General features: G+C 40.2%; 44 protein-coding genes. 23 read left to right on the top strand and 21 right to left on the bottom strand.

All coding sequences use genetic code 11. The annotated features are described in order from the left end of the window. The coding region (gene gyrA / locus Q0M21_RS09650; RefSeq protein WP_295337576.1) for a DNA gyrase subunit A at positions 1–2,070 on the bottom strand (2,070 nt) is incomplete at its 3' end. 264 nt (positions 2,071–2,334) lie between these two features. On the opposite strand from gyrA, the gene Q0M21_RS09645 reads away from it, so the two are divergent. The 4 genes from Q0M21_RS09645 to Q0M21_RS09630 all read left to right on the top strand — a co-directional run bounded on the left by Q0M21_RS09645 (position 2,335) and on the right by Q0M21_RS09630 (position 7,320). Further along, positions 2,335–4,878: an ATP-dependent Clp protease ATP-binding subunit gene (locus tag Q0M21_RS09645; RefSeq protein WP_295337574.1), complete on the top strand. Its 2,544-nt coding sequence runs from the start codon at positions 2,335–2,337 to the stop codon at positions 4,876–4,878. 92 nt (positions 4,879–4,970) lie between these two features. After that, positions 4,971–6,338, top strand: a complete 1,368-nt coding sequence (gene rimK, locus Q0M21_RS09640; protein WP_295337572.1) for a 30S ribosomal protein S6--L-glutamate ligase — start codon at positions 4,971–4,973, stop codon at positions 6,336–6,338. Positions 6,339–6,367: 29 nt separating this feature from the next. Then, on the top strand, positions 6,368–6,949 hold the full coding sequence (locus Q0M21_RS09635; protein WP_295337570.1) for a TMEM175 family protein: 582 nt from the start codon (positions 6,368–6,370) through the stop codon (positions 6,947–6,949). Positions 6,950–6,960: 11 nt separating this feature from the next. Then, positions 6,961–7,320, top strand: coding sequence for a DUF1304 domain-containing protein (locus Q0M21_RS09630; RefSeq protein ID WP_295337568.1), 360 nt, complete (start codon positions 6,961–6,963; stop codon positions 7,318–7,320). On the opposite strand, the gene hutH is transcribed toward Q0M21_RS09630, so the two are convergent. Beyond that, positions 7,309–8,811, bottom strand: coding sequence for a histidine ammonia-lyase (gene hutH / locus Q0M21_RS09625; RefSeq protein WP_295337567.1), 1,503 nt, complete (start codon positions 8,809–8,811; stop codon positions 7,309–7,311). The genes Q0M21_RS09630 and hutH overlap by 12 nt on opposite strands. Positions 8,812–9,204: 393 nt before the next feature. Here hutH and thrA point away from each other — a divergent pair, with 393 nt between their 5' ends. The 4 genes from thrA (at position 9,205) to Q0M21_RS09605 (ending at position 15,224) form a co-directional block, all read left to right on the top strand. Next, positions 9,205–11,652 carry a bifunctional aspartate kinase/homoserine dehydrogenase I gene (gene thrA, locus Q0M21_RS09620; RefSeq protein ID WP_295337566.1) on the top strand — a complete coding sequence of 816 codons (2,448 nt, stop codon included), beginning with the start codon at positions 9,205–9,207 and terminating at the stop codon, positions 11,650–11,652. Between the two features lie 80 nt (positions 11,653–11,732). Further along, the gene (locus Q0M21_RS09615) at positions 11,733–12,653 is read left to right on the top strand and encodes a homoserine kinase (protein WP_295337565.1); all 921 of its coding nucleotides are present in this window, start codon (positions 11,733–11,735) and stop codon (positions 12,651–12,653) included. A 70-nt stretch (positions 12,654–12,723) separates the two neighbouring features. Beyond that, positions 12,724–14,010, top strand: a complete 1,287-nt coding sequence (thrC, locus tag Q0M21_RS09610; RefSeq protein WP_295337564.1) for a threonine synthase — start codon at positions 12,724–12,726, stop codon at positions 14,008–14,010. A gap of 29 nt (positions 14,011–14,039) precedes the next feature. After that, the gene (locus Q0M21_RS09605; RefSeq protein WP_295337563.1) at positions 14,040–15,224 is read left to right on the top strand and encodes a hypothetical protein; all 1,185 of its coding nucleotides are present in this window, start codon (positions 14,040–14,042) and stop codon (positions 15,222–15,224) included. 46 nt (positions 15,225–15,270) lie between these two features. On the opposite strand, the gene ytxJ is transcribed toward Q0M21_RS09605, so the two are convergent. Next, a complete protein-coding gene (gene ytxJ, locus Q0M21_RS09600) occupies positions 15,271–15,657 on the bottom strand; it encodes a bacillithiol system redox-active protein YtxJ (protein WP_295337562.1) in 387 nt (128 codons plus the stop codon). 195 nt (positions 15,658–15,852) lie between these two features. Between ytxJ and clpB the strand changes: the two genes are divergently transcribed. Both clpB and Q0M21_RS09590 read left to right on the top strand, forming a co-directional pair. After that, positions 15,853–18,447, top strand: coding sequence for an ATP-dependent chaperone ClpB (gene clpB / locus Q0M21_RS09595; protein ID WP_295337561.1), 2,595 nt, complete (start codon positions 15,853–15,855; stop codon positions 18,445–18,447). A gap of 187 nt (positions 18,448–18,634) precedes the next feature. Further along, positions 18,635–19,429 carry a hypothetical protein gene (locus Q0M21_RS09590; RefSeq protein WP_295337560.1) on the top strand — a complete coding sequence of 265 codons (795 nt, stop codon included), beginning with the start codon at positions 18,635–18,637 and terminating at the stop codon, positions 19,427–19,429. Between the two features lie 31 nt (positions 19,430–19,460). On the opposite strand, the gene Q0M21_RS09585 is transcribed toward Q0M21_RS09590, so the two are convergent. Then, positions 19,461–19,883 carry a hypothetical protein gene (locus tag Q0M21_RS09585; protein ID WP_295337559.1) on the bottom strand — a complete coding sequence of 141 codons (423 nt, stop codon included), beginning with the start codon at positions 19,881–19,883 and terminating at the stop codon, positions 19,461–19,463. Positions 19,884–20,176: 293 nt separating this feature from the next. On the opposite strand from Q0M21_RS09585, the gene Q0M21_RS09580 reads away from it, so the two are divergent. The 8 genes from Q0M21_RS09580 (at position 20,177) to Q0M21_RS09545 (ending at position 26,082) form a co-directional block, all read left to right on the top strand. Next, positions 20,177–20,560 (top strand): hypothetical protein, encoded by a 384-nt coding sequence (locus Q0M21_RS09580; protein WP_295337558.1) that lies wholly within the window; start codon positions 20,177–20,179, stop codon positions 20,558–20,560. Between the two features lie 176 nt (positions 20,561–20,736). Continuing rightward, positions 20,737–21,468: a hypothetical protein gene (locus tag Q0M21_RS09575; RefSeq protein WP_295337557.1), complete on the top strand. Its 732-nt coding sequence runs from the start codon at positions 20,737–20,739 to the stop codon at positions 21,466–21,468. A gap of 91 nt (positions 21,469–21,559) precedes the next feature. Next, complete coding sequence (locus tag Q0M21_RS09570; RefSeq protein ID WP_295337556.1) at positions 21,560–21,976, top strand: DUF5004 domain-containing protein; 417 nt, start codon at positions 21,560–21,562, stop codon at positions 21,974–21,976. A gap of 109 nt (positions 21,977–22,085) precedes the next feature. Further along, positions 22,086–22,616 carry a DUF4199 domain-containing protein gene (locus tag Q0M21_RS09565; protein ID WP_295337555.1) on the top strand — a complete coding sequence of 177 codons (531 nt, stop codon included), beginning with the start codon at positions 22,086–22,088 and terminating at the stop codon, positions 22,614–22,616. A gap of 84 nt (positions 22,617–22,700) precedes the next feature. After that, on the top strand, positions 22,701–23,093 hold the full coding sequence (locus Q0M21_RS09560) for a DUF1801 domain-containing protein (protein WP_295337554.1): 393 nt from the start codon (positions 22,701–22,703) through the stop codon (positions 23,091–23,093). Between the two features lie 21 nt (positions 23,094–23,114). Then, positions 23,115–23,777 carry a GDSL-type esterase/lipase family protein gene (locus Q0M21_RS09555; protein WP_295337553.1) on the top strand — a complete coding sequence of 221 codons (663 nt, stop codon included), beginning with the start codon at positions 23,115–23,117 and terminating at the stop codon, positions 23,775–23,777. Positions 23,778–23,786: 9 nt separating this feature from the next. Beyond that, a complete protein-coding gene (locus tag Q0M21_RS09550) occupies positions 23,787–25,268 on the top strand; it encodes a glycoside hydrolase family 32 protein (protein ID WP_295337552.1) in 1,482 nt (493 codons plus the stop codon). A 127-nt stretch (positions 25,269–25,395) separates the two neighbouring features. Next, the gene (locus Q0M21_RS09545; RefSeq protein WP_295337551.1) at positions 25,396–26,082 is read left to right on the top strand and encodes a DUF4919 domain-containing protein; all 687 of its coding nucleotides are present in this window, start codon (positions 25,396–25,398) and stop codon (positions 26,080–26,082) included. Positions 26,083–26,119: 37 nt separating this feature from the next. Here Q0M21_RS09545 and acs read toward each other — a convergent pair whose 3' ends face one another. The 13 genes from acs to Q0M21_RS09480 form a co-directional block, all read right to left on the bottom strand. Next, the gene (gene acs, locus Q0M21_RS09540) at positions 26,120–28,027 is read right to left on the bottom strand and encodes an acetate--CoA ligase (RefSeq protein ID WP_295337550.1); all 1,908 of its coding nucleotides are present in this window, start codon (positions 28,025–28,027) and stop codon (positions 26,120–26,122) included. Between the two features lie 106 nt (positions 28,028–28,133). Continuing rightward, entirely contained in the window at positions 28,134–28,805 is a 672-nt protein-coding gene (locus Q0M21_RS09535) for an ABC transporter ATP-binding protein (RefSeq protein ID WP_295337548.1), read from the bottom strand. A 1-nt stretch (position 28,806) separates the two neighbouring features. Further along, positions 28,807–30,030 carry an ABC transporter permease gene (locus tag Q0M21_RS09530; protein ID WP_295337530.1) on the bottom strand — a complete coding sequence of 408 codons (1,224 nt, stop codon included), beginning with the start codon at positions 30,028–30,030 and terminating at the stop codon, positions 28,807–28,809. Between the two features lie 2 nt (positions 30,031–30,032). Continuing rightward, positions 30,033–31,118 (bottom strand): HlyD family efflux transporter periplasmic adaptor subunit, encoded by a 1,086-nt coding sequence (locus Q0M21_RS09525; RefSeq protein WP_295337529.1) that lies wholly within the window; start codon positions 31,116–31,118, stop codon positions 30,033–30,035. Continuing rightward, on the bottom strand, positions 31,115–31,702 hold the full coding sequence (locus Q0M21_RS09520) for a TetR/AcrR family transcriptional regulator (protein WP_295337528.1): 588 nt from the start codon (positions 31,700–31,702) through the stop codon (positions 31,115–31,117). The genes Q0M21_RS09525 and Q0M21_RS09520 overlap by 4 nt, the downstream gene beginning before the upstream one ends. An 86-nt stretch (positions 31,703–31,788) precedes the next feature. Next, on the bottom strand, positions 31,789–33,684 hold the full coding sequence (locus Q0M21_RS09515) for an acetate--CoA ligase (RefSeq protein ID WP_295337526.1): 1,896 nt from the start codon (positions 33,682–33,684) through the stop codon (positions 31,789–31,791). Between the two features lie 176 nt (positions 33,685–33,860). Continuing rightward, positions 33,861–34,223, bottom strand: a complete 363-nt coding sequence (locus Q0M21_RS09510; RefSeq protein WP_295337524.1) for a response regulator transcription factor — start codon at positions 34,221–34,223, stop codon at positions 33,861–33,863. Further along, on the bottom strand, positions 34,220–36,913 hold the full coding sequence (locus Q0M21_RS09505) for an ATP-binding protein (protein WP_295337522.1): 2,694 nt from the start codon (positions 36,911–36,913) through the stop codon (positions 34,220–34,222). Before Q0M21_RS09505 ends, Q0M21_RS09510 begins: the two co-directional genes overlap by 4 nt. After that, a complete protein-coding gene (locus tag Q0M21_RS09500) occupies positions 36,906–37,100 on the bottom strand; it encodes a hypothetical protein (RefSeq protein ID WP_295337520.1) in 195 nt (64 codons plus the stop codon). The genes Q0M21_RS09505 and Q0M21_RS09500 overlap by 8 nt, the downstream gene beginning before the upstream one ends. Before the next feature lie 77 nt (positions 37,101–37,177). Next, the gene (locus tag Q0M21_RS09495; RefSeq protein ID WP_295337518.1) at positions 37,178–37,393 is read right to left on the bottom strand and encodes a DUF6814 family protein; all 216 of its coding nucleotides are present in this window, start codon (positions 37,391–37,393) and stop codon (positions 37,178–37,180) included. Positions 37,394–37,404: 11 nt separating this feature from the next. Then, entirely contained in the window at positions 37,405–38,943 is a 1,539-nt protein-coding gene (locus Q0M21_RS09490) for an MFS transporter (RefSeq protein ID WP_295337516.1), read from the bottom strand. A 25-nt stretch (positions 38,944–38,968) separates the two neighbouring features. After that, on the bottom strand, positions 38,969–40,231 hold the full coding sequence (locus Q0M21_RS09485; RefSeq protein WP_295337514.1) for a hypothetical protein: 1,263 nt from the start codon (positions 40,229–40,231) through the stop codon (positions 38,969–38,971). A 98-nt stretch (positions 40,232–40,329) separates the two neighbouring features. Continuing rightward, positions 40,330–40,749, bottom strand: a complete 420-nt coding sequence (locus tag Q0M21_RS09480; RefSeq protein WP_295337512.1) for a helix-turn-helix domain-containing protein — start codon at positions 40,747–40,749, stop codon at positions 40,330–40,332. Between the two features lie 468 nt (positions 40,750–41,217). Between Q0M21_RS09480 and Q0M21_RS09475 the strand changes: the two genes are divergently transcribed. Together Q0M21_RS09475 and Q0M21_RS09470 are read left to right on the top strand one after the other, a co-directional pair. Continuing rightward, on the top strand, positions 41,218–41,409 hold the full coding sequence (locus Q0M21_RS09475) for a cold-shock protein (RefSeq protein WP_290876188.1): 192 nt from the start codon (positions 41,218–41,220) through the stop codon (positions 41,407–41,409). Between the two features lie 283 nt (positions 41,410–41,692). Beyond that, positions 41,693–42,088 carry a hypothetical protein gene (locus Q0M21_RS09470; RefSeq protein WP_295337509.1) on the top strand — a complete coding sequence of 132 codons (396 nt, stop codon included), beginning with the start codon at positions 41,693–41,695 and terminating at the stop codon, positions 42,086–42,088. A gap of 358 nt (positions 42,089–42,446) precedes the next feature. Here Q0M21_RS09470 and Q0M21_RS09465 read toward each other — a convergent pair whose 3' ends face one another. Continuing rightward, the gene (locus Q0M21_RS09465) at positions 42,447–45,074 is read right to left on the bottom strand and encodes a valine--tRNA ligase (protein ID WP_295337507.1); all 2,628 of its coding nucleotides are present in this window, start codon (positions 45,072–45,074) and stop codon (positions 42,447–42,449) included. 314 nt (positions 45,075–45,388) lie between these two features. On the opposite strand from Q0M21_RS09465, the gene Q0M21_RS09460 reads away from it, so the two are divergent. Further along, positions 45,389–45,823, top strand: coding sequence for a DUF1573 domain-containing protein (locus tag Q0M21_RS09460; protein WP_295337505.1), 435 nt, complete (start codon positions 45,389–45,391; stop codon positions 45,821–45,823). A 30-nt stretch (positions 45,824–45,853) separates the two neighbouring features. Here the strand turns inward: Q0M21_RS09460 and Q0M21_RS09455 are convergent, their stop codons facing one another. Further along, positions 45,854–47,188, bottom strand: a complete 1,335-nt coding sequence (locus Q0M21_RS09455; RefSeq protein ID WP_295337503.1) for an aspartyl protease family protein — start codon at positions 47,186–47,188, stop codon at positions 45,854–45,856. Positions 47,189–47,317: 129 nt separating this feature from the next. Here Q0M21_RS09455 and Q0M21_RS09450 point away from each other — a divergent pair, with 129 nt between their 5' ends. Next, positions 47,318–48,511, top strand: a complete 1,194-nt coding sequence (locus Q0M21_RS09450; RefSeq protein WP_295337501.1) for a pyridoxal phosphate-dependent aminotransferase — start codon at positions 47,318–47,320, stop codon at positions 48,509–48,511. Positions 48,512–48,676: 165 nt separating this feature from the next. Here Q0M21_RS09450 and Q0M21_RS09445 read toward each other — a convergent pair whose 3' ends face one another. Then, complete coding sequence (locus tag Q0M21_RS09445; RefSeq protein WP_295337500.1) at positions 48,677–48,913, bottom strand: hypothetical protein; 237 nt, start codon at positions 48,911–48,913, stop codon at positions 48,677–48,679. Positions 48,914–49,273: 360 nt separating this feature from the next. Between Q0M21_RS09445 and Q0M21_RS09440 the strand changes: the two genes are divergently transcribed. Continuing rightward, positions 49,274–50,938, top strand: coding sequence for a T9SS type A sorting domain-containing protein (locus Q0M21_RS09440; protein ID WP_295337498.1), 1,665 nt, complete (start codon positions 49,274–49,276; stop codon positions 50,936–50,938). 285 nt (positions 50,939–51,223) lie between these two features. Here Q0M21_RS09440 and Q0M21_RS09435 read toward each other — a convergent pair. After that, on the bottom strand, positions 51,224–51,587 hold a 364-nt coding region (locus Q0M21_RS09435; protein ID WP_295337496.1), incomplete at its 5' end, for a T9SS type B sorting domain-containing protein.

Raw genomic sequence — 51,587 nt, 5'->3', positions numbered from 1 at the left:
GCGTACACCGGAAGCTGTTCTTCCCATAGGACGCGTTTTTTCTTCTTCGAAACGAACCAACTTACCGGATTTTACAGCCACTAAAACCTGACTGTCTCCGTTGGTTAATTTGGCTTCTAACAGTTCGTCGTCTTCTCTGATGGTAATGGCGTTGATACCGTTTTGACGCGGACGAGAATATTGCTCCAAAGGTGTTTTTTTCACCTGACCTTGTTTGGTCGCCATAATTACATAATGGCTGTTGATGTATTCTTCGTCTTTTAAATCTTGAGTACAGATAAACGCTTTTACTTTATCGTCTTGTTCGATATTGATCAAGTTTTGAATAGCGCGACCTTTACTGGTTTTGCTGCCTTCCGGAATTTCGTATACGCGCATCCAGAAACATTTTCCTTTTTGAGTAAAGAACAACAAATATTGGTGGTTGGTCGCTACAAACAAATGTTCTAAGAAATCCTGATCGCGTGTTCCGGCACTTTTTTGTCCGACACCACCGCGGTTTTGGGTTTTGTATTCCGATAAGTTAGTACGTTTGATGTAACCGGCATGCGAAATGGTAATCACCACTTGCTCATCGGCAATCAAATCTTCGATACTTACATCGCCACCACTGTATTCAATAGCCGAACGACGTGCATCACCATATTTATCTTTGATTTCGATTAATTCGTCTTTAATCAATTGCATTCTTAATTCTTTACTTGCCAATAAGTCTTTCAAGTGTTGAATTAACTTCATGATTTCTTCGTATTCCGCTCTTAACTTGTCTTGCTCTAAACCGGTCAACTGGCGCAAACGCATTTCAACAATAGCACGAGCTTGAATATCGGTTAAGCTGAAACGCTCAATCAATTTGGCACGCGCTTCGTCTCCGTCTTTGGAAGAACGAATCAAGGCAATTACTTCGTCAATATTATCTGAGGCGATGATCAAACCTTCTAAGATATGCGCTCTTTCTTCTGCTTTGCGCAATTCGAATTGGGTTCTTCTGACCACTACATCGTGACGGTGTTCTACGAAATAATGAATCAAATCTTTCAGATTCAACATTTGTGGTCTTCCGTTTACCAAGGCAATGTTGTTAACACTGAAAGACGACTGCAATTGGGTGTATTTGTAAAGCGTGTTTAATACTACATTCGGCACTGCATCGCGTTTCAATTCGTATACGATACGCATTCCGCTTCTATCCGATTCGTCGCGAATATTGGAAATACCTTCGATTTTTTTCTCGTTGATCAAATCGGCGGTTTTCTTAATCATTTCCGCTTTGTTCACTTGGTACGGAATCTCGGAAACAATAATCGCTTCTCTACCGTTCACTTCTTCAAAGTTGACTTTAGCACGGATAACAATTCTTCCTCTACCCGTTTTGAAAGCTTCACGAACACCTTCGTATCCGTAAATTACACCACCGGTAGGGAAATCCGGTGCTTTGATATAATTGATTAATTCGTCAACTTCAATATCATTGTTGTCAATGTAGGCTAAGGTTCCGTCCACCACTTCGGTCAAGTTGTGTGGTGGCATATTAGTGGCCATACCAACAGCAATACCGGAAGCACCGTTAATCAAAAGATTCGGTACTCGGGTTGGCATTACTTTCGGTTCGTATAAGGTATCGTCAAAGTTCAATTGGAAATCCACGGTTTCTTTGTCGATATCTGCCATTATGTCTTCTGACATTTTTTTCATTCTGGCCTCGGTATAACGCATCGCTGCCGGACTGTCGCCGTCAACCGAACCGAAGTTCCCTTGCCCGTCAATTAACAAATAACGCAAACTCCACTCCTGTGCCATACGAACCATGGCATCATACACTGAAGTATCGCCGTGCGGGTGGTATTTACCCAAAACTTCTCCAACAATTCTTGCGGATTTTTTGTGCGCTCTGTTAGAAAAAACGCCTAAATCATACATTCCATATAACACTCTTCGGTGTACGGGTTTTAAACCGTCACGCACATCAGGTAGCGCTCTTGAGACAATTACAGACATCGAATAATCGATGTATGCTGATTTCATTTCATCTTCGATGTTAATAGGAATTAACTTTTCTCCGTCAGACATATTTTATAAATTATTAATAAAAATTAGTTCAAATTCAAAACGTGCTAATATAGGATATTTATACTGTTTGACGCCAATTTTAGTCCACAAATTTCAAAGATTTATTAACAAAACGGGGGCTTTTTTTGGTTAATAAAATAGTCCTTTAACGGCTTTTATTATTGCCTTTTTTTTTGTCAATTAGCTGACAGTACTTTTAGTCGGAATGATTTTTGTTAGAATGCTTTCATATCACTAAATTTACAATAGCAACAATACACTATTATGGACGATAATTTTTCACCAAGAGTTAAAGATGTAATTACCTATAGCAAAGAAGAAGCTTTGCGCTTAGGGCATGACTTTATCGGAACGGAACATCTGATGCTTGGTATCTTAAGAGACGGAAACGGTAAGGCGATTGCTATCTTAAATAATTTGTCGGTCGATTTAGATCATTTGCGAAAAAAGGTCGAAATCTTAAGCCCGGCCAATCCGAATGCCGACATCAGCAACGAAAAGAAAAACCTTCACTTGACGCGTCAAGCGGAGCGCGCTTTAAAAACCACTTTCTTAGAAGCCAAAGTATTTCAAAGCTCCTCTATCAGTACTGCCCACCTACTGCTTTGCATTTTGAGAAACGAAAATGATCCCACAACCAAACTACTGCATCGTCTGAAAATAGACTACAACGTAGTTAAAGAACAATATTTAAACATGACACCGAACGAAGAAGATTTCACAGATAACCTGCCGAGAAACGAATCGTATAACGACGATTCCGGTCAGGATGACAGCCTAAAAGAAGGCAGTTTCAACAATCCGGCGAGTAAAACGAACAAAAAATCTAAAACTCCGGTGTTAGACAATTTTGGGCGCGATTTGACCGAATTAGCAGAAGAAGGCAAACTCGACCCTGTAGTAGGGCGCGAAAAAGAAATTGAGCGCGTGTCTCAAATTTTAAGCCGCAGAAAGAAAAACAATCCGCTACTCATCGGGGAACCGGGTGTTGGTAAATCAGCCATTGCCGAAGGTTTAGCCTTGCGCATCATTCAGAAGAAAGTATCGCGTATTCTTTTCAACAAAAGAGTGGTGACTTTGGATTTAGCCTCGTTAGTGGCCGGAACCAAATACCGCGGACAATTTGAAGAAAGAATGAAAGCGGTGATGAACGAATTGGAGAAAAACGACGACATCATTTTGTTCATAGACGAAATCCACACCATTGTGGGCGCCGGCGGTGCTACCGGTTCGTTAGACGCCTCTAACATGTTTAAACCGGCTTTAGCCCGTGGTGAAATCCAATGTATTGGTGCCACTACGTTAGACGAATACCGTCAGTATATTGAAAAAGACGGTGCACTCGAAAGACGTTTCCAAAAGGTAATTGTAGAACCAACTTCGGTGGAAGAAACCATTACTATTTTGAACAACATCAAAAACAAATACGAAGACCATCACAACGTAATTTACACGCCCGAAGCCATTGAAGCTTGTGTGAAGTTAACCAACCGCTACATGTCGGAGCGTTTCTTGCCAGACAAAGCGATTGATGCTTTAGACGAAGCGGGTTCAAGAGTGCACATCACTAACATCGACGTGCCGAAACAAATTTTGGATTTGGAACGTCAATTGGAAGAAGTGCGCGAATTGAAAAATTCTGTCGTAAAAAAACAGAAATACGAAGAAGCCGCCAAATTGCGTGACGATGAAAAACGTTTGGAAAAAGACTTAGCCATCGCTCAAGAACAATGGGAAGAAGAATCGAAAAGCAACCGAATCCGTGTAACCGAAGACAACGTAGCCGATGTAGTTTCGATGATGACCGGTATACCCGTGAATCGTATTGCCCAAACGGAAAGCAACAAATTGGCACATTTGCCGGAATTAATTAAAGGTAAAGTCATCGGTCAGGACGAAGCTGTAACTAAAATTGCCCGTTCCATCCAACGCAATCGCGCCGGATTGAAAGACCCGAATCGTCCAATCGGTTCATTCATTTTCTTGGGTTCAACCGGTGTAGGTAAAACACAATTGGCGAAAGTATTAGCGAAAGAATTATTCGATTCAGAAGATGCGTTAATCCGCATCGATATGAGCGAATACATGGAAAAATTTGCCATCTCTCGTTTAATCGGAGCGCCTCCGGGTTACGTAGGTTACGAAGAAGGCGGTCAATTGACCGAAAAAGTTCGCAGAAAACCATACTGTGTGGTATTGTTGGACGAAATCGAAAAAGCGCATCCGGATGTTTTCAATATGATGTTACAAGTGTTAGACGATGGTTATCTGACGGATAGTTTAGGTCGTAAAATCGACTTCAAAAATACCATCATTATCATGACTTCTAACGTTGGAGCACGTCAGTTAAAAGACTTCGGGCAAGGCGTTGGTTTTGGTACTTCTGCTAAGGTGGCACAAGCCGACGAACATTCGAAAAGTGTGATTGAAAATGCTTTGAAGAAAACCTTTGCACCGGAATTCTTAAACCGAATCGACGATGTAATTGTCTTCAATCCGTTAGAGAAACACGACATCGATTTGATTATCGAAATCGAATTGAAAAAATTGTACGCCCGCATTGAAGAATTAGGCTATAAGTTGAATTTGTCCGACAAAGCCAAAGCGTTTATTGCCGAGAAAGGTTTCGACAAACAATTTGGCGCTCGTCCGTTAAAAAGAGCCATACAGAAATACGTAGAAGATGCTTTGGCTGAAGAAATCATTACTTCGAAAATTGCCTCCGGAGACGAAATCTTTATGGACTTAGACGAGATTGCACAAGAGTTGACCGTAACCATCAACAAAGCGGAAAAACCGACTAAATAAGACTGTTTAATCTTTTATAAGCCACAAATCACAAGAATTCCCGCCTTTTATCCGTGTGAATTTCTGTAATTTGTGGCTTAAATTTTTACAAAATGCCACAAAATAAAATCATTTTAGGTTCCGAAGAATGGTGTTCATTTCCGGAACTTGGTATTCCGGCCATCAAAGCTCGCGTCGATTCGGGTGCCAAAACTTCAGCACTGCACGCCATCAATATTGCACCTTTTTTAAAGGAAGGTGAAAGTTGGGTAAAATTCGATATCAATCCTATTCAAAACAACCTAAAAACCGTTATCCATTGTGAGGCTAAACTCATCGACAAACGCATCGTTAAAAGTTCGAGCGGTTTTCGAGAACAACGCTATGTGATTCAAACCCAGCTTAAAATTGGCGACGATGTATGGACCATAGAAATGACGTTAACCAATCGAGATTCTATGGGTTTTCGCATGTTGTTGGGGCGCGAAGCCATGAGTGGCCGAATTTTGGTTGATCCGGAGCAAAAATACCTGCTGGGACAAACTTCTACGGAGAGTCTGAAAGATTTGTACCAAAACGCTATCGCCAATAAATCCGGTTTGCGCATTGGTGTTTTGGCCAGCAATCCCGAATTGTACAGCAACAAACGGATTATGGAAGCCGGTGAAATGCGTGGTCACGAAATGCATTTCCTGAACATCAAGGAATGTTATATGAAGCTCGATGCTGTAAAGCCTGAAATTCATTACCGCGGTGGCAAAATTCTGGATAACTTCGATGCCATTATCCCGAGAATTCGCCCGAGTATAACGTTTTATGGTTGCGCTTTAACGCGTCAGTTTGAAGCGATGAAAGTCTTTTGTTTGAATTCGGCTGCCGCTATTACCCAATCGCGTGACAAACTATTTTCGCTTCAATTATTATTGCATCACGGTGTGGATATTCCGACTACGGGTTTTGCCAACTCGCCTTTAGATACCGATGATTTGATTAAGATGGTTGGTGGTTCTCCTTTGATTGTAAAATTGTTAGAAGGCACTCAAGGAAAAGGTGTGGTTTTGGCCGAAACCAAAAAAGCAGCCGAATCGGTAATCAATGCTTTTAAGAGTTTGAACGCTAATATATTGGTGCAGGAATTCATTAAGGAAGCCAACGGAAAAGATTTGCGTTTGTTTGTGGTAGACGGGAAAGTTGTGGCTGCCATACAACGGGAAGCCGCGGCAGGTGAATTCAGAGCCAACATTCACATGGGCGGCACGGCATCAGTAATTAAGCCCACAGCCGAAGAAAAGAAAATCGCCATCAAAGCTGCCAAGGCTATGGATTTAAAGGTGGCTGGTGTAGATATCATTCGTTCTTCTAAAGGACCGTTATTGTTAGAGGTAAACTCTTCTCCCGGGCTTGAAGGCATAGAAGGCGCTACCAACAAAGACATCGCCGGCGAGATGATTAAGGCGATTGAGAAAAATTTTAAGCGATAGTTATAGGATGTTCAGATAACAGATAACTTATGAATAAAAACCGACTTGAAGCTTTCAGCGATGGTGTATTGGCCATTATCATCACCATCATGGTGTTGGAATTTAAAGTTCCGAATGATACTACGTTTGAATCGGTAGTCAAGTTATCTCATAAATTTTTGAGCTATATACTGAGTTTTATTTATGTTGGCATTTATTGGAACAACCACCATCACATGATGCAAACTGTTAAGCATGTCAACGGTGCTATTCTTTGGGCTAATTTACATTTGTTATTTTGGTTGTCATTAATTCCGTTCACTACGGCTTGGATAGGTGAACATCATTTTGCGGCATTTCCAATGATGTTATACGGCGTAATTTTATTGATGAATGCCATCGCCTATTTTATTTTGCAGCGTGTTATTTTGAAACACCACGGTAAAGATTCTGTTTTATCCAAAGCCATCGGAGAAGATTATAAAGGGAAAGCATCAATAGTGTTTTACATTATAGCGGTTTTATCTTCAAAATATTACACTGAAATCTCCGGTGCGCTATACATTTTAGTAGCACTGATTTGGTTGGTTCCCGACAAAAGAATTGAAAAAATCCTAAACGATGACAATTAAACCGAAAACCAATGACTTTACTCTCTCAAATTATCATCGGATTGGTTGCCGTATTACATGTTTACATCCTTTGGCTGGAAATGTTTGCTTGGACAACACGGGCCAAAAAAGTATTCAAAACCATACCCGAAGATCAGTTTGAAAAGACCAAAGTATTGGCAGCCAATCAAGGGTTATACAATGGCTTTCTGGCCGCAGGCTTAATTTGGTCGCTAGTGATTTGTGATGTACTATGGAGTAAAAACGTGGCCGTCTTCTTTTTAAGTTGTGTACTCTTAGCAGGCATTTATGGCGCAGCAACCGCTTCTAAAAGAATATTCTTGGTACAAGCGGTTCCGGCTATTCTGGGATTACTGAGTCTACTCTTCTAAATCAATCACAAAACTTTCTAAAAACGCTACTGAATTTTCAATGTCGTAATGTAAAATTCGGTCTTCCGTTACCAACGGCACTTCTTCACGATACGATTTAACGAAACTTTCCAAGAATTCACTTGACTGCAATGGTCGGCGGTATTCCAAGGCTTGAGAAGCATTCATTAGCTCAATAGCTAAAATACGCTCCAGGTTTTCCATAATCTTCAAACACTTCGTAGCCGCATTCGCGCCCATAGAAACGTGATCTTCTTGTCCGTTAGAGGAAACAATACTGTCTACACTGGCCGGCGTAGCCAATTGTTTGTTCTGACTGGCAATGCTTGCCGCGGTATATTGCGGAATCATAAAACCGGAATTCAAACCCGGATTGTCTACCAAAAACGCCGGTAAACCACGTAAACCTGAAATCAACTGATACGTTCTTCTTTCGGAGATACTGCCCAATTCAGATAAAGCAATACTTAAAAAATCTAAAGCCATGGCTAAAGGTTGGCCATGGAAATTTCCGCCGGAAATAATTAAATCTTCGTTTTTAAAGATATTCGGATTATCGGTGACCGAGTTGATTTCGGTTTTAAATACTTTTTTCACATATTCAATCGTATCTTTCGAAGCACCATGTACTTGCGGAATACAACGGAACGAATATGGATCTTGGACATGTTCTTTATGGCGTGAAATTAACTGACTGCCGTCTAACAATTCGGTCATTCGGTTAGCGGTTACGATTTGTCCTTTGTGAGGACGAACATAATGAATCAGCTCATTGAACGGTTCTATTCTTCCGTCAAACCCTTCTAAAGAAACAGCAGCAATAACATCGGCTAAATAAGAGTATTTCATCGCTTTAAGCAAAATAAAACAGCCGTAAGCACTCATGAATTGGGTTCCGTTGAGCAATGCTAAACCTTCTTTCGATTGCAATACTATCGGTTGCCAACCCATTTTCTCTAATACTTTTTTGGCCGGTTGACGGAATCCGTCGCAATACACTTCACCTTCCCCTAACAATGGCAATGACAAATGGGCTAATGGCGCTAAATCGCCACTCGCTCCCAAAGAACCTTGTGTGTAAATTACCGGTAAAATATCGTGATTGTAAAAATCAACCAAACGCTCAACGGTTTGCAATTGCACACCTGAATGACCATAACTCAACGATTGAATCTTGAGCAACAACATCAGTTTAACGATTTCCTGAGGCACTTCTTCACCGGTTCCGCAAGCGTGTGATTTGACCAAATTCTCTTGGAGCTGCGACAGATTTTCATTCGAAATTTTCACATTACACAACGAACCAAATCCGGTATTGATGCCGTAAATCGGAGTTTCATTAGAGGCCATTTTCCGGTCTAAATAATCGCGACATTGTTGGATGTTAATTTTGGCTTCTTCTGAAAGCGCTAAGGTTTTATGCTCAGAAATAATCTCTTGTAAAGTCTCTAAGGTCAACACATCGGTGCTGATGTAATGCGAATGCTCCATTTTGGTTAGGATTTAAGGCTCAAAATTCAGCAAACGAGCCGTAAAAAGCAACTATTTAGTCGAGTATTTTTTGCTAAATTATCAAAATCTTTATTAAATAATTTAAAATATAAATATTACACAAGTAAACAGTCTTTTTTATTAAAATATTCTCAAAAATTTAAGAAAAGCTTTTTTAAATTCTAAAAAGTTATAATTTTGACACATGATGTTTTCAACCAATACATACACCTTCTCTGCTACAACCAACACTATGGTTGCAGTATTGGTTACCACAACATCAACTACCACTACCCCGTTTGGGGTATAATTTTCACATATAATCCGAAATTTAAGGACTCTCTGTTGAGGGTTAATTCATCATTTATCATTTACAATTCACCATTAAAAATCATGATTGCATTAAAATTTGGCGGTACTTCTGTAGCCAATGCCCAAAACATAGCCAAAACCCTTGATATTATAACTCAAAAAAGCAAAGAAAATAAACTGGCCGTTGTAGTTTCTGCCTTTAGTAGTGTAACCGATTTGCTAATTTTAGCCGGAAAAACCGCTTCGAGCAAAGACAAAGCTTACAAACACATAGTCGATCAAATAGAGCAAATGCACAAAAAAGCTATAGACGAACTGATACCACTGAGCGAACAAGGCGAGATTATTGATGCCGTCAACAGTCACATCAATCATTTGAAAACACTTTTAGACGGTTGCTTTTTGTTAGGCGAATTATCCAGCAGAACCGCTGACACAGTAGCCGGTTTTGGCGAATTACTATCGTCTCAAATTATTGCTGTGGCGCTGAAGCAAAAGGTAAGCAACTCGACTTTTAAAGACAGTCGGGAATTGATTAAAACCAATGCCAACTTTGGCAAAGCGGCAGTCGATTTTTCCATTACAAATACTTTGATTACTGACTATTTCAAAAACAACAACGCCCAAGTTACTTTGCTTCCGGGTTTTATAGCATCTTCCTCCGACGGCAATACAACTACTTTGGGACGCGGTGGTTCCGATTATACTGCAGCTATTATTGCGGCAGCCGTGAAAGCAGAAGTTTTAGAAATTTGGACCGATGTTAACGGTATGTTTACTGCCAATCCGAAAAGTGTCAAACAAGCACAACCTATCGAAAGTATTTCGTATCAGGAAGCGATGGAATTGTCGCACTTCGGCGCTAAAGTATTGTATCCGCCAACGATTCAGCCGGTATTGAAAGACAGCATTCCGATTTTTATCAAAAACACTTTCGAACCGGAAGCTTACGGCACCTTAATCTCCAATTCCCCTGAAAGTTCAAGCAATCCTATTAAAGGGATTACCCATATCGACAATATTGCATTACTGACTTTGGAAGGTTCCGGAATGATTGGCGTAGCCGGTTCCTCTAAGCGTTTGTTTGAGGTGTTATCCAACGAAAACATTAATGTGATTTTCATTACACAAGCGTCTTCTGAACACTCTATTTGTGTCGGGATTTTAAGTTCTGATGCGGAAAAAGCTAAAATCGCCATCGACCAAGCGTTTGAAATGGAAATCGCTCAAGGTAAAGTTGATCCTTGTATCGTTGAAAAAGGATTGTGTATTGTGGCTTTGGTGGGCGAAAACATGAAAAACCACCAAGGCATCAGCGGTAAAATGTTCAGTACTTTGGGCAAAAATAATGTCAATATCCGAGCCATTGCCCAAGGCGCTTCGGAGCGAAATATTTCAGTAGTCATTAACGAAAAAGACGTTAAAAAAGCATTGAATACTTTACACGAGCGTTTCTTCGAAGACAATACCAAACAGATGAATTTATTTGTAATGGGTGTTGGAAACGTAGGCGAAAAATTCATCGATCAAGTTAGTCAGCAAAAGAAATTCTTAAAAGAAAACCTCAAAATCAATGTGCGTGTTATCGCTTTGTCAAACTCCCGCCAAATGGTATTTGATGAAGAAGGATTGAACTTGAAAGATTGGAAAGAAGCGTTAAACCAGGGTGAAAAAGCGAATCCGATTGACTTTATCGCTCGAACCAAAGCCTTAAATTTACGCAACAGCATCTTTGTTGATATTACAGCCAATCATGATATAGCGGGGATTTACGACCAATTCCTGAGTCAAAATATTGCGGTGGTGACGTGTAACAAAATTGCCTGCTCATCGGAATACACTCATTATAAAAATCTCAAGACCCTATCTCGAAAATACAATGCACCGTTCTTGTTCGAAACGAATGTAGGAGCCGGATTGCCTATCATCGATACCCTGAAACACTTGATTGCTTCCGGTGATAAAATCAACCGAATCAACGCAGTTTTGTCCGGTAGTTTGAACTTTATTTTTAATAATTTCAGTAAGGATTACAATTTTCATGATGTAGTCAAAGAAGCAGGTGTTCAGGGATTTACGGAGCCTGACCCGAAAATTGATTTAAGTGGTGTAGACGTAGCCAGAAAGATACTAATTCTCATTCGCGAAAGCGGTTATCAAATGGAAATGGAGCAGATTGAGAATAATTGTTTCCTGCCGGACGAATGTATGCAAACCACTAACAATGAAGATTTCTTCGCTTCACTGGCCAAACACGAAAATCATTTCAATCAGTTACTCAAAGAAGCGCAAGCCAAAGATTCCCGCATCAAATTTGTAGCGAGTTTCGACAACGGTAAAGCTGCTGTAGGCTTGCAATTCATCCCGAAAGAAAGTCCGTTCTACAATTTAGAAGGTAAAGACAATATCATCGAATTCTACACTGATCGATATGTCGACCAACCTTTAATCATCAAAGGAGCCGGAGCCGGAGCCGCAGTCACCGCTTCAGGAATTTTTGCAGATGTGATTAGGATTGGAAATGTCTAAAAAAAGTTACGAGTTGCGAGTTCAAAGTTGCGAGTTATGCCAACTTTGAACACGAAACATTGAACCCGAAACCTCAGAAAATGAACAAAATTAAAATATTCTGTCCGGCTACCATTGCCAACCTCAACTGTGGATTTGACGTGTTGGGCCTGTGCTTAGAAGGTATTGGAGACGAAATGATTATAAGCAAAACAGCCGAAAAAGGCATTCGGATTACCAAAATCACAGGCGCCGATTTACCGTTGGAAACCGAAAAAAATGTGGCCGGTGTTGCCGCTTTGGCTATAGTAAATACGGCTAATCCGGATTGTGGTTTCGAAATCGAAATCCATAAAAAAATCAAAGCCGGCAGTGGTATCGGGAGTTCTTCCGCCAGTGCTGCCGGTGCAGTTTTCGGTATTAATGAATTATTAGGAAGACCTTTTACGCGACACGAATTGGTTGACTTTGCCATGAAAGGCGAAGCTTTGGCCAGCGGTTGTGAACATGCCGACAACGTAGCGCCTTGTATTTTGGGTGGTTTTACTTTGGTTCGCGGCTATAACCCGTTGGATGTGATTAAAATTCAAAGTCCGAGCGAATTGTTCGCAGTAGTCCTACATCCGCAAATTGAGCTCAAAACCTCCGATTCGAGAGCGGTTTTACCCAATGCCGTTCCGCTAAAAGACACCATAACGCAATGTGGCAATTTAGGCGGATTCATAGCCGGTTTGTACACTAGTGATTATGCCTTAATAGGTCGCTCGCTGCAAGATGTAATTATAGAACCGCATCGTCAAAAACTCATTCCCGGATTTGAGAATGCAAAAAATGCGGCTCTTGATGCAGGAGCTTTAGGCGCCGGAATATCCGGTGCCGGACCTTCAATTTTTGCTTTGTGTAGAAGCCAAGAAAAAGCGGAGAAAGTCGCCTACGCCATGAGCAGCAGCTATCTTGACATTGGGATTGATTTTGACATGCACGTCTCTAAAATTAATGATGAAGGAGTTAAAATAATGTAAGAAGTACAAAGTGCGAAGTACTAAGTGAATTGTATTTCGTACTTCCAACTTCATAAATCATACTTAAAAAATGCAATACTTTAGTTTAAATAAAAATGCGCCAAGAGTAGGCTTCCAAGAAGCAGTCATTCAAGGATTAGCTCCTGACAGAGGTTTATATTTCCCGGAAACCATAACACCTCTTCCCCATTCTTTTTTTAAAAACATAGAGAACTTGAGCCAAGAAGAAATCGCCTTTGCAGCCATCAAGCAATTCATAGGTGATGAAATTCCCGAAACCGAACTCAAGCAAATTATAGCGGAAACTTTATGTTTTAATTTTCCGTGTGTATCGGTTGAGGAAGGTGTTTTTTCGTTAGAACTTTTTCACGGACCAACGATGGCTTTCAAAGATGTTGGCGCCCGATTCATGTCGAGATGCTTGGGTTATTTTAACCGTAACAATGATAAAAAAGTCACCGTTTTAGTAGCCACTTCAGGCGATACAGGTGGTGCCGTGGCTAGTGGATTTTTAGGCGTAAAAGGCGTTGAAGTGGTCATACTTTATCCTTCAGGTAAAGTCAGCGAAATACAAGAACGTCAACTTACTACGTTAGGAAAAAACATTAAAGCTTTAGAAGTAGACGGCTTTTTTGACGATTGCCAAGATATGGTTAAAAAAGCTTTTTTAGATGACAATCTGAAACACAAAAATCTCACCTCAGCCAATTCCATCAACATTGCCCGTTGGTTACCGCAAATGTTTTACATTTTCTTTGCTTACCAACAATTAAAAAAGCACAACAAACCACTCATCTTATCCTGTCCGAGTGGCAACTTTGGTAATATTTGTGCCGGCATTATGGCGAAACGGTTGGGCTTACCTATCTCCCATTTTGTGGCATCGACCAATGCGAATGATGCTGTACCTCGATTTTTAGTCGCCGGAAATTACGAGCCAAAACCTTCCGTAGCCACAATCTCTAATGCTATGGATGTGGGCAATCCGAGTAATTTTATTCGGATTCAGCAATTGTACCGATTTGATTTGAAAGAATTTGAAAAAGACTTCTCCTCCTATTCGTTTTCCGATACTGAAACGGAGAAAGCCATCCAAACTATTTACCATAGAACCCAATACATAACCGAACCGCATGGAGCTGTAGGCTATTTAGGATTGAAAAAAGAAATGGCTAAACATCCAGAAAGCATAGGTGTTTTCTTGGAAACCGCACATCCGATTAAGTTTTTAGATGTGGTGGAACCGTTATTGGATTTGAAATTACCTATTCCGGAACAAATAGAAAGTGTTTTAAACAAAGAGAAAGTTTCGGTAAAAATTAAGACTTATGAAGAGCTCAAACAATTTTTAGATTGATTTTTTTACATTTGTTCAAAATCCAACACATGAAAAAAATTACGCTTGCCCTAACCTTTTTAGTGATTCTTTCTTCTTGCGGTGTTCGTCAAACCCGCGACTTATTGACTTCCGGCGATTATGATGGTGCCATTCAAAATGCTCTAGAAGGTTTGCGTGGTAACAAAACCGCTAAAGGCAAACAAGATTATGTGTATATGCTTGAAGAAGCTTTTGCCAAAGCCAAAGAACGCGATTTGCGCAATATCAATGCTTGGTTTAAAGATGCCAATCCGCAGAATTTAGAAAAAATATATGAAACCTATGTCCAACTCAACGCTCGTCAGGAAAACATTCGCCCAATACTACCGGTCCGATTGATTAAAGAAGGTCGCGATGCTATTTTTCCTTTTGACGATTATTCGGATCAAATTGTAAGCAGTAAAAATGCCTTAGCCAAATATTTATACGACAACTCCAAAGCGCTTTTAGCCAATAAAGACAAAATGGTAGTCCGTCGTGCTTATGATGATTTAATGTATTTGAAAAACTTGAGTCCGGGTTTCAAAGACACCGACAAACTCATTGAAGAAGCCCGTATCAAAGGAACCGACTTCGTGAGTGTGTATACAAAAAACGAAACCAACATGGTCATTCCGGTACGTTTGGAAAACGATTTGTTGGATTTCAGCACTTACGGTTTAAACGACAAATGGACGGTATACCACAGCAATCGCGTTAAAGGCATCAATTACGATTACGGTTTGGTGGTGAACTTCCGTCAAATCAACATCTCACCAGAGCAAATCAAAGAGCGTGAACTGCAAAAAGAGAAAGTGATTAAAGTCGGCCTCAAAAACCTACTCGACGCCAATGGCCACGTGGTAAAGGACAGTTTAGGCAATCCGGTAAAAGTAGATGATATGCGAACAGTTCGCGCTACAATATACGAATTCTCGCAATTCAAAGCTTGTCAGGTAACAGCTAAAGTAGATTACATCGATTTTAACACCAATCAGTTGTTACAAACTTTTCCTTTGGCCAGCAAATTTACCTTCAACTACATGTATGCCAAGTACCGTGGGGATAAACGCGCTTGTGACCAGGATTATTTCCAATACTTTGACCGAAGAGCGGTGCCGTTTCCGTCTAACGAACAAATGGTCTTCGACACCGGCAACGATTTAAAAGCTAAACTAAAAGACATCATTACCCGAAACCGATTCAGGAGATAAACAAAAAGCCGTTAATGAAAACGGCTTTTTTATTATGAAATTGCTGTTATACAAAATCCACCAACTTAGTAGCATCAATGCTTTCATGGGAACGATCGTAAATGGCTTTGCCGTCTTTAATGACAATTAATTGGGGCGATTGGTGATACACGCCGAATCGGTTGGCTATTTCATTGGAAATGTCGCGATGTTCTAATAAGTCTAAATAATACGGTACTACTTTTCCTTCCAAACTAAACTCTTGCTCAAACTGACGCAACGCCATACGGCTGATACTGCAGCGGGTGCTGTGTTTGAAAATCACTACCGGTTTTTCGGTTGACTCATTTACTATTTCGTTCAGCTGACCCAAATCAGTCAACTTTCGCCAAGCCATTTTGCTCTCCTTTTCTGATTCGCCTGAGCCACCAAACATGTTTTTAAACAAACTCATATCTTAACCTTTTTAACTCATTATCAAGCCATAACGTCATTACAAACGTCAAATTGTCTTCTAGAACCGCAAAGATAACCAAAAAAATCAGCCATTTTGTCGGCTTTAGCGTAATGGAATATAAATTGACGGCAACAACATGAAGTTTTCAAAACTTTTATTCCAAAAACAACACACAAAGGAGAACAATACATTATGAACACAAACAATTTTACTATTAAATCACAAGAAGCCATTCAGCAAGCGCAACAAATAGCGCAAGGCTTCGGTCACCAACAAATCGAAAACGAGCATATCCTCAAAGGTATCTTGGAAGTCGATGAAAACGTGACGCCTTTTATTTTAAAGAAACTCAACGTTAATGTTGACTTATTCAAAAAGATACTCGATTGCACATTGCAAAGCTTTCCGAAAGTTTCGGGTGGCGATTTAATGCTGTCCCGCGAAACTTCTACGGCTTTGACCGAAGCAAACATCATTGCCAAAAAGATGAATGACGAATTTGTTTCGATTGAGCATTTGCTCTTGGCCATTTTCAAATCGAAGAGTAAAGTCGCCCAGATTTTAAAAGACCAAGGTGTCACCGAGAAAGGTTTGGAAGCAGCCATAGCCGAAATCCGTAAAGGAGAAAGGGTGACTTCTGCCTCTGCTGAAGAAACATACAATTCATTAAACAAATACGCCAAAAACCTCAACGAATTGGCCCGTACCGGCAAACTCGACCCGGTGATTGGTCGCGATGAAGAAATCCGACGCGTATTGCAAATCTTAACCCGTCGTACCAAAAACAATCCGATGTTGGTAGGTGAACCCGGCGTGGGTAAAACTGCAATAGCCGAAGGTTTGGCACACCGAATTGTAGATGGCGACGTACCCGAAAACTTAAAAGACAAAATCGTATACTCACTCGATATGGGTGCCTTGATTGCCGGTGCCAAATACAAAGGAGAATTTGAAGAGCGCTTGAAATCGGTCGTAAAAGAAGTAACTTCTGCCGAAGGCGACATCGTCTTATTCATTGACGAGATTCACACACTCGTAGGAGCCGGCGGTGGCGAAGGCGCTATGGACGCGGCCAATATCTTGAAACCGGCTTTGGCTCGTGGTGAGTTAAGAGCGATTGGTGCCACAACCTTAGACGAATACCAAAAATACTTTGAGAAAGACAAAGCGTTAGAACGTCGTTTTCAAAAAGTGATGGTCGATGAACCGGATACTGAAAGCGCTATTTCCATCTTGCGCGGGATTAAGGAGAAATACGAAACCCATCATAAAGTCCGCATCAAAGACGATGCGATTATAGCCGCGGTCGAATTATCGCAACGCTACATTACGAATCGTTTCTTACCGGACAAAGCCATCGACTTGATGGACGAAGCAGCTTCTAAACTGCGTATGGAAATCAATTCCAAACCCGAAGAACTCGATGTATTGGATAGAAAGATCATGCAATTGGAAATCGAGATTGAAGCGATTAAACGCGAGAATGACGAAGTGAAATTGAAGTCGCTTGGTTTGGATTTGGCTAATTTAAAAGAAGAACGCAACGAAATCTTTACCAAATGGAAATCGGAGAAAGATGTTGTTGACAATATACAAACCGTAAAACAAGAAATAGAAGATTTCAAATTGGAAGCCGAACGTGCCGAGCGCGACGGTGATTACGGTAAAGTAGCCGAAATCCGTTACGGTAAAATCAAAGAAGCTCAAGAGCGATTGGAAACTTTGCAAACGCAATTGGCCGAAAACCAAGCCGGCAGTTCTTTGATTAAAGAAGAAGTGACTCGCGAAGACATCGCCGAAGTGGTTGCCAAATGGACCGGAGTTCCGGTAACCAAAATGCTACAAGGTGAAAGAGAAAAACTCTTGCGTTTGGAAGACGAATTGCACCACAGAGTAGTCGGACAAGAAGAAGCTATTGAAGCGATCAGCGATGCCGTGCGCAGAAGTCGAGCCGGATTGCAAGACATGAAAAAACCGATTGGTACTTTCCTATTCTTAGGAACTACCGGTGTAGGTAAAACCGAATTGGCGAAAGCTTTAGCCGAATATTTATTCGACGACGAAAATGCCATGACGCGTATTGATATGAGTGAATACCAAGAACGCCATAGTGTGAGCCGTTTGGTAGGTGCGCCTCCGGGCTATGTGGGTTATGACGAAGGCGGACAATTGACTGAAGCCGTGCGCAGAAAACCATATTCAGTGATTTTATTAGACGAAATTGAAAAAGCGCATCCGGACACCTTCAACATCTTGTTGCAAGTGTTAGATGAAGGTCGTTTGACTGACAACAAAGGTCGCTTAGCCGATTTTAAAAATACGATTATCATCATGACTTCTAACATGGGAAGTCACATCATACAAGAGAAGTTTGAAAACCTAAAAGGCAGTATCGAAGCCGCAACGGAAGCCGCCAAAACAGAAGTGCTGGGCTTGTTAAAACAAACGGTTCGTCCGGAATTCATTAACCGTATCGATGAGATTGTGATGTTCACCCCGTTGACCGAAGCCAACATCAAACAAATTGTTGGATTACAGTTGCAAAGTGTGACTAAAATGCTGGCGCATCAAAACATTACCATGGATGCCACACCGGAAGCCATTGCTTACTTGGCCGAGAAAGGATACGATCCGCAGTTTGGAGCCCGACCGGTAAAACGAGTCATCCAACGCGAAGTACTGAACCAATTGTCTAAGGAAATCTTAGCGGGTAAAGTGACTACGGACAGTATTATTTTATTGGATTGTTTTGACGGACAGTTGGTGTTTAGAAATCAGGTGGTTTAAATCTGAATTACAGGGGTACTGAGACTCTAAACTTAAAATATAAAGGTTGGTTTAATTGGAAATCCTTGACAGTTATTGTAATTGTCAGGGATTTTTTGTTGGTTGACAAAAAGAAAATATAACTCTTGCTTGTAACATTTTTAGTCTATGCACTACTAACGGTCAATCATCAATCAAAATCAATCGCATGAAAAATCAGATTTCATTGGCATTCCTATGCCTAATAGCAGTTAGTTGCACTCCTTTCAAACCGGCCATCAGCAATGCTGATATCCATACATTAACAGAATACAAAGTCAAAGGCCGACAAGGAATTTTAATTAATCAAAAACTCAGTTTTGGAGAATACAACACTTCTAAGGTCAAACGTTCTTGGACCAAAGGTGGAAACAGTCGAGTACCGGTTTCCGTTTCGCCTGTAATTGATTTTTTGTATCCCGAAGTGCTTACCGAGGAAAACCGAGACCGTTATCAAACCTTTGGATTTCAAATGAAAGACGGATTAGAAAACTACACCGATGTGTATGCCGCAACCGAATTTGCTTCGGAAAGAATCTTAATCGGAAATAATCCCAACAGCATTGTAAACATCATCAAAGACATCACCGGCAAAGGCATTGAAGAGTCGTATATGTTTTATGCTCAGGTTTTTCTTAATCAAGACAACAAACCGTGGGAATTGGTACTTGACAATCAAGCTTCGCAGCAAGATGCCCAACAATATGTGGGCTATTTTGGCTATGATAAAAATCGATATTACACGCTAAAACCCATTACCCAATTGCAAACGAGCAAAGGCCCTAAATCCATTTTGATGGGTTCCATTGGCTACGAAATTTGTAATACTGATAATCAAACCGTTGCCGCGGTTTCGTTAATGGACAATGGATTGGTTTATCTGAATTCGAACAATCCTGAAGAGCGCTTTTTATTGGCTAATTTGTGTGCTACCTTACTGCTACAACAAGATATTGCCGAATAGACTGATTTAGATTGAGAAGTACAAGAAATGGCTACTCGGTAAACCCCTTACTCCTTTCCCCTTGGATAAACATTTTCAGACTATTGAAATGAATGGTGAAACTGGTGACTTTCCAATATCTCTCGTCTTCGGTTTCGGGATTGCTGTATAAGTACCATAAAGTATAAGCAGCGTTGTCAAACCCTTTTTTAAAAATGGGTTTCCCGGACTCATCACATTCAATGCCCCAAGTAATCGCTTTCTTGGGTTGTTCGTGACGTTGGTAAAACCCTGTTCCGGTAGCATTGAGTTCTACCAAGGGTTCGGCTCCTTTAAACGAATAGGTTCCGGTAATGGGATAATCTATATTTGTAGTGATATAATGTATGCCGTCTTGGGCTTCAATTTTGGTTTGTGACCAACTGCACATCGTCATTCCTAAAAACGACAGACAAATTACTCTTAATAACCTCATACGTTTTCTTTTTTGATTTTCTTAAAAATAAAAAGGAAAATGTACCGTTCATCGAAAACTTCTAAGGAGTTATGAACAGTTTTAACAACATGACATAGCTCTTTCAAGCCTTTGCTTTAGGGACTAAAGCATTGCTAATTACTATCTTGTTGTCCCGTCAAAATTAAAAACAGCCATTTTTAAAAAACCAAAATCAAATCGATTTCGAATATTATGCACGGGTTTATATCCTTATTGTGAACGAATAAATCTGAAGTATCCCGATTTTATTTCAACATTTAAAGAGCTGTATTATGATTGAACAAATTAACCGACTCATCGCAATCAATCTACAATTGTTTTGTATCAGTGACAATGGACAACTTAGCTTAAAAGATTTTAAAAATAACGAAGGAAAGGAACTTAGCGGGGCTAGAATGTTAGCTGAAATCATGCAACAAAAGGAATTGATAAAGCACAGCGCGACAGCGTCTTTTACCTATTCTATCACGGAATTTGGGAGAAGCATATGCCTACACGGCGGCTGGGAAAAACATCTGGAAAAACTCAACAAACTCAACTCAGCCATAGAAGAACAAACAACTCCCATGCTAAACCAACAACAAAAAGTAAACCCAATGACAATTGTTGCCCTGGTTATTGCCATTTTAATCACAATCCTCCTTTGTGGGTTGTAGTACTTCCGTTTATTCCAACTTAAATTATTCCTTATCGATTATTTCGTTAAGGATTTTTTTACTCTAAAATGCTTATTATCAACAATTAAAACACGGCAAGAAAAATTTAACAATTGTTCAGGTAGGGAATTTAAAAAAACAATTGTTTCAATAACAACTTAAAACTATTTATTACTATGAAAAACATGAAAACATTTTTGGCTTTATTTGCCCTTATGGCAGTAATGGCTTCTTGTTCGAACGACAGTGGAAGCGCAGACAGTTCTATGAAAATTTTAGCACGCGGTATTTACAACCCAACTGCCGCTAATCGAAATGCCAACGGGGTAACTATGAACAGCAGTGTAGTTTTATCATCTTTTAAAATCAATTTAAAAGAAATTGAATTTGAATTTGCAGAAGGTTTTGATGATGACAACAATGACTCTTCAGACGACGATGGTTTTTACAATGGAGATGATGAATTCGAATTGAATGGTCCGTTCGAATTGGATTTGTTAAACCAAAACGCCGTAGTAACTACCGTAACCATTCCAAACGGTACTTATGAAGAAGTAGAATTCAAGTTACACAAAAATAACAACAGCAACTCTCCGATGTTCAATAAGTCTGTTGAAATTACCGGAACCATCAACGGAACACCTTTTGTTTTCTGGCACAACGTAGACGAAGATTTTGAAATTGACTACGAAGATACCAACCAAAATTTAGTGGTTAGTAATAACTCTTACGATATTGTATTCAATTTCAACTTAAACCAAGTATTGAGTATGGTTGATTTAAGCGGTGCTGTAGATGGTGACGGCGACGGTCTTATAGAAATTGGACCAAATGACACCGACGGTAACCAAGCCTTGGCCAACTTAATTGCTAATAGTATTGAAGAGTCTTGTGACTTAGATGATTAATATTGATTTTTGAAATTATTGTTAGTAAAAGCCTCAACCGTTAAAGGTTGGGGCTTTTTCTTTATCTTAGCCATGAGCAAAAACAATACTGATGAAAAAACTTCTTATACTAATTGTCTTTTTGATGACCACTGCCGTAACGCATTGTCAAAATATTGACGAAACTACCATAACAGGAACTTGGAAAGTCAAAAAGGCTACTGCTTTAAAAGACGCAGACAAAGCCGAAACCAAGGAATTGGTTAGCGGTTTTCAAAAAGCAACTTATACCTTCAATGCCGATCACAGTTTTATTTTTGACTCCAAAAGCAACAGCAAAATGATGCAACAATTGGTAAAAATGTTCCAAAAAAACCAATGGATATTCGATAAAAAGAAAAAGCAAATCAAAGTAGGATTCAAAAAAGAAGGCTATTCGAATATTACTTTTATCGTAAAACAAGACGGTAAAAAAATCATTTTTCTCATAGAAGATGCTCAAATTGAAATGCTGATGAAAAAAGTATAATTACAATTTAAAAAAAAGTCACTCCTACTTTAACCTGATTCGTTTAAAATCACGCTAAAGTATGATTTAAAAAACCAATCAATAACCAACCTAATCCAAACTATTTATTATGAAAAACACCATTTTTAAATACGGACTCATTGCCGGACTCATTGTAACCGCTTTTATGGGCATCGGTGCCGGAGTTTATATGTACAATCCCGAATATGATTTGGGAATGGTATTTGGCTTTGCCGGCATGTTAGTGGCTTATACCTTTGTTTTTTTAGGGGTGAAAAATTACCGCAACAAACAGAACGGCGGATTTATCACTTTTGGAAAAGCACTAAAAGTCGGTATGCTGATGTCACTCATCACAGCCACCATTTATGTCGGAACTTGGATGGTAGAGCACCATTTTATCTTTCCGGATTTTATGGAGAAATACGCTGAGAACTCAATTATTGCTTTAGAAAAGAAGGCCCTTCCGGCAGCAGAATTTCAGGCAGAGAAAGAAAAGATTCTCTATTATAAAGAGCTGTATAAAAACCCGTTGTGGATTATCTTGTTCACTTACATGGAAATCATGATTCCTATTGGTTTGTTAGTCCCTGTAATTAGTGCTGCTATTTTGAAAAGAAAACCAACCGAGACTGCATAGGCATAAACACATTTCCCACAAACAACATAAAAATCCTCAACTTTATTTGGGGATTTTTTTATATTTATGGAATAGAAAAAAAACATGACAACAAGCATAGAACAATACAACAACTATCAATCACCCGAGGAGCAAAAGATTTGTCAGCAGTTGGCAGAAATCATCCATCAAAATTTACCCGAAGCCGAAAGTAAAATATGGCACGCGCATCCGGTTTGGTTTCTCGATGGCAATCCGATTGTAGGATACAGCAAATTAAAAAGCGGCATCCGATTGCTGTTTTGGAGCGGTGTCAGTTTCGAAGAAAAAGACTTGCAGCCCGGAACCGGAAAATTCAAAGACGCATCCATTAATTTCACTACTATTCAGCAAATTAACCAAAGTGATTTGAATCGCTGGTTGCAAAAGTCAAAAGACATCCAATGGGATTACAAAAACATCGTGAAGCGCAAAGGCGTATTGGAACGATTGAAATAAAACTGTTATAAATCAATTCAAATGAAACACATTTTTACCTCAATTTTACTATTGTTGTTTACTAACTATAATTATGCCCAAGTAAAAGAGTGGGCCAACCTCAAGAAATACCAATCCGAGAACCAATCGTTAACACCCGTGAAAAATGCTGTAGTATTGATGGGCGATTCCATCACTGAGTTTTGGAAAACCAACAGTCCCGATTTCTTTGCCCAATATCCGCTAATTGATCGAGGCATCAGTGGACAAACGACCTCGCAAATGGTTGCGCGATTCAAACAGGATGTAATCGCTTTAAAACCCAAAACAGTAGTCATTTTAGCCGGCATTAACGATATAGCCGAAAACACCGGTCCAATTACTTTAGAAGCCGTTTTTGACAATATCGAGATCATGGTTAACATGGCCAAAACGCATAAAATCAGGCCTATATTGTGTTCGGTATTACCGGCCAATAAATTTTGGTGGAATTCGAAAATCTATCCGGCAGATAAAGTTATCGCATTGAATAAAAAGATTAAAGCATACGCCTTGAAAAACAAAATCACTTATGTAGATTACTATTCAGTAATGGTAGATGCTGATAAAGGATTACAATACCAATTCGGAGAAGACGGCGTGCATCCTAATCCCAACGGATATAAAGTAATGGAAGCTTTGTTGTTAAAAGCCTTATCATTTTAAACAACTGTTATGAAATCAAAATTTATACTTTTTACCCTTTTGTTGTGTCAGTTAGTATGCTCGCAAAACACCGTAAGTTACAACGAACCGTACCGACCGCAATACCACTTCACCCCGCCGACCAAATGGATGAATGACCCAAACGGATTGGTTTATTTAAACGGAAAATACCACATGTTTTACCAATATTATCCCGACGATATCGTTTGGGGTCCCATGCATTGGGGACATTCGGAAAGTACCGATTTACTTCATTGGAAACAGTTACCGATTGCTTTGTATCCGGATAAACTCGGATGGATATTTTCGGGTAGTGCCGTAATCGACAAAGACAATACCGCTGGATTTGGAAAAAATGCTATGATCACCATCTTTACCTATCATAACGATGAAATTTGGAAAGCCGGGAAAAAGAATACGGAAAGTCAGGGTATTGCTTATAGCTTAGATGAAGGTAAAACCTGGACCAAGTACCAAAACAATCCGGTCCTAAACAACTCCGGCGAGCAGGATTTCAGAGATCCAAAAGTATTTTGGCACCAACAAACTTCCCGATGGATTATGGCTTTGGCTGTAGGCGATAAAATCAAATTGTTTTCTTCACCGAATTTAAAAACTTGGCAAGAAGAAAGTGTATTTAAACCGACTGAGAAAAGTTCGGAACTAGGTGTTTGGGAATGTCCTGATTTGTTTCCGATGCAAACGACTTCGGGAGAAGCCAAATGGATTATGATTGTCAATCACGGCGACAAAGGGCCGAATGGAGGCTCTTGTACACGCTACTTCATAGGCGATTTTGACGGGAAAACATTTATCCCAACCCAAAAAGCCAAATGGTTGGATTACGGTACGGATTATTACGCTGCAGTGACATTTTCGAATACTCCAAACGACAAAAAAATTATTTTAGGCTGGATGAGCAACTGGCAATATGCTACAAAAGTACCAACCGAGATTTGGCGCGGCGCCATGACTTTGCCTCGTGAATTAGAATTGGTAAACGACAAAAACGAATACCATCTAAACCAAAAAATGATACCTCAATTTACAGGATTGACAAAACCACTTTTCTCACAAAATCAAGTAGCAACACCTTTCGAGAAAAAGGAAATCGATTTATCACAAAGCGAAGTTATGTTCAGTTTCAGCCAACCTACTGATGCTATTATTTCGCTAAGTAACACTAAAGGAGAAGTTTTCACTCTAACCATAGTAGGCAATATAGTAGTAACCGACCGCAGTAATTCGGGACAAACAAACTTTCAGGAAAGTTTTGCCGCCAAACCGCAAGTCATGCCAATTCAGGATAAAATCACTTCAGTACAATTGTTATTAGACAAATCATCCGTAGAAATTCTGTTGAATGACGGAAAGTATTCCATGACCAACTTATTCTTTCCCAACGAAAGTTATTCGGTGTTAAAAATTATCACAAAAGATCAAATACCGCTGCAACAGTTAAAAATTAATGCTGTTTCCAGAATTTGGTAACGGATTATTTATCACTGAACTATTCTTTATTAAGTCGCTCAGGAATAATTGATTATTTAATCTATATTTACTGAAATTTCGTATTTTTTCTATCAAATAATTACGCCAACATTATACAAGATTTACCATGAAAAAACTTTTTTTATTTTTTTTAGTTATTACGACACTAACTGTTACGGCACAAAACAAAAAATTTGTAAAACCTGATTACAAAGCCATCAAAAAAGAAGTGACCAATAAAAAGTCGCCCTATTTTTATGAAACATTGGTCAATAAATTCAATTCGGCGGACACAACTATGACCATAGAAGAAAAGCGCCATTTGTATTACGGTTTTACAAACTCAGATAAATATTCCAGTTTTTACACCGGCAAAGCGAATGACAGTTTGAGAGGAGTTCTGAAAAAAAGAGATTTAGAAGATACCGATTTCAAAAAAATAATCTCCTATGGTGCTAAAGTTTTACAAGAAAATCCTTTTGACTTGCGAACGCTAAACATTATGTCTTATGCCTATGAGAAACAAAATAATTTGACTGAAGCCAAAAACAGTGCTATTCAAATAAGCATTATAGTAGACGCCATATTCAGTACCGGAGACGGAACTTCTAAAGAAAATGCATTCTATGTAATTAATGTACCTCATGAATACGATATGATTTCAATCTTGGGACTTCAATATGGTGGCAGTCAAAGTTTGGTTGACGGTACTTACGACTATCTAACACTGGCAGAAAACTCCTATGGTATCAAAGGTTTGTATTTCGACATTAGCGCTAGTCTGAATAGATTATCCGATATACTGAAAGATTAAACAAAAAACTCTGAACGCTGGTTCAGAGTTTTTTTCTTTATAACTTACCGTTTTTAATCTCTTCGACTATCTCCGGATTCAATAGCGTGGTAATATCACCGAAGTTCGAGAAATCGCCTTCCGCTATTTTCCTCAATATACGGCGCATAATTTTACCAGAACGCGTTTTAGGCAAGCCGGACACAAACTGAATCTTATCGAGTTTGGCAATAGGTCCGATTTGGTCAGATATCAATTGGTTGATTTCTTTGGCTAAGTTTTCTTGGTTTCTGCTTTCTCCAACTTCTTTCAAAATCACAAAACCGTACAAGGCGTTTCCTTTGATATCATGTGGGAAGCCAACAATAGCACTTTCAGCTACCGCCGGGTGTTCGTTAATGGCATCTTCAATTGGTGCCGTACCTAAATTATGTCCTGAAACAATGATTACATCATCAACTCTACCGGTTATTCGGTAATAGCCAACTTCATCACGTAACGCGCCGTCTCCGGTAAAATATTTGCCAGGGAAAGCAGTAAAATAGGTTTCTTTATAGCGCTGGTGATCGCCCCAAATGGTTCTGGCAATAGACGGCCAAGGGAATTTAATACACAAACTTCCGGTTACCTGATTGCCTTCAATTTCGTTGCGCAATTCATCCATTAATACGGGTTGTATTCCAGGTAAAGGCAAAGAAGCGTAAGTTGGTTTAGTTGGCGTTACAAACGGAATAGGTGAAATCATAATGCCGCCGGTTTCGGTTTGCCACCAAGTATCTACCAGTGGACAACGTTTTCCGCCTACGTGATCGTTGTACCAGTGCCAAGCTTCTTCGTTAATCGGTTCGCCTACCGAACCAATGACTTTTAAAGAGCTCAACGGGAATTTTTGAACGTAATCCAAACTCTCTTTTGCCAAGGCACGAATCGCGGTTGGCGCGGTGTAGAATTGGGTTACGTTATGTTTTTCAATCACTTCCCAAAAACGACTAAAGTTAGGATATGATGGTACGCCTTCGAAAATAACAGTTGTAGCACCGTTTAGTAGTGGTCCGTAAAGGATATAAGAGTGTCCGGTTATCCAACCAATATCGGCGGTACACCAATAAATATCGTTTTCTTCGTAGTTGAAGATGTTTTTAAAAGTATAAGCGGTGTATACCATATAACCGGCGGTGGTATGCACCATCCCTTTTGGTTTTCCGGTAGAACCCGAAGTATACAAGATGAATAACGGGTCTTCCGCATCCATAATTTCGGCTACGTTGTTTGGAATGGCTTCGTCTAAGAGCGGTTGCAACCAATAATCACGACCTTCTTTCATGGTTACTTCCGTGTTGGTTCTTTTCACCACGAATACTTTTTCCACCGTTGGACATTTTTCCAGAGCTTCGTCCACTATGCCTTTTAAGTCGATAGATTTGTTACCACGATAACTGCCGTCGGAAGTAATCACTACTTTACACTCACAGTCGTTAATACGCGCTGCTACTGCCGAAGCAGAAAATCCGGCAAATACCACCGAGTGAATCGCACCAATTCGGGCACAAGCTAACACGGCTACGGCCAATTCCGGAATCATGGGTAAATAAATACAAACGCGATCGCCTTTCTGCACCCCTTGATCACGCAATACATTAGCTAACCTAGATACGCGTGCGTACAAATCATTATAAGTAATATGCTGCGCCGGTTCATCGGGATTGTTCGGTTCAAAGATGATGGCTGTTTTATCGCCGCGACGGGCTAAATGCCTATCAATACAGTTTTTGGTGATGTTCACTTTGGCATCTACAAACCATTTGAACTTAGCTTCCTGAAAATCAAATTCAAATACTTTGTCCCATTTTTGGTACCATGTAAAGTTTTCATCGGCAATACGGTCCCAAAACTTACGCGGCTCGCGAACCGATTTTTTATACATTTTAAAGTAATGCTCTAAATTCAGTATTTTGTAATAACTCATTGTAAATCTTCTTTTATTATCATTTTGTTATGTAAATATAGCTATTCTGTTAGTCCAATGTTAATTTTTCTTGCTAAATAAGTATATACGTTAGCTTCTGTCCTTTTTAAGTAAGAATCACACCGTCTTTCATTTCAATAATGCGGTCGCTTTTTTTAGCAAAGTCATCATCATGGGTAACGGCTATAATAGTTTGTCCGAAGTTTTGCGTGAGTTCCTGAAAAATATCAAAAACGACAGCCGTATTTTTACTGTCCAAATTCCCCGTAGGTTCGTCGCCCATTATAATCAGCGGATCATTAATTAAGGCGCGGGCAATGGCTACTCGTTGTTGTTGTCCGCCGGAGAGTTTACTGGCCGGCTTCAAGGCTTGGTCTTTTAAGCTCAGCATATCGAGTTTATCATAAGCGCGTTGCTCTATTTCGGATTCCGACCATTGGCCTAATTTAAGCGCAGGGAGCATTACATTGCGCAAACACGAAAACTCGGGTAACAGGTAATGAAACTGGAACACAAATCCAATTTTTTGATTTCTGATTTCAGCCAAAGCATCTGTACTTAAACCGGTAACCAATTGATTGTCGATGTACAATTCGCCACTGTAATCGGTATCCATAGTAGAAAGAATGTACAATAAAGTAGATTTACCGCTACCGGATTTGCCTATCATGGAGAGAAATTCGCCTTTTTTGACATCGAAAGAAATGTTTTTCAACACCTGAAACTCGGTGGGCTGATGGAAAAACTTATCGATATTTTTGGTTTCGAGTATGTTCATTTTATTTTCTTAAAATAGCCACCGGATCTACATTAGCAGCTTTCTTAGCCGGAATGTAACCCGCAAAAAAGGTAATAATCAATCCGATACCAATGCCTTGTACAAACTTTAAGGCTTCGTAATCAATAGGAAAATACCCTATATCGCCACCAACATACACTCTTTTCAATAAAGTAATTAAAATAGTGGCCAAAACTACGCCGCCAATCACCCCCATGACACCAATGGATACCGCTTGGGTAACAAAAATTCGAATCACGTCTTTGCCTTTAAATCCCATGGCTTTTAATATGGCGATGTCGTTTATTTTTTGAGAAACCGTCATGTTCAAGATGTTGTATATCCCAAATCCGGCCACCAGTAAAATGGTGAGGGAAACAAAGGTGATGATCATCTTTCGCATTTTGTTGGCAGCCATTAAAGTCTCGTTGGCTTGCTTCCAGCCTTCCGCTTTATAGCCACAGAGCACCTCTATTTTTTTAGCTACCGCTTCTGCATTTTCAGGATCGGTTATGTTTACGTTGATGTCGGTTATATAACTCGTTCCTTCTTTTAGTAACTGTTGTGAAGCCGAAATATTGATATAGGACTTGGTTTTATCCGTGTTGGAATTGTTGGTTTTAAATATCCCGATGACCTTAAAAGTGCGATTCACCCCTTTGGAAGATGTTAGGCTTAAGTTGTCATTCACTGCCAAATTCATCTTAGCGGCTATGCCACTGCCTATTACTATGCCGTTCGGATTGGATTTAAGCATCTCAAAATTGCCTTCTACCATAAACGATTTGATATCGTACATCAAATTGGCCTCATCGGGTTTGATGCCTACAGCGATACCGGAGATTTGCGACTTTCCGTTGTTGTAAAACACATTCGAATTTACCTGAGGGGTTACTACCGTTACTTCCGGTTGCTTTAGTATCGTTTCGATGACCAAATTGGGATTGATAATAGTATTGTTCACCGGTACTACCTTCGGATTGATGATAATGGGCGTTGCGGATTGTCCTACTGTTAAAGGCTTACTGATTTCGTCGTCTTTGTAAACGCGAATGTGACTGGTGGTTTTAAAGATGGAGGCGTAAGAACTTTTATCAAAACCCACCATCATGCTGTTCATAAAGATGTAAATAGACATGCCCAAAACCACTCCCAAAACCGCAACAACAGTAAGCTTTTTGTTAGAAACGATATACGTTTTGGCGATGACCGAATTGATGTTCATGACTAGGGTTTTAAGGGTAAGAGTACGTCGGTTTCGGATAATCCGTCCAGCACTTCTACATAATCGGTAGAGATAATCCCGGTTTTCAACACTGTGTTTTCCTCTTTGCCTTTTATGTTCACTTTATTTCCAAAGCCCATGTAGTTACGAGGAATGAGTAAGGCATTTTTCTTTTCCGCCACTAAAATATTAGCTTCCAATTGGGTGCCGAATAAAGATTGTGCCAAAGGTTCGTTGAAAGTAACTTTACAAATAAAGGATTGCGACTGTACATCGAAGGCCGATAAAATCTCGGTGACCTTGCCATTGTACACTTTCGATTTCTCGGTGTTGAGTTTAACGTAAACGGTTTGTCCTAATTTGACTTTGCCGATACTGTTTTCGTCTACATTGAGCACGGCTTCTACTTTTTGTTGGTTACCAATAGTAGCAATAACATCGCCCTTCTTAACGTAGTCGCCTTGGTTTTTGAACTTTTTTACTACTGTTCCGCTTTCCGCCACTACAACCGAATTGTAACCTTGCAACACCTTGTTGCTTTTGAGTTGCGCTCTGGAGGCAATGAGTTGTTGTTGCGCTTGTTGCTTCAATACATCATATTGCTTTTGAAGTGCCTTTACATTGGCCAAAGCATTCTTTGCTGCCAATTGGGCGTTTTCATATTCTACTTTTGAGCCTATGTTGTTTTGTTGCAAGCGCTCATATCGTTCCGCTTGTTTTTTATCCTGAAGGTATTTGCTTTGAGCTATTTGTATGTTTTGTTCCAATTGCAATAAAGCCGGTGCGTTGGTGGTTACGTTTTCTTGGGAAATGGCCAATTGCTCTTGAGCGCTTTCGGTATTAACTTGGTTGACTTTATTGTCTATAAAACCGATAGTCATGCCTTTAGTTACAGGTTGGCCGACTTCAAAAACAACTTTCTCCAGTACACCATCGGTTTGGGCAATTAAGTTATAAGAATCGTCCCATTCCAATTGCCCGGAAGCAAAAACCAGCTCTTGAATGTCTTGTCGGATGGGTTTTACTTCTACGCTTTTTCCGCACGACAGGAATAATAAAACGAGGGTTAGCGTTGCAAACTTTTTCATGCTTTCATTAAATTAAAATTGGTAGCCATAATGGCGTTTCCTTGTTGAATTAAGTCGATTTGAAATTGGGAGAATTTCCACTTTAACATCATCATACGAAAACAGCCTACGGTAATATGTACCATATCAAGTGTCGCCAATTCGATATTGAATTCCTTTTGTTGTTTACCCTCTTCAAACAAGTTCGCGATTAATTCGGTTTTATACTGTATCAATTGCAGTATGGCTTGGTTGATTTTTTCTGACTCGTCGAACAAGCCCTCCGACAATACTGCCACCACAAAATGCGGATGCTGTGCAAAAAACTGAAACTGACTGTTAAATACCGCCGTTAATTTGTGTGAGGCTGTAGCTTCACTTTGGGCAATTGCATCTAAACGCGTTTTCATGGAAGCTGCCAGATGTTGCAACAACAAAACCACTATGTCTTCCTTGTTGGTAAAATGCCTGTACAAGGCGCTTTCGGAAAAACCCATTTCTTGCGCCAAGTTTTTAGTGGTAAGGCCTTTGATGCCTTTCTCCATCAACAATTTCCCGGCTGAAGCTATAATTTCATGTTGGCGTTTGGAAGCGGAATCTGTCATGATTTATAAAGTTAGTGAACATTCACTTTACAAAGGTATACAAAAAAACCAATCACGTATAAAACGGATTGGTTTAGTTATCAACTTTATTTAAAACTGCCTATTTTGGCCAACTCCAGTACTACTTTTACTTCGCCAATAATCGCTTCGTCGTCGATGGTAGAAGGTATTTGGAAGTTTTCACCGTCGGCTATGCTTCGCAATAGTTTACGAAGAATTTTACCTGAACGGGTTTTCGGTAATCGATTCACCACCACTACATCGCGTAAGGATGCAACGGCTCCGATTTGCTCGCGCACCAATTTCACCACTTCATGTTGCAATTGGAAATGTTCGATTTCTTCTCCAAGTTTGGTAACCACTAAAGCTAACGGAATTTGTCCTTTCAACTCATCGTTAATACCAATCACGGCACATTCGGCTACCGAATGGTGCGAAGCTACTATTTCTTCCATTTCGGCGGTAGACAAACGGTGTCCGGCTACGTTAATCACATCATCTACCCTACCGGTTATGTAGATGTAACCGTCGTCATCTTTGTAGCCGCCATCTCCCGAGAAATAATACCCGGGAAATTTATTCAAATAGCCGGCTTGAAAGCGTTCGTTATCGTTCCAAATATCCAACAAAGTTCCCGGAGGTAATGGTAATTTGATAACCACATAGCCTTCCTCATTAGGTGCTAACTCCCGGCCATTCTCCCCTAAAATCATAATGTTATAACCCGAAACTGCTTTACCCGACGAACCCGGCTTGATAGGTAAATATTCCACCCCCATCATATTGGCAATCATAGGCCAACCTGATTCGGTTTGCCACCAGTGGTCGATGGCCGGGATTGGAATGTGCTCGCGGTACCATTCTAAAGTAGCCACATCACAACGTTCCCCGGCTAAAAACTGGGTGCGCAAACACGACAAATCATATTGCTTGATGAACTCGCCATTAGGATCTTCTTTTTTAATGGCTCTGATAGCTGTGGGCGCCGTAAACATAACACTAACTCGATGTTCAGCTATTACCCGCCAAAACGTACTGGCATCCGGTGTTCTGATAGGCTTACCTTCAAAAACGATGGTGGCATTTCGGTTAAGTAACGGACCGTAAACTATAAAACTATGCCCTACTACCCAACCCACATCGGAGGCGGCCCAGAATACTTCACCGGGTTGTACACCGTATATCTTTTGCATGGAAAACAACAGCGCTGTAACATACCCTCCGGTATCGCGAACAATACCTTTGGGTTTTCCCGTAGTCCCTGAAGTGTATAAAACGTATAAAGGATGCGTAGATTCGACCGGTACACAGTTGGCTTCCTCAGATCCGTAGATTAGCGCATCGTAATCCACATCGTATTTTTTAAACGGAATTCTCGCCCCGAGTTTGCGGTTAAGTACCACTACCTTTTTCGGTTTGTGCTCAGCCAATTCAATAGCTTCATCCACTAAGGGTTTGTAGGCAATTAATCTATCAATTTCAATCCCGGAAGAAGCGGTAATAATCACTCTGGGTTTGCAATCGTCTATACGGATGGCCAATTCGTGCGGCGCAAAACCACCAAAAACCACTGAGTGCGTTACCCCGATACGGGCACAAGCCAACATGGCAAAAGTAGCTTGCGGAATCATCGGCATGTAAATCACGGCGGTATGACCTTTCTTTAAGCCAAGGGAAACCAAACCTCCTGCAAGTCGGGCGACTTCCGATTTGACTTCGTTATACGTGTATTTTTTTACGGTTTGGGTAACAGGCGAATCGTAAATAATTGCAATTTCTTCGCCAAAACCATCGGCTATATGCTTGTCGAGTGCCAAATAGCAAGCATTCAAACTGCCGTCTTTGTACCATAACGGATAACCCGTTTCATCGCTGGAGAGTATGGTTTGCGGTTGGGTAAACCAATCCACTTGACGGGCTTGCTCAGCCCAAAAAGCTTCCGGGTTTTGAATGCTTTGGTTGTATAATTCTTGGTAATTCATGGATAAAGTTAGGTTGGTAACGGTTTAAATAACAGTTTAAAAGTAACCATTATTCGCTTACCTTTCAAAACTTTATTGCTAAATAGATATACACAATAATTACTGTAAAAAGTTGATAGACAAAACAATAAGTATCAAGACTCAAACAATAACAACTTTAATGATAACCAAGACGGTTATTCTAACAATTCGTTGACTTGCTCCACCACTTTTTTAATAGAGAACGGTTTGGTTAAATAGGCATCGGCGCCTAGTGCGATACCTTTCTCGATATCGCTTTCTTTGTTTTTGGCCGAAAGGAACATTACTTTACAATGCTTTAGCTTTTCGTTTTTCTTGATTTGCTCCAGCGTTTCAAAGCCGTCTACCAAGGGCATCATCACATCTAAAATAATCACATCGGGCAATTGGTTTTGCAATATATCTAAAGCTTCTTGCCCATCGCGGGCAATAAACACTTCAAAGTTGTTCTTTTTAAACGTATACTCTAACGACATGACGATATTGGGTTCATCGTCTACAATTAAAATCTTTTTCATGCTTGTTGTTTTTTGGGTAACGTAAAGGTTAAACATGCGCCGCCGGTAGCATTGTTGGCGGCCCAAATATTGCCTTTGTGGTGTTCTATAATTTGTTTGCAAATAGCCAATCCTAATCCGCTGCCGATAGGCTTTTTGAAATTCTGATTGGTCGATTGGTAAAACTTGTCAAATATATTTTCGAAATCGGCTGTGGCTATGCCTTTACCGTTATCACTTACTTCCACTTGCACAAAATCGAACTTGTCATACACCGCTAAAGTAATCAAACCATTGGTATCCGGACAAAACTTAATGGCATTCGACACCAAATTGGTCACCACTTGCACTATGCGATCTTCATCATATTCGGCTTTGAGATTGCCATTACCCTCTAAATGCACATGAATGTTTTTATTGGCAATTAACTGCTGTAAAGGTTCAATTGAGTTTTCGAGCGTTGCCATGATTTTGTGTTGGGCTACATGCAACTTTTGGCGACCGGTTTCAAATTTCTCCAAATCTAAAATTTTATCAATCAAACGGTTCAAACGATCGGACTCGGAAATGATATTTTGCAAAAACTGTTTGCGCAATTCTTCTGGTATCTCATCATCGTCGTACAAAATCTCACTCGACGCGCGAATAGCGGTGATTGGCGTACGCAATTCGTGGGTAACGGTATCGAGGAATTCGTCTTTTTGTTTGTCTTTAATCATCAGCGACTGGTTGGCTTCCTGCAATTTGGCCGAGATTTCCTTGAGCTCGTTGGAGGTTTCGGTGAGTTTTTTGTTGATGATGATGTTCTCTTTAGATTCCTCTAATATCTTTAACACTTCGGGCAAGGTGATTTTTTCTTCTTTCACCACACTTGATATTAGGATTTTAGCCGAAGCCGTTCCGATATGACCGGTGAGTAGGTTTTCGGAGAATTTAATCAAACGCGCATCGGCCAACTCTTCGTTTTTATCTACGTTGTATTTTACGTTAAAGATGTTCATGGCGCGCTTGGTTCGTTCTTCGCCTAAAAACTTAATCAGTACTTTTTCAATATCGTTTCGGTACGCCGTTCCTTTCCACACAAAAGCATTTTCGTGCATATTGATGTATTTATTGATGTCGAGGAACATCTCGGCATAGTTGCGCTCACGATAATTGCCTTTAAAACTCACCGATACGGCGATGTAGGTCATAAAGTTGAACAACAAACTCCAAAACAAAGCATGCGGCACCGGTTGCAAATAGTTGAGACCAAATAATTGTAACGGTCGCAATAATTCGATACCCAAGAAGCCGTTGGTGATGAATGAAGTATCAGAAGAAGTGATGCCGAGTGCATACGGAATGAGCAAAGTGTACAAGCAAATGACAAAGCCTACTATTAAGCCTGACACCGCTCCGGTTCGTGAACCCCTTCGCCAAAACAGCGCTCCGAAAAAAGACGGCGCCAGTTGCGCAATAATAACAAACGCCACTAAACCAATAGAAAACAAACTGTAATCCAGAGCAAAATAGCGGTAAATAAAGTAAGCAATGATGATGAGTGAGAAAATACCAATTTTACGAATATTGACAATTTTTTTGTTGATAGTCGTTTGCTCATTGTGCTTTAATCGGCCCAACAAGCCGTAAGGAATGATCAAGTTGTTGCTGACCATGGTGGACAATCCGATGGACGAAACCACTATCATGGAAATGGCTGCCGAAAAACCACCGAGGAAAACCATCACCGTTAATGTTTTGTTGTCAAACAATTGCGGAATCAGTAACGAATAGGTGTCGGAGTTGGCATTTTGGCCGTCGAATAATATATTACCGCCCCAAGCTATTGGGTATACAAAAATATTGAACAGTAATAAATAGAGCGGGAACAACCACACGGCTGTATTGATGTGGTTTTCTCGCGTATTTTCTATTACCGAAACCTGGAACTGACGCGGTAATAAGAAAATAGCAAAGAGCGACAAAATGCACAAGAAAAACCAGTTAATGGCCTGAGGCAATCCGCCTATAGTGTTTTTTTGCTGAAAGTTTTCGAGCAGCGAAGCTTTGGCATAAATATCATCAAAACCATCAAAAACAAAGAAAGTTACATACACCCCTATAACTATAAAAAAGACCAGCTTTAGTACACTTTCTAAAGCCACGGCGGTTACTATGCCTTTTCGTTTTTCGGAAGCATCTACATAGCGCGTACCGTAAATAGAGGCAAAAATCGCCAAGGCAAAAGCCACATAGGTCGTACTGTCATCAAATACATTAGAGTTCGAGGGCGTTTGCGTAACCAAGTGAAAGGTTTCTGAAATGGCTTTGAGCTGTAAAGCAATATAAGGCAAGATGCCAAACAAGCAAACTATGGTAACCACAGCACCCAAAAACCTACTGTTGCCATAGCGCAGGGAAATAAAATCGGCTATACTCGACACTTTATTTACCCGAGAGATGCGGATGATTTTTTTTAAAATAATTATCCAAGCCGGAATAATAATAATGGGTCCGAGATAGACAGGCAAGTAATTCAAACCAGAATTAGCGGCCACGCCTATACTGCCATAATACGTCCAAGCTGTACAATATACCGCCAAGGATAACGAATACACATACGGATTGTTAGCCCAGCGCGAGTTTTCTTTTTTCTCGGCCCAGTGCGCTATAAAAAACAGTACGCCTAAGTACAACGCTAAAATAACTAACAACACTACGCTATTCATGGTATCGCTTTATAATGAGTAACGAAAGTAAGGTTGAAAACAACCACACCAAAAAAATATAAATATAAATCACCGGAAAGCCCATAAAGCTTTCTGCACTGTCAAATAACAATACAATTGGCAGGTTAAGGGCAATGAGCAAAACCAGCGAGATGATGACTAATTTTTGTTGGTGGCGTTGTTTCATAAACGGTTCTCCTATTTAAACACCAAAAGCCCTTACAACGTAAGAGCCCTTGGTTACCAATAAACTATTTATTTATGCTAATCTTCATATTCATTTGTAAGGGCATACCAACCAAAGATGGTTAACCCGGTTACCACTAACGGCAATAATATAAAAAATACAATTATCCCGAAAACTAAATCGTCTTGTTTTCCTGAGGTTAGTTTGCCTCCGAAAATACCGATAGCAAAATAGGCCACAACCACGGCTAAAGCTATCCAAACTATTCCTAAAAATTTCTTTAATGCGTTCATATACTGTGGTTTTAGTCGTGAAGTGTGTTAATTTTTCTGTCAATGTAAATCATTCCGATTACGAAACATACTGCTGCAATACCTATAGGATACCACAAGCCTTCCAAATAAAACTCAGGATTGCCGGCATCTTTAGCGGTTGTAACAAAATACGTTGAAATAGCCGGAAGCAATCCTCCAAATATACCATTTCCAACGTGATATGGCAACGACATCGAAGTATATCTGATTTTTACCGGGAACATTTCTACTAAGAAAGCCGCTATTGGTCCGTACACCATGGTTACAAAAATTACTTGTACAAATACCATGAATACTAAAAACCACATATCGCCGGAGTTGATTTTTTTGGTGACTTTGGTTTCGATTTTATCTTTCCCTTTGTCGTCTACCATTAACTTTCCGTTTTCGAAATGTTTGGTTTTAATTTCTTCTACAGTAGTGCCATCGGTATAGGCTTTGGTAGTGGTGTAAATAGAGTCCATTTTAGTAGCATCAACTTCTTTCATGCTAGGCACCACTTTGGTTTGTGCTACAATTTCAGTTTTTAAACTCAAATCGGTCGAACTATACATGGCGCGGTAAATAGGTCGGTATAAAAAGATAGCCAACAACATCCCCGCCATCATAATCGATTTTCTTCCCCAACGGTCGCTTAACCAACCAAAGAATACAAAGAACGGCGTACCTAAAATTAAGGCAATTCCCAACAACATATCTACTTGCGACGAGTCGATACTTTGTACCGTTTTTAAGAAGTTCATCGCATAAAACTGACCGGTGTACCAAACAACCCCTTGCCCCATAGTAGCTCCGAATAAAGCCAACAAAACAAACTTTAAGTTGTATTTGTGTCCGAAACTTTCTTTTAACGGATTGGTAGAGGTTTTACCCTCTGATTTGGCTTTGGCAAACACCGGTGACTCATCCATGTTTTTACGGATTAAGTACGACACGTACACCATTAGGATAGACACCCAAAACGGTACTCTCCAGCCCCATTCGTCAAAAGCTTCTTTCGACATTACGGCTTTGGTAATCAAAATAACCATCAAGGAGATAAATAATCCCACGGTAGCTGTGGTTTGGATCCATGAGGTCCAATACCCTTTTTCACCTTTAGGCGCATGCTCTGCCACATAAGTAGCCGCGCCACCGTATTCGCCTCCCAGTGCCAAACCTTGCAACAAGCGCAGGATTAATACCAATACCGGTGCGGCAAAACCAATGGTTTCATAACTTGGAATACATCCAATAATAAAAGTAGCGCCTCCCATTAACATTAGGGTTACCATAAAGGTGTACTTTCTTCCGATTAAGTCTCCTAATCGTCCGAAGAACAAGGCCCCAAACGGACGTACTACGAAACCAGCCGCAAAGGTGGCCAAGGTAGATAAAAAGGCTGCTGTTGGATTATCGGTTGGGAAAAACTTGGTAGATAATACTACGGCCAAACTACCGAAGATGTAAAAATCATACCATTCAATCATGGTTCCCATGGAGGAAGCGGAAATCACTTTCCAAATTCCTTTTGTTTTTTTATCGCTCATACTGTATAAAGATTAAATTGGTTTATTAGAAACTGTAGCAACAAGAAACCATAGCTCTGAAATTGCCTACTTTTTTATTGTTCCCGTCGAAAGTAGCATCCGGTTTTACATCGCCCCAAGTGGCTCCGGTGTACTCAATCTCAGGGGTTACTCTGAATTTGTTTTGTTTAAAATCGACACGAGCCGAAACACGCATTACGTTATCTACGCCGCGGGTTCCCGTGAAACCTCTACCGTATAAAGTAGTCGGATTGTCTTTGCTTACGCCATCGGTTTTAGTGTAACCAAAGAACAAGCCCGGCGCTACACTTTTACCGTTACCCGCTATATCCACCCACATGGCAGTGGTTTTAATCCCCTCGTAAGTTTCTACTTCACCCGGTACGGTATAACCCGCAAAACCACCTAACATGACTAAGTTGTACATGTTTTTACCGCTGATACCGTAGGCTTTAATGTGGAATGTATCGTTGTTGTATTTAAAGTATCCTACTACCGAAGTGGTGTTTACTTTTTCTTTAGAAGCTAAACCATTGCTTACGGTTAAAGGTTGTAACGATTTGTATTCAAACCCCAAACCGGCAATCCAGTTTTTGTTTTTAAATTGGAACTGACCGTGCAAGGTGGGTAGTGGCGAGTTGAAAGAAGCCGAGTTTTGTGTACCTCCGGTAGCGGTGGCTGTGGTAAACTCTCTTTCTTTGTAAGCGGTAAACGCAAACGACAATTCTTTGGTTAAGTTTTGCTTGATGCGCGCTTGCGATACCCAACCAAACGGGTTAAACATAATCCCGGTACTAAAGTTGGCTACGCCCGGAAACACTTCCGGAATAAAAGTTGGGTACCAAGTTTGCCCCAACGTTAAAGTGGTTTTTTCCCATTCCATATTAACATAGGCATGGCGCAAGCGGAACAAACCAATAGAGGCTTCGGTATTTCCAAAGAAATCACCTTCTAAGGTTCCGGTGGTTTTGGCTCCCCAAACATCGGGTCCTTTGGCTTTAACACCCAAACGCGATACTAACGACAGGAAGTTAGACGCGCCGGCATCGTTAACATCTTTACCGTTGGCATCGAGTTGCTCGTCTAACGGGTATAAGTTTAAATTGTATTCCCGTACTTGTGCGGAACGACGGGTATCCCAAATGTAATCGGTTCTAACAAAACCGTAAACGCTTACGTCCCACTCTTTGGCGGCCGGAGCGGCCGGAGCTGAGGGAGCAGCCGGTGTTTGCTGTGCATAGCCTTGCCAGGAGCAGGCGGCAAACGTTAGGATTAGTAATTTTTTCATAATTTAATTAATTGGTTTTTGGTTCATTTTGTTCAGCCAAATTCCAATTTTTAACGAATGAAAAAAATTACGATATATATTATTGTAAACTACTATAGTTAATCTTTAAAACGTTCCCATTTTATAAGCATGAACTTATCGCCCAGCTCGGTAATAATCATCCCGGCGCCTTTTAATACTTCTTTATTTTTAAGAAATTCCACCAATTCTATGTGGTTGTATATCTTGTACGTAGGATGGTAATCGGTATGGTTGGGTTTGGAAATTTTAAACTCCTTAACCCAGTTGCTCACCGTAACGTGCGACACCCCGATAATACGCTCTATTTCGCGGTAACTCAGCCCTTCCAGGTACAACTGCAAGGCTTTGGTCACATAGTAACTGTCGATCTTTTTACCCAGTTTGTTTACGGTAAAGTAGTAATTGCACTTTTTGCACAAAAACCTTTGTCTGTCCTTAATTACGCCGCTTTTTACTATCGCATCACTTTGGCATTTGGGACACGCTATAATTTCCATATATATAAATTTTGCATAAATATACTTATTTAGCAATTATACAAAAGCATTTAATGCATTTTTTTGGGTAAAAAATTACAGAGAGTGCAATTTTAAGGAGAAATAAATGAAGAATGAATAATTATGAATTATGAATGGGATGAGTAGTGGATACAGCAAATAGCTTGTTTTAGTAATTACGAATTACGAATGGGTTGAGTAATAGATACGACAGATAGCTTTCTTATTAACTCACTTTGCTTTTGTTTTAATCTCCTGATTACAATAATAGATGTACTAACTACATTAATTCGTAATTCAACTCCTTTTTGGGGTATCCACTAAGTTACTGTGCTATTCCTAACCAAAACATTAAAAAATATTCAAAATAAACCTTGCTTCAATATTATTATTTTAATATTTTTTTATTTTTATTAAAAAGTTAACAATAAAAAACTATCTTTACCCCATATTAATACAATATTTATTATGAACGAAGGAACAATTAAGTTTTTTAATGAAGCCAAAGGATTTGGTTTTATCACCCCTAACAACGGAGGTCAAGATGTTTTTGTACACGTAACCGGCCTTAACGGTACCGTACGCGAAAACGACGCTGTGACTTATGCTGTTGAAAATGGCCAAAAGGGCCCACATGCCGTTAATGTAAACGTTATCTAAGATATATATTTACCTTTACCAACTAAGCCGGTCTGTAATAGATTGGCTTTTTTATTGGTATCTTGCTGAGGTTTAGAATAAATGAGTAATTACGAATAGAATTGGTAGTGAATACAACTAATAGCGTATTTAGTAATACACTTTGTTTTGGTTGCTATTTCCTGATAACAATTATAGTTGTACCAACTACATTTATTTGTAATTTGTAATTTATTCCGCTGCGCTCCACACAGTTCGGCTGCGCCTCGGGTTGTAATTAATAATTTGTAATTTATAAAACACAATGCGCTACTTAAAACTCTTACTCCTAACCATACTCCTAACCCCTACTGCCCGCACGCTGGCCCAAGAAGACCACGCTAAAAAAATACTGGGTTGTTGGGTGTTTCAAAAAATAGAATACACCCTAGCCACGGATATGGGAGAGGACACCTCGCCTGCTCCTAACAGTATTAAGGTGTGCTTTGAGGCTGGTGGTAAATACACCACCACTGTACTTGAAAACAACAGTACCCTAACCGGCACGTATGAATTTTCGGCCGATGGCAAAACCATTATCCAAAAACGTGACATCCAACAAGACGGCACCACCGACGAAAATGCGGCTATAGCCTTTCCTACGGCTGATAGTATGGTGTTTACCTTGGATTTTGCGAAGTTATATTTTTATCGGGGGTAACGGATTTACCTCTCGGAGGGTTTAGAACCCTCCGAGAGGTAGGAACCCTACTCGATAACCCAATCCGCAATACCCGACAAGTCCTGCTTCTTGCCGCCGCTGCCGCGCGAATCATTCGTGTGGCAATTAAATAAAAATTAAAAAAATATTGATACTTTATTAATTTTAAAACTTGGAGGTAAATAACCACGCGAAGGGATTGACTACGTCGATTTTTATTTCGCGCGGCAGCGTGGGATAGTTGCTCCCGGGAATACGAGACTTTAAACCCGTAACTCGTAACTTTAAACCACTCTTGTGTATCTCTGTGTAACTCCAAACCTAAAGCCCAACAAAAAAGCCCCAACCGGGGCTTTTCTTATTTTAAACTGTTTAAACTTTGCTCTATCGTGGCAATCTTGGCTAAGGCATCGGCTTCTTTTTTGCGTTCGTTGGCAATAACTTGCTCCGGCGCTCCGGCTACGAATTTCTCGTTGGCCAATTTGCCCTGTACACTGCGCAGGAAGCCTTGGGTGTATTTTAACTCCTCAGTCAGCTTAGCAATTTCCGCAGCAATGTCGATGTTACCGGATACCGGGATAAAGTACTCATTCGACTTTACACGGTAAGTTAACGCACCATCTACTTTGTCGGTTACATAGTCTAAATCAGATAAGTTACCCAACTTAACAATAACACTGTCAAAGTAAGTCGAGGCCTTTTCGTGGTTTACCACTTTTAAGGCAACGGCATCTTTCATGGCGATGTTTTTGTCCTTGCGGATGGTACGGATACCGGCTATCACATCGGCAGCAAAATCAAAATCGGCAATGAGCTGCGCGTTAAACGCTGTCAACTTCGGATAGTCGGCTATGATTAAAGCTTGCTCCGGAGTTCGCTCGGCTATGTGCTCCCAAATCTCCTCGGTTAAGAACGGCATAAACGGATGCAACAGCTTTAAGTTGGCTTCCAACATTTCAATGGCTTTGTCAAACGTAGCGCGATCGATAGGCTGTTGGTAACCCGGTTTAATCATTTCCAGGAACCAGGAACAGAAGTCGTCCCAAACTAATTTGTAAATAGCCATTAAGGCATCAGACAAACGGTATTTTTCGAAATGGTCTTCAATTTCTACTAAGTTTTGTTGCAACTTGGCTTCGTACCATTCGATAGCTACTTTAGCGCTTTCCGGTTGCGGAAGGTCGGCTACTTCCCAGCCTTTTATAAGGCGGAAGGCGTTCCATATTTTATTGGCAAAAGCTTTACCGTTGTTGCACAACTCTTCGTCGAACAAAATGTCGTTTCCGGCCGAAGCACTCAACAACAATCCTACTCTAACCCCATCGGCACCGAATTTTTCAATCAGTTCCAACGGCTCGGGTGAATTGCCTAAAGATTTCGACATTTTACGGCGTTGCTTGTCGCGCACCAATCCGGTTAAATACACATTGGTAAACGGTTTTTCGCCGGCGTATTCGTAACCCGCAATAATCATACGCGCTACCCAGAAGAACAAAATGTCCGGTCCGGTTACCAAATCGTTGGTAGGATAATAGTATTTAAAATCTTCGTTTTCGGGATCTAAAATACCACCGAATACTGCCATTGGCCATAACCAAGAAGAGAACCAAGTATCCAAAGCGTCAGGATCCTGACGTAAGTCGGAAGTACGAAGTTCGAAGTTGGAAGTTTTTTCCTGTGCTAATTTCAAAGCGTCTTCAATGGTTTCAGCCACTACAAAATCTTCTTTGCCATCGCCATAGTAATAGGCCGGAATTTGTTGTCCCCACCACAATTGGCGCGAGATGTTCCAATCGCGGATGTTTTCCAACCAATGACGGTAAGTATTGTTAAAACGCGATGGGTATAATTTGATTTCTTCGGTTTCCAATACCGCTTTGATAGCCGGTTTTACCAATTCTTCCATGCTAAGGAACCATTGGTCAGACAAACGCGGCTCGATTACGGCTTTGGTACGTTCTGAAGTCCCTACTTTGTTCAAATGGGTTTCGGTTTTGGCCAAAGCGCCTAAGTTTTCTAATTCGGCTGCAATGGCTTCACGCACTACAAAACGGTCTTGGCCTTGGTAGTGCAAGCCGTAGGAATTGAGGGTGGCATCGTCATTAAAAATGTCGATGATTTCCAGGTTGTGCTTTTCGCCTAAGGTTTTATCGTTCACATCGTGTGCCGGCGTTACTTTTAAACAACCGGTTCCGAATTCCATGTCCACATACTCGTCAAAAATGATTGGGATTACGCGGTTGCAAATGGGCACGATGGCTTTTTTGCCTTTTAGGTGCGTGTAACGCTCATCTTCGGGATGGATACAAATAGCAGTATCGCCCAATATGGTTTCCGGACGCGTGGTAGCGATGGTTACAAACTCGTTTGAACCTTCGATTTGGTATTTTAAATGATAGAGTTTCCCTTGGCGTTCTTCGTAAATTACTTCTTCGTCGGACAAGGTGGTTTTGGCCTCAGGATCCCAGTTAACCATGCGGTAACCGCGATAGATATAGCCTTTATTGTATAAATCAACAAACGAGCGAATTACCGATGCCGACATATCGGGGTCCATGGTAAATTTGGTACGTTCCCAATCGCAAGAACAACCCAATTGTTTTAGCTGTTCCAGGATGGTACCACCGTATTTGTTAGTCCAATCCCAAGCGTGCTTTAAGAACTCCTCACGGGTTAAATCGTTTTTATTGATGCCTTCGCTTTTCAACTTGGCCACTACTTTGGCCTCGGTAGCAATCGACGCGTGGTCGGTACCGGGAACCCAACACGCATTAAATCCTTTCAAACGCGCACGACGAATCAACACATCTTGTATGGTGTTGTTGAGCATGTGTCCCATGTGCAAGACGCCTGTCACATTGGGTGGCGGAATGGTAATAGTGTAAGGTTTGCGGTGGTCGGGTTTAGAATGAAAATAGTTGTTTTTCATCCAGTAGTCGTACCATTTTTTTTCTACTTCTTGGGCGTTGAATTGCGCTGGAATCATATAATAAATTGTTAGACTGCTTAGATTATTGGACTTCTTAGATTGTTAGCTTACAAAAGTGCAATACGATTCTCCTTTAGCCCCGATTGCAGTGGCGCCTTGCAGAACGGAAAGCTGGAAAATGGATGGCTGAAACTCACCAACCATTGCTTCGCCAATTCGTTTCACTCGTGCCGCTTCTAATCTTCTGGCATGCCTTTTGTAAACTGAACTGCAAAAGTAACTAATAAAGACTTTAGAAAAAATTAAGAATTAAATTTTTGTGTATTAATTTAAACCGAGTACTTTTACTTACCAAATGTAACTTTTGACCTATGAAAAAACTATTACTTATAGCGACTATCCTGGTAAATGCCATGGTTTTTGCGCAAACCGGTCCGAAAATTGTGTTTAAAGACAAAGACAATACCATAGATTATGGTAAAGTTACTAAAGAAGAAGACAACGGTATTCGCTTTTTTGAGTTTACCAACACCGGCGACGCACCTTTAGTAATTAATAATGTACAGTCGAGTTGCGGTTGCACGGTACCTAGTTTTCCGAAAGAACCAATTATGCCGGGCAAAACCGGAAAAATTGAAGTGAAATACAACATGAATCCGGGACCCATTAGAAAAACAATAACCGTAGAATGTAACGCCGTAAATGTAGACGAAGGTCGTATAGCCTTAAAAATTAAAGGCGAAGTGATTGTAAAACCGGTAGAAAACCTGCTGGAAAAAAAGACAAAAAGCGTTATGATGCAATAACATAAACTCCCGATTACTCGGGAGTTTTTTTTATAATATACTTTTGAGTTGGAATTTATAAGTATGGTTGATACCATTGCGCTCAATTTCGATTACAATGGTTTTACCTTCCTCGGATTTGAGGAGTTCGTTGATTTTTTCAATGGTTAAATAATGGGCGTTTCTGCCGTTGATTTTAACTATCCTATCATTTTTTTGCACACCGGCCAGTTGTGCCGGAGAGCCTTCTCTGACATTAAAAATTCTGAACACCGGTTTTAATTCGAATTTAATTTTAAGGTGCTCTTGTACAGGACCATTATTGTAATGTACATTTTTAGCTATGGCCACTCTTGTTGTATTGTCTTGATAACTTTGGGTAACCCACTCTAGTCCGTCGTGTTGCACTTCCAATCCGCTCATGTTAAAATGAAACGGTGCTTTACTCTTTGCGCCGGGTTTAGCATAAATATAATTGTTAGGATAATCGAAAAAAACCGAAAAGCGCGATAAGACTTCCCCTCCTAGTGAGCCTACTCTTTGGGACACAAAATTTACACTTCGCAGAGAGGTGGAATCGGGAAAAGTACCTATAGGGTTTTCAAAAGTGGTGTTGCCAAAAGTAAACTGACGTATTCTGGCTCTTTGCCCATAAACATTCCCGCTAAAACCTCGCCCTAAAAAGCAGGAAATATTTTTAGCAGGTAAGCTTAAGTCTTTTGCTTCATTGAGAAACAACCAAATAGCATCGCTGTTGCCTGTATCAATGAGCATTTTCGACGGACGAGTATTGGATGTAGTAGATACATTGGTCACATAATACGGCTTATTGTTTTCTAAACTGATGGCTTCTCTATGGTACATTTTGGTGAGTCGCTTTCTGATTTTGGTGTTGGTTTCGGGATAGATGATTACTTTCTTTCGGTCATAATCAATCTCGACCAAATGGTTTTTAAAAAAATGATACCCGATTATACCGTTAACAGGTATACCTACTTGGGAAGAAAAGTTAAACTCTTGATCGAGGATTAAATAAATTTCATGATCGGTATCGGTAAATCCCATAACCTCCAATTTGTTCTTGGACGATTTGAAAGCTTCCACCGCATCATTGGCGCCTAAACCACGTAGCTTGATTTTTTCCAATTGGAACAAACTCACTTCTTCTTTTTCATCTAAACTAAAAAGGACTGTTTCTTCTACCCCGGTGTCTAACAAAAAAGTTAAGGTTTCGCCGTTAACGTTGATGGGAATAAAAATGAGGTTGTTAATCAATTGAAACGGAATGACCACTTTCTTCTTGGATTTTTCAAAATGAAAACCGGATTGACAAAAACCGGAACTCAGGCTGGTTAAAAAAAAGAGTAAAAGATACAAAAAGCGCATTCCGTATGATTTTGGTTAAATTTACTAAAAAACATAGGGTAAAAAATAATTTTTAACACTTTATAAAGCGTTCCGGGAATTGTTTTCGAGCTAAAAAAATCGCAAATTTGCATCACTAAATTCAACGACATGCCTAAGATATCTCTAAAAGGTCAGCAAATGCCTGAATCACCCATCCGTAAGTTGGTGCCGTATTCTGAAATTGCCAAGAAAAAAGGACACAAAGTATACCATCTAAATATTGGTCAACCCGATATCAAAACACCCGACGTAGCCTTGAATGCGGTAAAAAATGCCAACATCAAAGTATTAGAATACAGCCACTCGGCCGGTTTTGAAAGTTACCGCACCAAATTATCCGCTTACTACAAATCGCACGGCTTACCTATTGACACCGCCGATATTATTATCACTACCGGAGGGTCTGAAGCCCTGTTGTTTGCCATGGGAAGCACTATGGATGCAGGTGATGAAATCATTATTCCCGAGCCGTTTTACGCTAACTATAACGGATTTTCAACAGCATCCGGTGTAAAAGTAGTGCCTGTAATTTCTACCATAGACGAAGGGTTTGCCTTGCCACCAATTGCCGCATTTGAAAAACTGATTACGTCTAAAACCAAAGCCATTTTGATTTGTAATCCGGGCAATCCAACCGGTTATTTATACTCGAAAGAAGAAATCATGCAATTGGCCGAAATTGTTAAGAAACACGATTTGTTCCTGATCGCCGATGAGGTATACCGCGAATTCATTTACGACGAGAATGAAAAACACTTCTCCGTAATGAACGTGCCGGGCTTGGAAGAACACGCCATTATGATTGATTCGGTTTCAAAACGATACAGTATGTGTGGTGCGCGTATTGGTTGCATCGTATCAAAAAACAAAGAAGTGATGGCTACCGCTATGAAATTTGCCCAAGCGCGTTTGAGTCCGCCAACCTATGCCCAAATTGCCAGCGAAGCCGCATTGGAAACCCCGCAAAGCTATTTCGATGATGTGATAGCCGAATACAAAGACCGTCGCGACACCTTAATTGCCGAACTGCAAAAAATTGAAGGGGTAAAAGTAGCTACACCAAAAGGAGCTTTCTACTGTATAGCGCAATTACCGGTAAAAAACGCCGACGATTTTGCACAATGGTTATTGGAATCTTACGACAACAATGGCGAAACCGTAATGGTAGCACCGGCAGCCGGTTTTTACTCTACACCGGGCGTAGGCTTAAACGAAGTACGCATCGCTTACGTCTTGAAAAAAGAAGATTTAATCCGCTCTGTAGCCATTTTAAAAGAGGCTTTAAAAGTGTACAATTCGTAATTGTTTATTCTCATTATAAAAAACGCTTCAAGTAATTGAGGCGTTTTTTTTGTTTTAGGAGCACACGTTTGATCTTTCTTTCACTGCTGCTCCCGCCATTCGCGCTACACGGTAGCTCGCTATTGTCGGGGCTATATTCACCTTGGGTAGTTCATTAAAACACGGTTACAAATGAATCAGGTGAAAACCATACTCCGAAATCACCAACTTATGCGTTTCGCGGTAAATAATATACTTATCAATCATTGATAAGGTTTCCTTGGGAGAAGGAAAGACCAATTCATACAAACTTTTGTTAACTTCAAAAAAGTGTATCGGATCTTCAATTTTTTCTCCGCAAAAATAATACTCCAATAATAAAGGAGTATCGTATTGTTGAGCCTGTTCAAATACTGTAGCCAAAATCATTAGTTAGGTTAGTTTGTGTTGGGTTTATAAATGTAAACTATTCTCATAAAAATAATTGTTAAAATCACTACGAAGAGATGTTAAAAAAAGAAGTTTTTAAACGATAAAACCCTAAAATACTTACAGAAAATTAAGGTAATTCCACAAACGCCATTTTATGAAAAACCAGGCCTACGGTAAAAACCGCTAAAACAAAGCAAATCTTAAAAACTAAAGTAGGGTTTCTGTCATAGTAATTGTTTTAACCAAAACCAAGCAGAGAAATCCTGATCAAATTCTCTTTTGCTTGGTTAATATTGAAGTCTAATTTTTAATTCTTTAGTTTTTTTAATCATTCAATCAAAACCAACAATCATGAGAAAAACACTTTTACTCCTTTCGGGTTTGTTGCTTACCACCCTTTCTACTAATGCCCAAACTTCCAGAACGCCTAACTGGACACACAACATCGACATCACCAATAGCGATTATGCCACCGATATTTGGGTAAATCCGGGCGGTGAAACCTACACTTTTGCCAGAATAACGAATCATGGCGGTCATTTAGATGCGTTAGCCATAACCAAAACAAACGATCAAGGACAAGAACTTTGGAAAAGATTTATTTATGCGGTAAATACCGATTGGCAGCTATTTGCCAATGCCGTAGTTGGCGACGAAAACGGGAATCTTTATGCCTTATTCAACGAAAAAACCAGATACACCGACAGTAACCGTAACCGAATTGTCATCAGAAAGTACCACCCTAACGGGGACTTACTATGGCAACAATACCTAACCAATTCCGTAGAAAACAGAACTGAGGAAGCCAACCGTAAAGTATTTGAATACAAAAACGGCGCTTTGTACGTTTTAGGTTCTATGTATGATGAAAACCTCTGGACTACACAGGGTAGCGATGGAATTCTTTACAAAATAGCCGCCAACGACGGTAGTATCATTTTCCGAAAAACTTATAACAGTCAGTACAACTCTGATGACATGTTGAAAGACATAGCCATTAGCGATAGCGGAGAAATCTGGGCTATCGGTCGAAGTCGAGGCTACGCTTTCACAGGCGGTATCTATTCCCATTACGACAGCATCACTGTAAAGTGGAATGCCAACGGCGACTTTCAATGGGAACACCGCATCAATGGTAGCGGGAATGCTGAAGATTTTGGAATCAACTTAACCCTAGACCCCAATGGAAACTGCTATACTTCCAGTCAACTAAAAAGAATCGGCATCAATGCCCTACAAGTGGTCATTGAAAAAATTTCTCCCTCCGGAACAATGCTGTGGTCTCACGGTTCTGTAAGTTCAAGTACAGGCTACACAACAAAACAACCGGTTGAATTACTTCCTAACGGCAACGTGGTTTTCGCTACCTCCAACGCTGATGGTATTAATCTTATTGCATTAAACAGCAACAATGGTTCACAATTGTGGGCTACCAACTTTAACAGGAACAACTTGGGAGCTCAAAATCGTCAAAGCGATTTGGCTATCGATGGAAACGGTAATATCTACATCACCGGTTCTTCCAGAGACAACACACCTAGCGGAGACGGTATTGATATGACCACTTTAAAATACAATAGCTTGGGCGAATTGTTGTGGTACTCTTTCATCACTTACGGAAACTATGCAACTGCAGGCGATTTTGGTGATGTAATAAAATGGAATCCGGCAAACGAAAGTTTGTATGCCGTTGGTAATGTTCAAGATGCTAATTTTAACAACAACTTCTTGATAGCCAAATATGGCGAAAGTACTTTGGGTGTTCCCGATGTAATAAAAAATGCGGTAAAGGTCTATCCTAATCCAACTCAAAACATTTTAAACATCAATTTCAGTTTGGTTGACAAGGTCGTTTTTGAATTGTTCGATGCCAACGGAAGATTCCTAAAACAATGGAATATAGAAAGCGGCGCTGATAGTCACCAAATTGATATTTCGCAATTCTCCCAAGGTTTGTACATCTTAAAAATCAGTGCAGACAACTACAACTACTCACACAAGATTATCAAAAGCTAAAAACACTGAAATAGTTAATTCTAATAAGGTTAAATCAAAACGCTTCAATTATTTGAGGCGTTTTTTGGTTTCAGTAGCATACATTTGGTCTTTCTTTGACTCCTGCTCCCGCTATCCGCGCTACACTGTAACTCGCTACACACGAGCGAAGCGACTGCCGAAGGAATCGGGGCTAACTTCACGCTCGTTTTCCATTAGCATTAAATTACTATTGACATTGCCATTGATATTGCAAAAAAAAACACCCGCTCATCTGAACGGGTGTCTTTTTATTTAAGTGATTGATTATCGTTTCAAACTAAAGTGCGCTTTAAACTGTTTCATCACGCCATTCTCCGGATAATCTACCGTAAACCAGTAATCAGTCGATGGCATAAGCTGTCCGTTGAAAGTTCCGTCCCAACCATCGCCCGATGCGCTTAATTGTTTCAACAACTTGCCGTAACGGTCAAAGATGTAAATCTTTGTCACATTGTCAAAGTTTCTCAAGCCTGTTACATTCCAAGTCTCATGGAAACCATCACCGTTTGGTGTAAAGTATCTCGGGTAATCTATCACTTGTACATTTTCAATGGATACCACTCCACATGAATATCCATCCGGACTTCTAACATCCCATACATAAATCGTATGACTGCCCAACGATACA

Origin of the sequence: Flavobacterium sp., assembly GCF_024710485.1 — a bacterium.
Taxonomy (GTDB): Bacteria; Bacteroidota; Bacteroidia; order Flavobacteriales; family Flavobacteriaceae; genus Flavobacterium.
The sequence above is the reverse complement of the archived record's forward strand: the minus strand, read 5'-3'. Positions and strand labels throughout refer to the sequence as shown.

Excerpts from the sequence above, each read along its gene's own strand:
- Q0M21_RS09485 (WP_295337514.1), bottom strand. The coding sequence starts at position 40,231 with ATGAAAAAATTACTAATCCTAACGTTTGCCGCCTGCTCCTGGCAAGGC.
- Q0M21_RS09615 (WP_295337565.1), top strand. The coding sequence starts at position 11,733 with ATGAACAAAATTAAAATATTCTGTCCGGCTACCATTGCCAACCTCAAC.
- Q0M21_RS09480 (WP_295337512.1), bottom strand. The coding sequence starts at position 40,749 with ATGGAAATTATAGCGTGTCCCAAATGCCAAAGTGATGCGATAGTAAAA.
- Q0M21_RS09570 (WP_295337556.1), top strand. The coding sequence starts at position 21,560 with ATGAAAAAACTTCTTATACTAATTGTCTTTTTGATGACCACTGCCGTA.
- Q0M21_RS09645 (WP_295337574.1), top strand. The coding sequence starts at position 2,335 with ATGGACGATAATTTTTCACCAAGAGTTAAAGATGTAATTACCTATAGC.
- Q0M21_RS09560 (WP_295337554.1), top strand. The coding sequence starts at position 22,701 with ATGACAACAAGCATAGAACAATACAACAACTATCAATCACCCGAGGAG.
- Q0M21_RS09575 (WP_295337557.1), top strand. The coding sequence starts at position 20,737 with ATGAAAAACATGAAAACATTTTTGGCTTTATTTGCCCTTATGGCAGTA.
- Q0M21_RS09460 (WP_295337505.1), top strand. The coding sequence starts at position 45,389 with ATGAAAAAACTATTACTTATAGCGACTATCCTGGTAAATGCCATGGTT.
- Q0M21_RS09505 (WP_295337522.1), bottom strand. The coding sequence starts at position 36,913 with ATGAATAGCGTAGTGTTGTTAGTTATTTTAGCGTTGTACTTAGGCGTA.
- Q0M21_RS09450 (WP_295337501.1), top strand. The coding sequence starts at position 47,318 with ATGCCTAAGATATCTCTAAAAGGTCAGCAAATGCCTGAATCACCCATC.
- Q0M21_RS09500 (WP_295337520.1), bottom strand. The coding sequence starts at position 37,100 with ATGAAACAACGCCACCAACAAAAATTAGTCATCATCTCGCTGGTTTTG.
- thrA (WP_295337566.1), top strand. The coding sequence starts at position 9,205 with ATGATTGCATTAAAATTTGGCGGTACTTCTGTAGCCAATGCCCAAAAC.
- Q0M21_RS09495 (WP_295337518.1), bottom strand. The coding sequence starts at position 37,393 with ATGAACGCATTAAAGAAATTTTTAGGAATAGTTTGGATAGCTTTAGCC.
- Q0M21_RS09510 (WP_295337524.1), bottom strand. The coding sequence starts at position 34,223 with ATGAAAAAGATTTTAATTGTAGACGATGAACCCAATATCGTCATGTCG.
- Q0M21_RS09455 (WP_295337503.1), bottom strand. The coding sequence starts at position 47,188 with ATGCGCTTTTTGTATCTTTTACTCTTTTTTTTAACCAGCCTGAGTTCC.
- Q0M21_RS09580 (WP_295337558.1), top strand. The coding sequence starts at position 20,177 with ATGATTGAACAAATTAACCGACTCATCGCAATCAATCTACAATTGTTT.
- hutH (WP_295337567.1), bottom strand. The coding sequence starts at position 8,811 with ATGGAGCATTCGCATTACATCAGCACCGATGTGTTGACCTTAGAGACT.
- Q0M21_RS09585 (WP_295337559.1), bottom strand. The coding sequence starts at position 19,883 with ATGAGGTTATTAAGAGTAATTTGTCTGTCGTTTTTAGGAATGACGATG.
- Q0M21_RS09535 (WP_295337548.1), bottom strand. The coding sequence starts at position 28,805 with ATGAACATACTCGAAACCAAAAATATCGATAAGTTTTTCCATCAGCCC.
- Q0M21_RS09555 (WP_295337553.1), top strand. The coding sequence starts at position 23,115 with ATGAAACACATTTTTACCTCAATTTTACTATTGTTGTTTACTAACTAT.
- Q0M21_RS09525 (WP_295337529.1), bottom strand. The coding sequence starts at position 31,118 with ATGAAAAAGTTTGCAACGCTAACCCTCGTTTTATTATTCCTGTCGTGC.
- acs (WP_295337550.1), bottom strand. The coding sequence starts at position 28,027 with ATGAGTTATTACAAAATACTGAATTTAGAGCATTACTTTAAAATGTAT.
- Q0M21_RS09605 (WP_295337563.1), top strand. The coding sequence starts at position 14,040 with ATGAAAAAAATTACGCTTGCCCTAACCTTTTTAGTGATTCTTTCTTCT.
- Q0M21_RS09465 (WP_295337507.1), bottom strand. The coding sequence starts at position 45,074 with ATGATTCCAGCGCAATTCAACGCCCAAGAAGTAGAAAAAAAATGGTAC.
- thrC (WP_295337564.1), top strand. The coding sequence starts at position 12,724 with ATGCAATACTTTAGTTTAAATAAAAATGCGCCAAGAGTAGGCTTCCAA.
- Q0M21_RS09545 (WP_295337551.1), top strand. The coding sequence starts at position 25,396 with ATGAAAAAACTTTTTTTATTTTTTTTAGTTATTACGACACTAACTGTT.
- Q0M21_RS09530 (WP_295337530.1), bottom strand. The coding sequence starts at position 30,030 with ATGAACATCAATTCGGTCATCGCCAAAACGTATATCGTTTCTAACAAA.
- Q0M21_RS09630 (WP_295337568.1), top strand. The coding sequence starts at position 6,961 with ATGACTTTACTCTCTCAAATTATCATCGGATTGGTTGCCGTATTACAT.
- Q0M21_RS09470 (WP_295337509.1), top strand. The coding sequence starts at position 41,693 with ATGCGCTACTTAAAACTCTTACTCCTAACCATACTCCTAACCCCTACT.
- clpB (WP_295337561.1), top strand. The coding sequence starts at position 15,853 with ATGAACACAAACAATTTTACTATTAAATCACAAGAAGCCATTCAGCAA.
- Q0M21_RS09490 (WP_295337516.1), bottom strand. The coding sequence starts at position 38,943 with ATGAGCGATAAAAAAACAAAAGGAATTTGGAAAGTGATTTCCGCTTCC.
- Q0M21_RS09475 (WP_290876188.1), top strand. The coding sequence starts at position 41,218 with ATGAACGAAGGAACAATTAAGTTTTTTAATGAAGCCAAAGGATTTGGT.
- Q0M21_RS09565 (WP_295337555.1), top strand. The coding sequence starts at position 22,086 with ATGAAAAACACCATTTTTAAATACGGACTCATTGCCGGACTCATTGTA.
- ytxJ (WP_295337562.1), bottom strand. The coding sequence starts at position 15,657 with ATGAGTTTGTTTAAAAACATGTTTGGTGGCTCAGGCGAATCAGAAAAG.
- rimK (WP_295337572.1), top strand. The coding sequence starts at position 4,971 with ATGCCACAAAATAAAATCATTTTAGGTTCCGAAGAATGGTGTTCATTT.
- Q0M21_RS09635 (WP_295337570.1), top strand. The coding sequence starts at position 6,368 with ATGAATAAAAACCGACTTGAAGCTTTCAGCGATGGTGTATTGGCCATT.
- Q0M21_RS09515 (WP_295337526.1), bottom strand. The coding sequence starts at position 33,684 with ATGAATTACCAAGAATTATACAACCAAAGCATTCAAAACCCGGAAGCT.
- Q0M21_RS09520 (WP_295337528.1), bottom strand. The coding sequence starts at position 31,702 with ATGACAGATTCCGCTTCCAAACGCCAACATGAAATTATAGCTTCAGCC.
- Q0M21_RS09590 (WP_295337560.1), top strand. The coding sequence starts at position 18,635 with ATGAAAAATCAGATTTCATTGGCATTCCTATGCCTAATAGCAGTTAGT.
- Q0M21_RS09550 (WP_295337552.1), top strand. The coding sequence starts at position 23,787 with ATGAAATCAAAATTTATACTTTTTACCCTTTTGTTGTGTCAGTTAGTA.
- Q0M21_RS09440 (WP_295337498.1), top strand. The coding sequence starts at position 49,274 with ATGAGAAAAACACTTTTACTCCTTTCGGGTTTGTTGCTTACCACCCTT.